Source organism: Pseudomonas sp. EggHat1 (assembly GCF_014892995.1).
Classification (GTDB): domain Bacteria; phylum Pseudomonadota; class Gammaproteobacteria; order Pseudomonadales; family Pseudomonadaceae; genus Aquipseudomonas; species Aquipseudomonas chaetocerotis.
The window spans coordinates 334,541-387,634 of sequence record NZ_JACKQK010000003.1 but is presented as its reverse complement, the minus strand read 5'-3'; the positions used below and the strand labels follow the sequence as shown (position 1 = coordinate 387,634).

Here is a 53,094-nt window from a genome sequence, read left to right as displayed (position 1 = left end):
TATACGAAACCCCAGATCGCCAAAGCGGTCTGGGGTTTCTTCTTTGTGCGCTGGAAAACAACGCTTCGCGTAGGGTGCGCTACGCGCACCGCTCAGGGTGCAGTCATCTCGGTGCGCGCGGCGCACCCTACGGGGCTGGCGGCGCTTTGGGGCGTCAATAAAAAGGCCACCTTGGAGGTGGCCTTTGGTGCTTCTGGGGAATGATCAATCGCCGCGATATTCGCAGCCGCTGGTGCAGGTTTCGTGGATGCGTACGCGCGACAGCTCTGGTAGCAGTGGTTTGACCTGTTGCCAGATCCACTTGGCCAGCACTTCGCTGGTTGGGTTTTCCAGGCCGGGAATGTCGTTCAGGTAGTTGTGGTCGAGCTGCTCGTAGATCGGTTTGAAGATCGCCTTGATCTCGGAGAAGTCACGAATCCAGCCGGTATAGGGATCGACTTCACCTTCGATATAGATGGCAACTCGAAAGGAGTGACCATGCAGGCGGCCGCATTTGTGGCCTTCCGGTACGTGGGGCAGGCGATGGGCCGCCTCGAAGATGAACTCTTTGAACAATTCCACTGAACAGCGCTCGCGTAAATGATTCCGCCTGATTGGCGTTGAGCGGCACAGTTTATCAGGTATGGCCCGATTGCCGCCTAATCACGTCCGCTCAAAAGGTTGACCAGATCAATCAGAGGAGTTGCAGACGTTCGGCCAGGCGGCCGCTTTCGACCAGTTCGAGAAATTCGTCGCCGAGCCGCGCGCTCTCGGCCATGGCCTGGCGCCAATAGCGTTCACGTCCTTCATCATTGCCCAGGTAGCGCTTGAAGTCGGTACGATCCGGCAGCTTGCCGTGTGGCAGGCGCGCCAGGTAGTCGCGTGATGGTGCCAGCAGTAGTACGTCCTGCAAGCGCGTGCGGTCGCCACGGCGCCAAGGCATGCTCTTGTCGAACCAGCCGGGTATCACACGATCGGTGAAGTGCGGATAGAGCACGATGTCTTCGCCGTTGTAGGGCAGGTCGAGGTGATAGTCGAGCAGGCCGCCATCGCGATAGGCACCCGGCTCCAGGCCGGGAATCTCACGAATCGCCTCCATCACCATGGGGATCGAGCCCGAAGCCAGCAGAGCGTGGCGCAGGTTTTCCGGGGTCAGCACATGGAAGTGCGAGCGGAAGTCGCTCAGCTGTGCCAGGGGCGGCACCTGTCGCGCATCATGCAGAATCACGCGGTCGAAATGGCGGCCAAGGCGCTGGCGGGCCAGGAAGTTGTTGCCGATCACCGATGACAGGCCGAGGCTGAGTTTGCCGCGATGATCGTGTTGCAGCAGGCCGTGACTCTTCACTACGACAATGTGCAGGCGATAGTGGGGATTGGCGATGATGGCAGCATCCTGATCCGCGAGCAGCTCGTTGAGCATCTGCCGGCAACTGCCCGACACCTCGGCCATGCTCACGCCCTTGGCGAAGCGTTGAGAGGTGTATAGCTCGCCGAGTCGTCGAATCCCGGCGGCGGGGTCTGGCAGGCAGGCGCTGGCGAAGCGCCAGGAGCCGATGGAAGCCCCGATCAGGGCGCGTTCGCGTGGCGCACGGGGCAGCCAGTCTCCAAACAGTGCGAGATCCAGCCCCTGAATGCCGATGCCTTTTGGTCCACCTGCCGCGCCAGGCAGGATGCCGACGTCCGCCGGGCTCAGGCCATTCTGGCGAATTCTCGCCAAGGCCCTGGGGCCGGCCTTGATCGTCAGGGCAGGGGATTTGATATGGATCGCGCTCATCGTGCCTCCTTTCGCAGCAGGCGATTATAGAGGGCTGAGTGCGCAGGCCAAGCCACTTCATGCGGTGAATGACGCGAGTGAATTCAGCTTGAATTAAGTGCCTGGGCCTAGAGTGGCAGTCACTGATTCACTGCTGGAGAAAGCCATGAAACGATTGATCAGCCTCGCAACACTTGCCACCCTCGTCAGCGCCGCTACCATTGCCCAGGCGCGCGATCTCGGCCCGGACGAGGCCCTGCGTCTGCGTGATGCCGGGACCATCAAATCCTTCGAACAGCTCAATGAGGCGGCGCTGGCCCAACACCCGGGTGCACGCATCGAAGAAACCGAGCTGGAAGACGAATACGGCCGCTATATCTATCAGATCGAGCTGCGCGATACCCAGGGCGTGCAGTGGGACCTGGAGCTGGATGCCAGCACCGGGGAAATGCTCAAGAATCACCAGGACGATTGATGAAGTTTCGACGTACCACCGCGCTATTGCTGGTTCTGGCATGCGGTTTTGCCAGCGTGCCAGGCGTTGCGCGCGATCTCGATCAGGATGAGGCGCTGCGCCTGCGGCGCGAAGGGGTCATCATGCCCTTCGAGCAACTGATGCAGCACATCGGCAATGCTTACCCCGGTTCCACGCTGCTTGAAGCGGAGCTGGAGGAAGAGGATGGCGTGCTGGTCTATGAAGTCGAGATTCTGACCACCTCGGGCGTGGTGCGCGAGCTCGAACTGGATGCCCGCAACGGCAATATTCTGAAGGATGAGGAAGACGACTGATGCGCCTGTTGCTGGTGGAAGACCATGTACCCCTGGCCGATGAACTGACCGCCAGCCTGACTCGCCAGGGCTATGCCGTGGACTGGCTGGCCGATGGTCGTGACGCGGCCTATCAGGGTGCCAGCGAGCCTTATGACCTGATCATTCTCGACCTCGGCCTGCCAGGCAAACCGGGGTTGGAGGTGCTGCAGGAGTGGCGTGCTGGCGGACTGGCCACGCCGGTGCTGGTGCTGACTGCGCGAGGTTCCTGGGCCGAGCGCATCGAAGGACTGAAGGCCGGCGCCGACGACTACCTGACCAAACCCTTCCACCCCGAGGAGTTGGCCCTGCGTATCCAGGCGCTGTTGCGCCGCGCCCATGGCCTGGCCAACCAGCCGCAACTGGAGGCCGCAGGCCTGCAACTGGACGAGAGCCGCCAGTGCGTGACGGCAGGCGGCGAAGCCATTGACCTGACTGCCGCCGAGTTTCGCTTGCTGCGTTACTTCATGCTGCATCCGGGGCAGATCCTGTCCAAGAGTCATCTCGCCGACCACCTCTATGACGGCGAGACCGAGCGCGACTCCAACGTCATCGAAGTGCACGTCAACCGCCTGCGCGGCAAGCTCGGGCGCAACGTGATCGAGACCCGCCGTGGGCAGGGTTACCGCTTTACCGGAGAGCAGGGTTGAGGTCCATTCAGCGTCGGCTCGGTATTGGCCTGGCCGCTACGCTGTTGCTGGTCGGACTGGTTCTGGCACAGGCCAGTCTCTGGGTCTTCGACCGTGGCCTGCGCGCTTATCTGGAAGAGGATTTGCGTGACGAAGCGCAAGGGCTGTTGGCCGCACTGGTGCGCGGGCCGGCTGGTTTGCAACTGGATGAGCGGCGTCTCGATCCCTCGTTCCAGCGGCAATTCTCGGGGCATTACTTTCGCATCGATTTTTCCGACCGCAGCTGGCGTTCGCGCTCGCTGTGGGATCGTGAGCTGCTCAAGCCCAATGGCATTGGCATGCAGGCCGAGCTGGGCGATGGCCCGCAAGGCCAGTTGCTGCTGATCTACCGCGCCGACTATCGCCGCTATGGGGAGAACCTGTCGATCAGCGTGGCACAGGATTATCAGCCGGTACTGCAGAGCTTTCGTCGTATGCAGTGGGTGGGATTGGGGCTGGGCGGCGCTGCGCTGCTGCTGATCCTGGTGGCCCAGCGTTACACCGTGCGCAGGGCCCTGCGCCCACTGGAACAGGTGCGTCAGCAGATCGTGCAGTTGCAGCAGGGGCGGCGTACGGAGCTGGATGCCGAGGTGCCCGAAGAGCTGGAGCCTCTGGTCGCGCAGGTCAATCATTTGTTGGCGCATACCGAGGACACCCTCAAACGCTCGCGCAATGCCCTGGGCAATCTTGGCCACGCGCTGAAAACGCCGCTGGCCGTGTTGATCAGCCTGGCCGGCCGCGAGGAGTTGGCCGCCCATCCGGCATTGCGCGCGACCATGCGCGAGCAGTTGGAACAGATCGGGCAGCGCCTGAGCCGCGAGCTGGGGCGTGCGCGCCTGGCTGGCGAGGTATTGCCGGGTGCACGCTTCGATTGCGCGCAGGAGCTGCCGGGGCTGTTCGCCACCTTGTCGATGATTCATGACCGCGGCCTGAGCCTGGATTGGCAGGCGCCGCCTGGCCTGGTTCTGCCGCGTGACCGTGAGGATCTGCTGGAGCTGCTCGGCAACCTGCTGGACAACGCCTGCAAATGGGCGCAGCAGCGCGTGCAACTGACGGTGGAGGAGAGCGCCGAGGGTTATCGCCTGTGTGTCGATGATGACGGCCCAGGCATCGATGCCGAACGCCGTGAGGCCGTGCTTGGGCGTGGTACCCGCCTGGACGAGCAGGTAGCAGGGCATGGCCTGGGCCTCGGCATCGTGCGCGATATCATCGAGGCCTGGCACGGCCGTATCGAACTGCAGGACAGTCCGTTGGGCGGGTTGCGAGTGGTGGTCAGTCTGCCACGGCGTTGAACCTCAGGCTCACGCCGGTCTGGTGGGTTACGCGGCGCGGTAAGTTTGTTGGCGCCTGCAAACGCTGCGTTCAGCGCCGCTAACCCACACTACGGGCCGTGCAAGGCTCTCTATTACATGCCGTTGGCGAAGGCCGGGTTATCGAAGTTGATGGCGGCGCGGACCGGCTGCAGGGCGTGGGCGTAACGCACCAGTACATCGAGCGCGTAATCGACGCGGGCGCGGAGTCGCTCATCGGCTTCGTCCACCGCCTGCGGACCGTTCAACACTTTCTCGACCTGACGCACGATCAGGTGCTCCGGCAGGTAGCACAGGCGGCAGTTCTTGTAGCTGGAGGCGCGCAGTTCGCTGATCGGGTAGGCGCCGCCAATACCGGAGGAAACGCCAACCAGCAGGCCCGGCTTGTGCGCCAGTTCGGCCTTGCTGGCGTAGATGAAGAAGTTCTTGATCGCCGGACAGGCCATGCCGTTCCACTCCGGCGCAATGATCACCACGGCATCGGCGGCCGCCAGTTGCTGCTGATACATGGACCAGGGGCCGGCGTCTTCAGCGGGCCACAGCGGCAGTGGCGCCAGGCCCAGATCGATGATGCTGCTGGTGTCCTGAGTGGTTTGACCCATCTCGATCAGGCGCTGACGCAGCACGCGAGCGACCTTTCCCGATTGGCTGTTGTTGCGGCTGGAGCCGGCGACCAAGGCGATATTGAGCATGCTGCTTCCCCGAAAAAAGAACGCAGGCTAGGCGATTGCCTGCCTGCGCTGCAAGGGAAGCGCCGCCAGATCGAGGATGATTTGGCGTCATGTCCACTGATGCGCCGCCAGTATTTTGGTGTGCGCGGCGCACCCTACGACGTTACACGCGGAATTGATCCATCAGGCTCTGCTGGTGATTGGCCAGGCGATTGAGGTTCTGGCTCACCTGCGCCGACTCGTCGGCCTGTGCGGTGATGGCCTCGGTGACGTCGCGGATCGAGGCGACATTGCGGTTGATCTCCTCGGCCACCGAACTCTGCTCCTCAGCGGCGCTGGCGATCTGCAGGTTCATGTCGGTAATGGTGCTGACCGCCTGGCTGATGCGCTGCAGCGCGGCCACGGCTTGCTGCACCTGCTCGACGCTGCCCTGAGCCTGGCGATGGCTGCTGTGCATGGTGCTGACCACCTCGCGCGTGCCGTTCTGCAGGCCTTCGATCACCTGGCGGATTTCCTCGACCGAATCCTGGGTGCGTTTGGCCAGGTTGCGTACTTCGTCGGCGACCACGGCAAAGCCACGACCGGCTTCGCCCGCACGCGCGGCCTCGATGGCGGCGTTGAGGGCGAGCAGGTTGGTCTGCTCGGCAATCGAGCGAATCACTTCCAGCACCGAGCCGATCTGCTCGCTGCTGCTGGCCAGGCCTTCGACTTCCTGCATGGCCACATTCATTTCATTGGCCAAAAGATCGATGGTGTTGGTAGTGCGGTCGATCACCTGCAGGCCTTCGCGACTGGCCTGGTCTGCATTGCGCGCGGCTTCTGCGGCCTGCGCGGCGTTGTGCGCGACATCCTGGGCGGTGGCGCTCATTTCCTGGAAGGCGGTCGCCACCTGGTCGACCTCTCGGTACTGCTGCTGCATGCCGGCGCTGGTCTGGCTGGCGATCGCTGCGGACTGATCAGCCGTGCTGCGGGCGTCGATCACGCTGTTTTTCACGTCGGCAATGATGGGCTGCAGCTTGTCGAGGAAACGGTTGAACCAGCCGGCGAGTTCGCCCAGCTCGTCCTGTCGGGCGTATTGCAGGCGGCGAGTCAGGTCGCCTTCGCCGCTGGCGATATCCTTGAGCATGGAGGCCACGCCGAGAATCGGCCGCGTTACGCCGCGTGCCGTCAGCCACATCAGCAACAGACCGGCGATCACCGCGACAAGCCCCATCAGCAGTGCGACCAGGCTGTCACGGGTGCGGGTGGCATCGAGCTGTGCGCCCAGTTCGATGGCGCGCTCGAGCAGCACTTGCTGAGGCACTTCGAGTAGCACCGACCAGGGTTTTGCCTCGGGAATCGGTTTGAACGGGCTGAGTTCACGGAGCATGTCAGCGTGCCGCAACTCGGCGTCGCTGCCTGACTGGATTAAGCTGCGCAGTTCGCTGGCGTTTTCGGGAAAGGCACGTTCGACCGGCTGGCTCAGCAGGCTGCCGTCGCGGCTGTGGCCTGCCAGCAAGGCGCCGGGGCTGAAGATGCTGATATGGCCCTGGCCGTCGTACAGCTCGCGATTGGCCTCCTGGCTGATCTGCTGCAGGCTGGCCAGGCTGATATCCACGCCCATGACGCCGATGATCTTGCCATCGAGTTCCAGCGGGAAGGCGATGCTGGTCATCAGCGTCTTCTGCCCGCCGACGTCGTCGTAATAAGGTTCCAGCACGCAGGCCTGGCGGGTATCGCGGGGGCAGGTATACCAGGCGTTGTAGGCGACGCCGTTGTCACCAGGCGTGGTGTCGCCCAGCAATTGCTCGGTCATGGCCTCGGCTTCCAGTTGACCGACTGTGGGTTGCGCCCAGTACAGCGCGAAGCGTCCTGCGTCATTGCTGCCCAGATCGGGCTGGTCGGCGAACAGTTCGTCCTTGCCATCCAGGGCGTTGGGTTCGAACACCAGGTACAGGCCGAGCAGGGCGGGGTTGGCTTCCAGGCTGCTGCGCACCTGGCGGGTCAGGTCCTCACGCAGGTCGAAGGCATCGAGAAAGCGCTTCTCTGCCTGCTCACGCAGGAACAGGATCTGCCGGGAAAATCCCTTGCCGTACTGGTAGGCATCCATGAAGTAGCGCTGGATACGGATCGCCTGTAATTCACTACGCGCCTTGAGGCGCAGTGTCGCACTCTCTTCCAGCATGGCGGAGCTGGCTTCGCGCACCAGGCTGGCGCTGCGGCTCGACTGGTACTGCGAGGCGCCCACCAGCAAGGTGACGATGGCGAGCAGGCACAGGCCGGCGAGCAGGGTGATCTTCCACTGGATCGAAAGACGGCTGAACAGCATGGTGCGTTCCTTTCTGCATGGGCTAACAGTGTTATCGGTGTGCGGCCCGCATTCTTGATCGATACGGTGTGCGGTCGGAATTATGCACGTTTCGGTTTAAATAATGAACGATCATGCGTTTTGACAGCGATGGCTCGCTTGCGGCAGAGTACGCGGCTTTTTGCGCCGTGAAGGTGGAGTGCTTTATGAACGCTGTAATCGCTGCGGTCGGCATCATGCTGGTCCTCAGTCTCTGTCGCGTACACGTGGTCGTGGCGCTGATCATTGGTGCGCTGGCCGGCGGGCTGTTGGGTGGGCTTGGCGTCGAGGGCACGCTGAAGGCGTTCAACCAGGGGCTCGGTGGCGGGGCGACGGTTGCCCTGTCTTACGCGCTGCTGGGCGCTTTCGCCGTGGCCATCGCCAAGTCGGGCCTGGCTCACGCCCTGGCGGACAGGGCTCTGGTGCTGGTCGGCAAGCAGCACGAAGGCGCAGGTGGTGCGCTGAAGTGGCTGCTGATCGCACTGCTGCTGGCTGTTGCAATCTCCTCGCAGAACCTGCTGCCGATCCATATCGCCTTCATCCCGTTGCTGGTACCGCCGCTGCTCTATGTATTGAGCAAGTTGCAACTGGACCGCCGCTTGATCGCCTGCGTGCTGACCTTCGGTCTGATCACGCCGTACATGTTCCTGCCGGTGGGTTTTGGCGGCATCTTCCTCAATGAGATCCTGCTGGCCAATGTCGCCAAGTCCGGTGTCGACGTCACCGGCATCAGCATCACCCAGGCCATGGCCATTCCGGCGCTGGGCATGCTCTTCGGTCTGCTCGTGGCAGTGCTGTTCAGCTATCGCGGCAAGCGCGTGTATGACCTGGAAAAGGTCGCGCAGGCCGAGCGTGTGGACGTGCAGTACAACCCGTTGAGCCTGCTGGTGGCAGGGCTGGCCATCGCCGCGGCGTTCGTCGTGCAGTTGTGGCTGGACTCGATGATCATTGGCGCGCTGGTCGGCTTCGTGATCTTCTCTGTGTCCGGCGTGGTGCGCTGGAAGGAGGCGGACGGCCTGTTTACCGAAGGCATGAAGATGATGGCCATGATCGGCTTCATCATGATCGCCGCTGCCGGTTTCGCCGAGGTGATGAAGACCACCGGTGAGGTCAAGACGCTGGTCGATAGCGCGGCAACCCTGATTGGCCACAACAAGGCCGTTGGCGCGCTGTTGATGCTGCTGGTCGGGCTGCTGGTGACCATGGGCATCGGCTCTTCCTTCTCGACCATTCCGATCATCGCGGCGATTTTCGTGCCGCTGGGCGTGCAACTGGGTTTCAGCCCGCTGGCCATCGTCTGCATCGTCGGCACTGCCGGTGCCTTGGGCGACGCCGGCTCACCCGCCTCGGACTCGACGCTCGGACCAACCTCGGGGTTGAACGCCGACGGTCAGCACAACCACATCTGGGACAGCGTCGTGCCCACCTTCCTGCACTACAACCTGCCGCTGCTGGCGTTCGGTTGGGCCGCCGCTATGCTGCTGTAAAGGCGTGAACAGACGCCGGATTAAGTTCTCGGCGCCTTGGGTCGCTTAATTCTTCCACGGGGCTGCCGATACATCGGTAGCCCCGTTTTTGGTTTCGCACACAAGGACAATAAGAATGCGCCTGACATTGAAAGCCAAGGTAATCCTGCTTGCGCTGGTTCCCGTCATCCTTTTCGCGCTGGTGCTCAGCGGTACGGCGGCGAGGGTGTTGCAGAATCTGGCTGCTGACGAAGTGGCCGAGACCCGCGAGCGTCTGCTGCAGGAGAAACGCAGCGAGCTCGAGCATTACATCCAGATCGCACTGGGCTCGGTGAAAGGCCTCTACGATGGTGCCGCCCAAGGCGACATGGCCAGTCGCGAACAGGCCATCGCCATCCTCTCGAAGATCAAGTACGGCGCCGACGGCTACTTCTTCGGCCACGACTCCAACGTGGTGCGCCTGTTCCGTGGCGACAGCCCGGTGGATGTCGGCAAGAGCCTGGCCGACCGGCGCGACCCGAATGGTGTGTACATCAATCGCGAGCTGGTCAACGTGGCGAAGAACAACAGCTACTTCGTCAATTATTCCTCGCCGCTGCCGGGCAACGAGACCGTGCAGGTGCCCAAGCTCGCCTACAGCTACTACCTGCCCAAGTGGGACATGGCCCTGGGCACCGCGCTCAACCTCGACGGTATCGAGGCGCAGATCGTCGAAGTACAGGCTGAGATCGACCGCCGCATCGGCACCATCATCACCAGCATCATGGTGGTGGCGGCTATCCTCCTGCTGGTGTTCGGCGTGATTGGGGTCTGGTTGGGCAACGCCTTCCTGCGCCCGCTGCAGCAGATCAAGGCCAACCTCGACGATATCGCCGCAGGCGAGGGTGATCTGACCCGCCGTCTGCCCGTTACCAGTCAGGACGAGTTGGGCCAGCTGGCAGGGTCCTTCAACCGTTTTGTCGAGAAGGTGCATGGCCTGGTGCGGCAGATCGTCGAAATGACCGGGCAGCTCACCGAGCTGGTGGGTCAGGTATCGGAACAGGCGCAGCGCTCCGAGCAGGCCATGGGGCAGCAGCGCCATGAAACCGATCAGGTGGCTACGGCGATCAATGAAATGTCCGCCGCCGCCCATGAAGTCGCCAAGAGCGCGCAGAACGCCGCCGAAGCCGCGCAGCAGACCGACCGCGAAGGGCAGGCCGCCAAAAGCGTGGTCGATGGCAGCATCCAGCGTATTCACTCGCTGGTCGAGGACATCCGCAGCAGCGGCGTATCGCTCGACAGCCTGCAGCAGGACGTACTGTCCATCGTCAGCGTGCTCGACGTGATCCGCTCCATCGCTGAGCAGACCAACCTGCTGGCGCTCAACGCCGCTATCGAAGCCGCCCGTGCCGGTGAGGCGGGGCGTGGTTTTGCCGTGGTTGCCGATGAAGTGCGTGCGCTGGCCAGTCGCACTCAGCAGAGCACCCAGGAAATCCAGGGCATGATCGATCGTCTGCAGCAGGGCACGCAGCAGTCAGTGACCTCGATGCGCCGCTCCAGTGATGCCGGTGAGCTGACCAGCGAGCAGGCCAACAAGGCCGGCGAATCGCTCGACGCCATTGCTCGGCTGATTGCCACCATCAACGCGATGAACGCGCAGATCGCCAGCGCCGCCGAGGAGCAGACCGCAGTGGCCGAGGAGATCAATCGCAGCGTGCATCAGATCGCCGTTGCCGTGGACAGCGTCGCCGACGAAACCGAGCGTGGCGCACAGACTGCTCGCAGCCTGGCTGGCCTTGGTGATCGCCTCGGGGCATTGGTGCGTCAGTTCCGCATCTGAGTCAGAGCGGGAAGCTCCAGCGACTGAATGCCTCGCTCAGCAACTCGATCCAGGCGCGGACAGCCGGCGACATACCGCGCCTGTGGCTGTAGGCCAACTGGACATAGCCCTCCGGCACCGTCCAGTGCGGCAGCAATGACACCAGGCGGCCGTCGGCCAATTCCTCGTGGCAGTAGGTGGTGGGCAGCAGCGTGATGCCCACCCCGGCCAGTGCCGCCGACTTGCGCATGGGAAAGTCGTCGATGGCCAGGCGCGCCTCCAGGGCGATCTCGCGAGCCTCCTGCGTCGTGTTGTGATGAAAGCGCAGATGAATGCGCCGGTCGGCTCCGATGGCGCCCAGCGCTGGCAACTGCTGCAGATCTTCAGGCTGCTCCAGGCGTAGCCCGGTTATCAGATCCGGGCGCGCCACCACCAGCGCGCGCGCGGGTAGCAGGCGACGAGTGATCAGGCCCGGTTCTTCGTCATCAGCGTTACGCACGCGCAGGGCGACGTCCACAGCCTCGTTGAGCAGATCGATGCGTCGGCTGGTCTGCACCACCTCCAACTGCACCCTGGGGTAGCGCGTCAGAAACTCATTGATCAGATCAGGCAGCAGGGCCACGCCCGGTGGGGTGGAGAAGCGCACCCGACCACGCGGCTCGCTGGTCAGGTTGGTCACGGTTTCCTCGGCCTGTTCGGCCTCCAGCAACATCGCCTGGCAATGGCGCAGGTAGCGTTCGCCGATATCGGTCAGCGCCAGCTTGCGTGTCGAGCGTTGCAGCAAACGCGCGCCCAGGCGCTGCTCCAGCTCGGCGATACGCCGCGACAGGCGCGACTTGGGAATGCCCAGTGCGCGCCCGGCAGCGGCGAAACCACCGGCTTCCACTACCTTGGCGAAGTAGAACAGATCATTGAGGTCATGCATGTCATCGTCCTATCAGTGGGACGAACTATCGCATTTTTGCCGTCTTATCGGCTATTGGTTCCATCGGTAGCCTCCCCGCAATTGCGTCACCACGTCGCATAGCACTCTGGAGAGCACCCATGAAACTACTGCACCTCGATTCCAGCATCCTCGGCGATGCTTCCGCTTCCCGTCAGCTCAGCCGCTCTGTGGTCGAGGCCTGGAGCGCTGTCACTGCAGATGCTCAGGTGACCTACCGCGACCTGGCCAGCGATGCGCTGAGCCACTTTTCCGCTGCCACCCTGGTAGCCGCCGGCACCCCGGCCGAGCTGCGTGACGCCGCGCAGAAGCACGAGGCCGAGTTGGCCGAACGCACCCTCGAAGAGTTTCTTGCTGCCGATGCCATCGTCATCGGTGCGCCGATGTACAACTTCGCCATTCCCAGCCAACTGAAGGCCTGGATCGACCGCATCGCTGTCGCCGGCAAGAGCTTCAAATACACCGAGAACGGCCCGGTAGGGCTGGCTGGCGGCAAGACCGTGGTGATCGCCTCCAGCGCCGGTGGCATTCATGCCGGCCAGCCGTCTGGCCAGGCGCATGAGGACTATCTGGTGCGCATGCTGAACTTCGTCGGCATCGACGATATCGAGATCGTTCGCGCCGAAGGCCTGGCCTACGGCGAAGAGCCGCGCGCCGAAGCCATGAAAGGTGCAGCGCAGCGTATCTCCGAGCTGTTCGCCACTGCCTGAGCAGAGCGCTGAAACAACAAAGCCCGCGAAAGCGGGCTTTGTTGTTTCTGTAGCGTGTGGTCAGACGATGATTCCCTGGCTGCGCAGGTAGTCGTCGTAGGTGCCGCTGAAGTCGGTCACGCCGTTGTCCGACAGTTCGATGATGCGTGTGGCCAGGGAGCCAACGAACTCGCGGTCATGGCTGACGAAGATCAGCGTGCCCGGGTAGTTCTCCAGCGCCAGGTTGAGCGCTTCGATCGATTCCATGTCCAGGTGGTTGGTCGGTTCGTCCATCACCAGCACGTTGGGCTTCTGCAGGATCAGCTTGCCGAACAGCATGCGGCCTTGCTCACCACCGGAGATGACCTTCACCGACTTGAGGATTTCGTCGTTGGAGAACAGCATGCGCCCGAGGGTGCCGCGGATCACCTGCTCACCGGTCGTCCACTGGCCCATCCAGTCGAACAGGGTCACGTCATCTTCGAAATCGTGGGCGTGATCCTGGGCGTAGTAGCCAACCTCGGCGCTCTCCGTCCATTTCACCGAACCGGCATCCGGGGTCATTTCGCCGACCAGGGTGCGCAGCAGGGTGGTCTTGCCGATACCGTTGGGGCCGATGATCGCCACGCGCTCGCCGGCTTCGACGGTGAAGCTGAAGTTCTTGAACAGCACCTTGTCGTCGAAGGCCTTGGATACCTTCTCGATGGTCACGGCCTGGCGGTGCAGTTTCTTGGTCTGCTCGAAGCGAATGAACGGGCTGACGCGGCTCGACGGCTTGACCTCGGCCAGCTGAATCTTGTCGATCTGCTTGGCGCGGCTGGTGGCCTGCTTGGCTTTCGAGGCGTTGGCCGAGAAACGGCTGACGAAGCTCTGCAGCTCGGAAATCTGCGCTTTCTTCTTGGCGTTGTCGGCCAGCAACTGCTCGCGCGACTGGGTCGCGGCAGTCATGTACTCGTCGTAGTTGCCCGGGAACAGGCGCAGCTCGCCGTAATCCAGGTCAGCCATGTGGGTGCAGACCGAGTTGAGGAAGTGACGGTCGTGGGAAATGATGATCATGGTGCTGTTGCGCGCCGTGAGGATCGTTTCCAGCCAGCGGATGGTGTTGATATCCAGGTGGTTGGTCGGCTCGTCGAGCAGCAGCACATCCGGGTCGGAGAACAGCGCCTGTGCCAGCAGCACGCGCAGCTTCCAGCCGGGGGCGACTTCGCTCATCGGGCCAAAATGCTGCTCGAGCGGAATGCCCAGGCCCAGCAGCAGCTCGCCCGCGCGCGATTCGGCGGTGTAGCCGTCCATCTCGGCGAACTCACCTTCGAGTTCGCCAACCTTCATGCCATCTTCTTCGCTCATTTCCGGCAGCGAGTAGATGCGGTCGCGCTCGGCCTTGACCTTCCACAGCTCCTCGTGGCCCATGATCACGGTGTCGATCACGTTGAATTCTTCGTAGGCGAACTGATCCTGGCGCAGCTTGCCCAGGCGCACGTTCGGCTCGAGCATCACCTGGCCGCCGGAAGGCTCGAGGTCGCCGCCAAGAATTTTCATGAAGGTCGACTTGCCGCAGCCGTTGGCGCCAATCAGGCCGTAGCGGTTGCCGTTGTTGAACTTGACGGAAACGTTCTCGAACAGCGGCTTGGCGCCGAACTGCATGGTGATGTTAGCGGTGGAAATCAAAGGACTTACCTATCAGTAACTTGAGGTGCGCTGTTTAAAGGGTGATACCGCTTTCGAGCCTTTCAGCCCGGCCCGAACCGAGGAAGACGAACCTGCGCATATGAGTGAACGCTACGCCCCTGCCGGCAGACGAGCCGATAGGCTGGTGAGGCATGGGGGGAGTGTCGGGCATCGTGGCGCCGGGGCCTGGTGCTGCTCAGGGCGACGTCGAAGCGCGCAATGGTATCACTTGGGGCCTGTAACTACAGCAATGGCGCTGCTGATCTGCTGCCTGACGGTGAGGGCTACGATGAGAGACTCGGTCTTGTATCGAGTGAGCGCCCTCAAAGCCGTATGAATCGACGTTCGGCCTCATCCCACTTGAACGACGCGCCGGCACAGTGTTGGCGTTTGTCGACATGCACGTGCAGGTGTTCGTCTTGCTGCTCGACACGGACGGTATTGATCCCGCGGTTGCAGATGTTCGGGAGGGAGAGGGCAAGGACCTGCACCCGTTTGCCGGTAGCCTTGTCCATCACCTCGATCGCACCAATCGCGTCGTAGGACAGCATCATCGGGATCTGGAAGTAGAAGCGCTCGCTGGACTCCGCCTGTAGCAGCGAATGGGTTTGCGTTCCTGAATGTTCATCACGCAGGAAATCCTCGAGAAACCCCTGTGGCTTGAGTGTCAGGGGCAGCGAACGGCCACTGCGGTAGTCGGTCCAGGTGCCGCTGATAAGGGGTGTATTCGGGTAAAAGTTGGTGGTGTTGAAGTGCAGCCGTGCAACTGGAAGCCCCTCGGGATCAAGCTCGTCCATGGCCTTTCGCATGGAGGTATTGAGAAATGTCGGCTTCAGCCTGATTGGCGTGCGGTAGCGGTCATATGAATAAATGCCGCGGGTCACGCCATTGGTGTGCTCGATCACCAGCGTCACCGGGCTTTTGCCGATGCTGCCCTGATAGATGGCATGCGAGGCCAGCGATTGGGTACTGGTCGCGGCGAGCACGATAGCGATCAATGCCGCAGGGAGTAGGGAGGATTGCATGGCGACGCTCCTTGTCGTTAGAAGTGTTCCTGGCTCGTACGCTCCAGCTCGAGCGTATCGGCTGCGGTGAAGCGGTAGTGCTGCCATTCGATGGTGCCTGCGCGGTAGTCGACGCCCTTGTCCGGGCGGAGGCTGATCACGCCATTGGGAGCAACTCTCAGCGGCCCTTGCGCGCCCAATGCCTCCAGCGCGGTATGACGTCGATAGCCTCCCTGATCGTGCCGATACAGGTAATAACGGAAATTGCCACTGACCAGTGCATTGTCGCTTTGGCGACGCAGCCGCGGGGTTACCCGGAAATCGATGATGCCGTCGCCGTCGAAATCGGCGAAGTGCAGCGTTTCGCTGCCGAAGAACACAAGATCAAGATCTTCCAGCACCTGTACCGGCGAGCCATCGCGCCGGGTGACGTCTATTCGGAAAACCTGCCCTCCATGTACGCCAGAGGCACGACGGGCGTGAACGCGGAACACGAAGTCGCCATCCGCGTATGGCTGCAGCAGGACGCCGTCGTATGACTCACGTACATCAGTGGGGAAGTAGCCAACCCTTTTCAGTTCGAGCGCCTGCACATGACGGCTCTGCAAATCGAGATGTTGGCCCTCGAGATTGCCCTGGGCGGTTTGCAAACCCGGCAGCAGCAGGGCGGCGCCCGGCATGCGTGGATTGGTCATGAGATTGATCAGCAGCTTGTCGCCTTCCTCGTGCGGTGTTTCCTCAAGCGTCAGATAACGGCCGGTGCCCTGGTCGAACAGGTGGCCCGAGATCGCGTCGCGCTGATGGTCGTGGATCAGCACCAACTCGACAGGCTCATTGCCGATGGTGCCTGCATAGACGCTCACGGGCTTGGCATGGGCAAGTGCCGAACCGCTCAGCACGCATGACAGCCAGACCAGCACTCGAACATGGCGGATCAGGATCATTGGGCGTTCTCCTGCTGCGGATACGGTTGCCACTGGCTGCGGTACCTGGGGTTCTGGTAGTGCTTCGGAAGTTCCACCCGTACGTTCGAGCGCAGGTGCCAGCTGGGCGTATCGGTCGCCACGACGCCGTCGCCTGAGGTTGGGTGAAACACGCACAGGCCACGCAAGGTGCTGTCGAACTGCAGTGGGTAGCTGTCGTCCTTGTCTAATGTGGACTCGATGGTCTGCACTCGGCCGCGTGCGAAACACTGATCATTGTGATCTCTCCAGAACGCCACGTGCCGATCCGGATCGTTGGGGTCGATGACCTCGGTTTCGGCAAGCCTGAACAGAACGCGCATGCTGTTGGCGCTGGCATCGGCACGGGCATCGCGCACCCAAAAAACCAGGGTTTGGGGATGATAGCCATCCAGGCGCGGTACCGGGAAACGCATGGTCTTGTTGTCCGGCACGCCATACACATGGAGTTGTCGCCATTGCGTGCCCATCAGGCCGGCAGCGCGATTCTTCCGGTAAAGAAGCTTTACCGGAGGAGAGCCAGGGGAGTGTTGCCCCAGTGACATCCCGGCAGGCAACTGCACCGTGATATCGCCGAAGCTCGGCATGCCGGTGAACGCCTGCCATTGCAGGGGGCGATACTGCTCGCCGTGAAATAATCTGAAGTCATCGTTGAACGCGGGGACGTTTTGCGGAAAGTGCAGGAAAGCCGCGCAGCCCTGCAGGGTGAGTAGCAGAGCGGCCATTGCCGGGATTGAAAACAACGCTGCTTGCTGCTGGCGCTTCCTTGCCACATCGACGCTCCCTGATTGATTGAACTGGCCTCGGGTCCCCCGAGCCGCGAGCAGGATAGCGAATGGCAGCGAATACTGCCTGACCGCGTTGGCTCGGCGTGAGCCGCGTCGCATTCGATGAGCCGCAGCGTTGGAAGCGCTCGAGCAGCGGGTGATTATCCGTCACCGATTGGTGATGAATGTCATGGGCTGGGTTCGGGTATTGAAAGGCACGGAGGCAACATGATCAGAATCTTCGAAGACGATGAGCCCGCCTGGAGAATACTCACCCATGTTCTGGAACATGGGGTCGCCGGTATCGCAGGCGGCAGGATGAGCACGCGCAACAAGTTGAACGAGGTGAGGGAGCAGGAGGGCTGCGTCTTCGGGGGGAAGCAAGGTGGGCAAGCTTCGCGTTGATGGCTCCCATGCTCCGGCGTGGGAGCAAGCCCGTGATGCTCTGCGTCACAGCACAGCGCGCAACTGCCCGTGGTGGACGCTGGAGCGTCGAGGGCTGCATTCCCACGCAGAGCGTGGGAACGATCATGAAAAGGCGGACTGAGTCGTTACAGTGTTGATGGCTCCCACGCTCCGGCGTGGGAGCAAGCCCGTGACGCTCTGCGTCACAGCACAGCGCGCAACTGTCCGTGGCGGACGCTGGAGCGTCGAGGGCTGCATTCCCACGCAGAGCGTGGGAACGATCATGAAGCGGCTGGCGCCTGTGCGAGCAACCGCAAGCTGTCGCACAGTGCCGCGCAACCTGGCTACAGCTTGAGCTCCGTACGCGTTGCCCCATGCTTGCCACCCAGCGGCGAGCACAAACGCTGGTGGATGCGGCTGAGAAAGCCCAGCTCGAAGGCATGGCGCTGCGCACCCGACGGGAACAGCTGGCGCTCCAGCAACAGGTTGGCCCAGAGCCAGCCGCTGTTGGCGTCGTCCAGCCAGGCCTGCGCGGTCTGCACGCCGTGGCCGAAGCTGGCCTGGCAATCTTCGCTCCAGCCGAAGTCCGCTGCTGGTTGCCCGTCATGGCCGGGCAGGTGGGTGAGGTGTCGTGGCAGCTCAGTCATGCTCGGCCCTCCCGGCTGCCTGGGCGATGGCCCGGCGGTAAAGCACGACCAACTCCCTCAGCAGTGCGCTGGCGGTATTCGCCAGCTCCGGCTCCGGCAGGCGCCGCAACAGCATGGCCAGCAAGGCCGCGCGATATTCGGCTTCGGCCTGCAAGGGGTATTCGTTCGCGACAGCGCTGTGCAACGGATTGCGTGGCGAAGGGAAGGGGATAACGACGGATTCAGACGTGGTCATGCGGCACCTCCACAACGGAAGTCGACACGGCAGCCAGCAGCCCAGGGCGGAGCCCTTGGGTAAAAGGGGGATAGTGCATTTTCCTTATGCTCCTTGGACAGATTAAGGAGCCGCTTCCCAGCCTTCTCACGAGCTATGGAGGCGGACCGTGCAAGGGTGAGAAACCGGCGTCCAAGGGAACCGGCCAGGCCGAGGCCTGCCTCACACGGCCCGCCATAGAAATGCGGTAACCGGGCACAAAAAAAGCGCCGGCTACACTGCTATGGCGCTTCCGCGCCTTGGACGAAATTCGGGTTCTCACACCCGGTCACGGGATTTACCGTGACAGGTCGGACTGTAGCGCGGGGGGCGGGGGGAGGGCAAGGGTAAGGGTTGCTATCGGCCAAAAGCGGGCATTGGGGAGACAAGAGATTACCGAAAGCTAATTGAGTCGTAGAACTGGTTTGCCCCGGAGACGTTGCACCCGGCATTCCAAACTCATTTATTATGCTTCGAGATGTAAATCTTAGGCTTGAGGTTGAAATTTTTAATCAGCTTCTGCCAAGACTCGATGGCTAACAGGAACTGAATAGAATTGATTTGCGTAATTCTTTGTATATCATCCTCAAACACAAACCAGAGTGCGGCGGTGGATAGCTCTTCTTCGAACTGAATGACTCTTCGCTTTATGAGCTCTACAGAGTCTTTAGATTGTTCAATATTGTATATTAGCTGATGGTTGGCTTCCGAGATTTTGACTGAGATTATCTCTCCATCCTTGAATAGATCTGCAATCTCAATCTTGTATTTTTTCTTCCCTTGCTCCAAGGACTGAATTTGTGTCAACTGTCTATCCAAGAGAGTAAACCCACTCTCAGTGCATTGTCTCTTATTGAAATATGACTCTCGGTAGGTTAAGTTGTCTTCAGCATGCTCGCCGGCTTCTATCATGCGCTCTTTGTCAGCCTTCCACTGCTGATAGTCTGCCTCATTCAGCGCATCTCTTAACTCAGTGTCGATGCCGTTAAGCGAGCGTTTCAGGTAATCCATAAAGGTTTGGTTGAACTTATACCATTCGCCGCCTTTCAAAAAATACTGGTAGCCACCGTGGTCAATAGCTAGATCTAAGAGCTCTTTCAAATCTTTGGTGAAGGCACCTTGGTCATCATTTCTGAACTGGATACGAACTTCGTTGATGTCGGTAATGTCTTGGTGGTCGCTGAGGAAATCGCTGATATTAGTGACTTCGAGTGTGTTGCCGATGTCTTTACGATAGGAGCCAGTTTGGCCAGGCTTTTTGCAAGATAGACGGTAGTCGTAGTCATGGAAGCTAAAGCAGATGGCTACGCCATGAACATAAAACTCTTCAATTTGTACGTTGCCTTGCATGTCTTTGATGGAGGCAAGAAGCAGTCTATCGAGCTCATCCACCAACTCGACCGCTATGGGTTCAAGCTTGGGTAGGTGAATTATCTCCTGCTCCGTAATACTGGCTTCGATTTGGTCAAAGATGATGGCTAAATCGATGGGGCTTCTATCCATATCCATTTGGATGGAGTCAGCAAATATTATATTTCGGTCACCCCAAACTTCCTTATTGGAAGCCTTCAACTTCAGGTGGTCTACAGACTCGCCAGGTTCGTAGCTACCGAGCTGAAAGCGCTGGTAAGACGATACGTCCTGTCTTTTGGTTTCGGCGAAATACCGGCTTTTCTTCAGAAGGATAGTGTTTTCATCGGCCATACGCACGGCCAGCTGAATGCCGAAATCAGAGTGGGTAAATTTGGAAAGATAAAAGTGGGATTTACCCAGGCTGACTGCGTATATTTCTTCTGGTTTTTCGCTGTTGCGGCAGAGCAATATCCCGAAATGAAAAATGTTTCTGGGCTCGTTTACGCCATCATTGAAAAACTCTCTATAGACTTGCCACCACCAAATCTCATTCCCTCTTATATTCTCGGAGTAATAGAAAGTCATTGAGTATTTGTTGGGTTGCAGTGTTTTTTGCTCCGTCAAACCTACAGTGCCTAGTTTGGCTAGGAGCTGATCCAGCTTGTCGTGCTTAACTTTATAGATATTGTATGTATTGTGCATTGCAATTCCCTTTGGTGCCCATCGGCTGCTGGAAAAATCAAAATTTCATATACCTAGCTACAGGTAATCAGACGATGCTGGCGAGAGCAGCTGTAGTTTTAGGTGCCGTCAATCGTAAGCATAGAAGAGAATTCTAGGTGATCTACCAGCAGCTTGCCTGAGGCGTTCTGCGTGGACGGAGAGCCGACGTCCACTTTTGGACGGCAGCAACCCGTTGTGACCGGCAGCAGCTGGGCCATCACAGACTGTCGCGACAGGGAAAGCCGGACGCTCGATCTATGGAAGCCTCCAGCCAGAAGCGGATTATCCTATTCCTAGAGTCGTATTCCCTGCCGTGGTAGTAGCTATCGCCAAGTGCTTTCGCGGAAGAGCCATAACCTACCAAATGACCTCCGCCACGTGTTTGCCTGCTACTCATCGGCTGGTGCTAAGCTCTTAGTGCTGTGTGTGCAGCCAGATCGCAGCTGTAACGGAGGGGCGGAATGGAAACTAATACTAACTTAGGGGGGTGGCTATGGTTTTGACCGATGCGTCTCTAGAATTTGCTCGAAATCATATAACAGCTTTTTATGATACTGACTTTTACCCAAAGCCTTTTGAGTTTCATGCGTTGTGGAACTCTTGGGCCGAGGTTAAAAGCTATCTTCTCGCCGCACCATTAGCTGGAGCGCACACTAGCAATCCGAGAGTTCTTCCCTGGGCTAAGGCTCGCGGAGGATACCGAATTGTTCATCAGCTTGAACCATTAGACTCAATAATATATACCGCTCTGATTTATTTGGTGGCCGAAGAAATCGAAGCGTCGCGGATGCTGCCATCTATTGCATGCTCGTACCGAATTGAAGTTGACGAAAATAGTTATTTCTCGAGAGGATCTGGGTTCCCAGCATACAGAGAGAGCTGCGAGAGGCTAGGTGGAGTTTATGAATATGTACTTTCTACAGATATTAGTGATTTCTATAATCAAATATATCTCCATCGAGTAGGAAACGTAATCGACTCGGTCGGAGCACCCGCTGGCGCAGGCAGGGAGATTGAGAGCTTCTTATCTCGATTGAATAACAAAGCATCTCAAGGCATACCGGTAGGGCCTGCGGCTTCAATAATTTTGGCGGAAGCTATTCTGCTTGATGTTGACCAATTCATATCAAATCATCACGTAGAGCATGTTCGCTATGTAGACGACATTCGTATATTTTCGGATTCGGAAGAGCAGCTTTCAGATATTCTTGAAGATCTTGTGGTTTATCTCCACGACCAACACAGGCTTGGCCTAGTTTCGGAGAAAACCTCCATTAGATCGTCCGCTCAGTTTCTTCAAGAAGAGCTTCAAAACCAGTATCAAATGGATAAGCTTGATATTCTGAATGAAATTGAGGCTGGAAACCAATATGGCACATACGAATCGGAACAGGAAAGTGAGTACGAAGACTTCCAGGAATATGATGAGTATGGGCGGTATTGCGAGGGAAGCGACGACGAAGATGATGATGGCGAAGATCTAGGAGCATCATTGTTAGATGCCCTTTTTAGGGTTCGTAACTTTGGCTATGTAGATCTCGCTGTTTTGAGAGCCATCATTAGAAGGGCTAAGCATGGACAAGTAGCTGAGATAGCGAAATCCATACTAGAGGATATAGAGTTTTACAAGCCCGTAATCAATGATGTTTGTCTTTACTTGGCTTCCTTACCAGCAGCAGGAATTAAAGAGATTTTGCCGCTACTATCGAATCTATGCCAAGCCAACAGAATCAGCAACCGAAGCATGAGGGTTTGGATGGAGTGGCTTTTTACCCGTGAAGCACAGTTTCTAACCGATCAAAACATTCGACGTTATGTTTATCAAGGTACACCTGCCAGCGCGGCCGCAGCTGCATTACTGGAAGGAAATATCGCATGGGCAAAAGAGGCGAAACAGAAAGTTTTGACGTCGGCATCGTGGGACAGGAGAGCCTACATTCATGCGCTCAATATATTGTCAAAGGATGAAGCCGAGAAATATCTAAAATTTATTAAGCAGAATCCATCCTTAACTCATACGGATAAATGGGTGTGTGCTTGGGTGCTGGCCGGATGCCCAACGTAGTTGGTTTGTTGGATATTAGAGGCGTTGCTCATCCATGATCCTGGCCGCTCCGAAAGGCAGCTCCTGGCCGATTGCTGCCCCTCGGAGTAGCGTGCGAGAGGCTATGATGGGCGTTTCGGAAGCTTATTATGACGAACAGCAAAAAGGCGCAACACTGCACGATCTGCGCATGCCTACTCGATAATCCGGAAGATCCGCTATCGGGTAATACCGGCGGGGATTGCTGGAGATGCATAGGTGCTATCGAGGCGGAAATGGGATGCGCAGAGTCACTCGAATATGTACGCCAAGAATACGAGGCGGGACTTCGGCCTGGCTGGATCGATCCGTTCAAGCCATGATTCGAAAGCTGAGCAGATAAGGGGACGAGCAGATAAGGTGACAGATTTATTTACTGGTCCGCTGTCCGCTTCCGGCCGATTCTGTTGAAAAAGTCGGCCTCTGAAAGAGCCGCTTCTTGGCAGCTCAAAAATCGCTCAACTCTGGCGTTGCCACGTAAACACCAAGACAGCTCCGTCTTTTGAGTGACTCAGGTTTCAACGTCGCTAACGCTATTTTCATTGGCAAAAATCGCGACAGGACTTATTCAATAGAATCGGCTAATACCGGATAGTGGCCTAAGCTGGCAAGGTAAAGGGGAATGGACACATGACGCCGTGGTAGTTAGAACGTTACCCGCCCTGACACACCCGGTTGAACTTCACCTCCGACCCAGATATCACTTCCGAGCTTCTCAATTTTTATCCGGCCTCGACGACCCAATACAGTGCCTTGGCTCGCCGTGTAGTGGTCAGGCATGACCCCAGTAGAACTTAGCCATTGCGCCAGGCTCGCATTGAGACTTCCGGTAACAGGGTCTTCATTCCACTCTTCACCCATAAAGGCGCGCACCTCGACATCTGCGTCCGCATGAGGACCTTGCCAAGGCGCGACCACGCCTACATTGAGTCCATTTAGTGTCGTGTAGTCCGGACGAATCGCCAAAACCTCATCACGCGAAGCCAACAGTACGGCAACCCAGCCAGGCCCGTTATCGACCCACTGACTGGCAAGGATGCGATCAGAGGTCAGCCCCAACCCACTTTCTATCTGCCGCAGCGTAGCGTCTTCTACCACTCCGCTCCGTACCAAGGGGGGCGCTGCAAACGCCAGACAAGCCCCATCTCGCCGAATACGGATCAGGCCTGCCGAGCACTCCTGGACAATCTCTTCATCGACATTGCCGATACTTTGATTTAGCCATACATGACAGCTTCCCAGTGTTGGATGCCCGGCAAAGGGCAGCTCTCGTAGCGGGGTGAAAATTCGTACGCGGTAATGTGCATCGGGAGAGCTTGGCTTGAGCAGAAAGGTTGTCTCGCTAAGCTGTGTCCAGGCAGCAAAGTCACGCATTTGTTGGCTGGTCAGATCGTCGGCACCAATGACGACAGCAACGGCGTTACCTTTGAAGGGTTGTTCGGAGAAAACATCAACTTGCTCGAATGGTAACGAAACCGACATGCAGCCTCCTCTGTCGTGGCTACGGGGGGATGAGTGAGGATATGCCAGACGACACACTTCCGAAATCAAGTTTCACAGACTTTTGAACGCCTGCTTCTTGGTGCAAGCAGCCCAAAAATCTCGCTTGCTCCTGCTTTCGCCTCAGCCTTTGCCCCAGCAATTGCTCAATGCATTGCCCGTCGCGGCGGGCGGCGCAGTGCCCACCATTGAATCGCAAGCACAGCAGTGAAGGCGCATGCCTGCGACTGACTAAAGCGAGCGGTCGAGCAGAAACTTGCTGAGAAACTGCCGCGTGCGTTCGTGCTGGGGCGCGGTGAACAGGGTCTTGGCCGGGCCCTGTTCGACGATGTGCCCCTGGTCGATGAAGATCGCCCGGTCTGCCACGTCGCGGGCGAAGGCCATTTCGTGGGTGACGATGACCATGGTGCGTTTTTCTTCGGCCAGATCACGGATGGTGGTCAGCACTTCGCCCACCAACTCGGGGTCCAGGGCCGAGGTGGGTTCGTCGAAGAGGATCACCTGCGGGCGCATGGCCAGGGCACGGGCGATGGCCACGCGCTGTTGCTGGCCGCCGGAGAGGCGTTTGGGGTAGGCGTCTTCCTTGCCACTCAGGCCCACCTTGGCGAGCAGGGCGCGGGCATGGGCCAGCGCTTGCTCGCGCGGCTCCTTCTTCACCTGCACCGGGCCTTCGATGACGTTTTCCAGCGCCGTGCGGTGGGGGAACAGGTTGAAGTTCTGGAACACGAAGCCGGCCTGCTGGCGCAACTGGCGGATGAGCTTCTGCTGGCCCTTGAGCGGCTTATCCGCATCGATATGGATGTCGCCCACGGTGATCTGCCCGGCGCTGGGTTGCTCCAGCAGGTTGAGGCAGCGCAGCAGGGTGGTCTTGCCCGAGCCGCTGGGGCCGATGATGGCGACCACTTCGCCGGCGGCCACGTCCAGGTCGATGCCCTTGAGTACTTCGTTGCTGCCGAAGGCTTTTCGCAGATTGCGCACGGAAATCATCAGTTGTCCTGCTCGTGCCGGTTGACCCTGGCCTCAAGGCGCGCCTGGAAGTGCGCGAGGATGCTGGCCAGCGCCCAGTAGATCAGCGCGGCCGCCAGGTACATGGTGAAAATCTCGAAGGTGCGCGCGGTGATCAACTGCGCCTGACGGAACAGTTCCGGCACCTGGATGGTGGCGGCCAGGGCGGTGTCCTTGACCAGGGAAATGAAGCTGTTGCCCAGCGGCGGCAGGGCGGTGCGCGCGGCCTGCGGCAGGATCGCCCGATACAGCGTCTGCGTCTTGCTCATGCCGATGCTGGCGGCCGCTTCCCATTGGCCACGGTCGATGGAGGCGATGGCAGCGCGGAGAATCTCCGAGGTGTAGGCGGCCATGTTCAGCGAGAAGCCGATCAGCGCTGCGGGCAACGGATCGAGCTGAATGCCCAGTTGCGGCAGGCCGTAGTAGATCAGGAACAGCTGCACCAGCAGCGGCGTGCCACGAAAGAAGGAGACGTAGAGGCGGGTGAGCCAGCGCAGTGGGGCTGGCCCGTACAGGCGTCCGACGGCGAGGGCGAAGCCCAGCAGCAGGCCGAAGAACATGCCGCCCAGGCTGAGTACGACCGTGTAGTAGGCGCCCTTGAGCAGAAAGGGCGCGGACTCCAGAGCCAGCTGCAGGGCGGACTCGATCATCGGGTGACGTCAGCCTTGAACCATTTCTCGGAGAGTTGCTTGAGGGTGCCGTCGGCACTCAGCTTGGCCAGCGCCTGGTCGATGGCGGCGAGCAGGGCAGGGTTGCCCTTGCGCATGGCGATGCCAGCCTCCTGGCGGGAGAAGGCGTCACCGGCCACGGCCAGGCGGCCACCGGTTTTCTCGACCATTTCGAAGGCGGCCAGGCGATCCACCAGGATCACGTCGATGCGGCCGACGTTGAGGTCCTGGAACTTGGTCGGGTCGTCATCGTAGGTGCGGATGTCGGCTTGCGGCACGTTGTCTTTCAGCCACTGTTCGTAGTTGGTGCCAAGGCCTACGCCGACCTTCTTGCCGGCCAGGTCCTGGGCGCTCTTGATGCTGTCGCCATCGGCCTTGCGGGTCAGCGCCTGGATGCCGGAGACGGTGTAGGGGGTGGAGAAGTCGTACTTCTTCTTGCGCTCGTCGGAGATGGTCACCTGGTTGATCACCACATCCAGGCGCTTGGACTCCAGCGCGGCGAGGATGCCGTCCCACTTGGTTGGCTGGAACTCGGCCTTGACGCCCAGTTCCCTGGCCAGCGCTTCGGCCAGCTCCACTTCGAAGCCGGTCAGCTTGCCGTTGGCATCCTGGTAGTTGAAGGGCGGGTAGGTGCCCTCCAGGCCGACCTTGATGGCGCCGCGGGCCTTGATGTCATCGAGCAGCTCGGCGGCGAAGCTCGGTGCGCTGAGGCTGGCGCCCAGCATGAGGGCCAGGCTGGCGAAGAGGAAACGGCGACGCAGGGTTGAGAATGTCATGGTGACCTCATGCAAGTGGGAAGGTGGCGCCACTCTAGGTGGAAATTCTTATGCTTCTAAATAATTAAAAATTATTCATATATTCATTTTTGTTTGTAGGCGAAGAGGGCCGGCGAGCCGCCCGTGTGCAGGAACAGCAGCGGTCCATTGCCAGGGAAGGCGCCACGCTTGAGGCCATCGAGCAGTCCGGCGAAGGCTTTGCCAGTGTAGACCGGGTCGAGCAGGATCGCTTCCAGGCGCGCCAGCAGGCTGATGGCCTCCAGGCAGGCGGCGTTGGCTTCGCCGTAACGCGGGGCGAAATAGGCGTCCCATAGCTCCAGGTTCAGTCCGTGCGGCACTTCAACCTCCAGCAGTTCAGCGGTGCGCTGGAGTAGACCTTCGACCTTGGGCTTTTGTGCCGCCTCACTGCGCGAAACGGTGACGCCGATCACGCGTGTGCCGGGGCGCGCGCTTTCCAGCGCCAGGGCCAGCCCGGCATGCGTGCCGGCGCTGCCGGAGGCCAGCACCACGGCGGCGAAGTCCTGGCCGCTGGCGGCGATCTGCTCGGCCAGCTCCAGGCCGCCACGCACGTAGCCGAGTGCGCCCAGGGCATTGGAGCCACCGATGGGCACCAGGTATGGCCGGCGACCGGCTGCACCGAGGCGTTGGCAGGCGGCCTCCAGCAACTGATCGGCGTTGTCCAGGCTGGCGACGTTTTCCACCTCGGCGCCGAACAGGTCCAGCAGCAGGCGATTGCCGTTGCCCAGGTAGTCGTCGCTCTGGCTGTCGATGGGGTTTTCCAGCAGGGCCAGGCAGCTCAGGCCGAGCTGGGCGGCGACCGCTGCGGTCTGCCGCACGTGGTTGGACTGGATGGCGCCGGCCGTGACCAGCACATCGGCCCCCTTGGCCTGTGCATCGGCAGCGAGGTATTCGAGCTTGCGTGCCTTGTTGCCACCGAGCGCCAATGGGGTGAGGTCGTCGCGTTTGATCCAGATATCGCGGCCCAGGTGCTGGGACAGGCGTGGCAGGTGCTGCAGGGCGGTGGCCTGAGGGATCAGTTGCAGGCGGGGGAAGCGGGCGAGGGCGGCGGTGAGCATGGGAGCCTCCAGGGAGCGAAGGCTTTTCACTCTAGGCGGGAGCAGGCTGGGCTCACAAGCAGAAGAGGAAGATTATTTTTGGCATAAGAAAATAATTAATAGTTATTTTATGGCATAAACCTTTCTCCGTACTGTTGCGCCCAGCCCGGCCTATCCGCCGGGTGCCTGCCAAACGTGCCGGGCTGTCGATCCAGCCGGTGCCATAGACCGAGAACAAGGACATCATGAACAAGACCCTGCTGCTGACTGCCCTGGCCGCTGCCCTGACTGCCTCCCTGGCCCAGGCGGGCGAAAAGCTGAGCGTGGCCGCCACGCCGGTGCCGCACGCCGAAATCCTCGAACTGATCAAGCCCGAGCTGGCCAAGCAAGGCGTGGATCTGGATATCAAGGTCTTCACCGACTACGTGCAACCCAACCTGCAGGTCAGCCAGAAGAATCTGGATGCCAACTACTTCCAGACCAAGCCGTACCTGGACACCTTCAATGCCCAGCGCGGTACCGAACTGGTGATCGTGCAGGGCGTGCACGTCGAGCCCTTCGGCGCCTATTCGGCCAAGTACAAATCCCTCGATGAATTGCCGAACGGCGCTGTCATCGCCATTCCCAACGAAGTCAGCACCACCGGCCGTGCGCTGCTGCTGTTGCAGAAGGCTGGCCTGCTGACCCTCAAGGACCCCAACAGCGCCCAGGCGCTGCCGCGTGACATCGTCGATAACCCGCGCAACTTCAAGTTCCGCGAGCTGGAGGCGGCCACCGTGCCGCGCGTGCTGAATCAGGTCGACCTGGCGCTGATCAACACCAACTATGCGCTGGAGGCCAAGCTCAATCCCAAGCGCGATGCATTGGCGATCGAAGGCAGCGACTCGCCTTACGTCAACTACCTGGTGGCGCGCCCGGACAACCAGGACAGCGAGGCGATCAAGAAGCTCTCCGCCGCGCTGACCAGCCCGCAGGTGAAGGCCTTCATCGAGAAACGCTATGACGGCGCGGTGCTGCCGGCTTTCTGAGCCGGCCCCTCTGCTGAGCGCTGTCACCGGGTAGGGTGCGCCGCGCGCACCGAGAGGCCACGATTACGGGTGCATAGCGCCCAAATGCCCACCGTCGATCAGGCTAATGAGCCTGTGCCAACGGGTTACACGTACGCCGAGCCGGCTGAGCCGACTCGGCGTTGTTTTTGCCGGAGGCTTTTTGTTGCCCGGGTTCAAAGACGGCCAGCGCCCTACAGACGCGGCCGCAGTTTGAGTTCGGGCGTGGGTTTGGGAGCGCCCTTGGCGGGGTGGCTGTCCGGGTGCTGTTCGATCATCTGGGCGATCTCCCGCAGCTTGCCAAGCATGGCCTGGGCCAGGCCGGCCTGGGTGCGGTACAGACCGGTATCCGGGTCCTGCTCCAGGTCGCTGAGACCTTTGAAGGGATAGCTGTAGCGCTTGGCATCGGTGCTGAAGAAGCGCTGGTAGTCCTGCTCTGTGCCGTGCAGTTCGCGGCAGGCTCTTTCCAGGCTCTGCAGTTGTTCGGCGACGCTGGCCAGTTGCAGGCGCAGACGAATGATCTGGTGATTTTCCCAGTTCATCGGCGAGGCCTGGGCGCCTGGCTGCCAGTGCTGTGGGTCGCCGAAACGCAGGACGAACTGCTGGCCGGCTTCGCGTCCGTAGCGGGTCAGTCGCTCGATGCGCTCGGTGGGCATGGTCAGGTTGAGGCCGCCTTCTTCGCGGGTCAGCTGGATCAGGCCGATACGGTCGCGAAAGCCGGGCATCAGCGAGAGGGTTTCGTGGTTCCAGTCCTTGGCGACGTTGCTGAGCTGGGCAAGGAAACCGCGCAGGGCTGGCAGACCCGTCTGGGGGAAGCGGCGCCAGTAGGCAAGCCGCGCATCGCCGTTGTTACGCGGGAAGCGCACGCGTTGTTCGTCGGCGCCGTCGGTCGGCCCCAGGTCGAGGCCGAAGGTGGGGCGCCTGGGCAGCGCGGCATCGAAGAAGTGGATGGGAAAGTTGGAACTGATGCCGCCATCGGTGAACCAGCAGCGCTCCAGCTTCTTCCCGCTCGTGCGGTAGTCCACGGCGTACAGTGGGACGGCGCTGAGCAGCAGGGGAAAGCTCAGGCTCATGCGCACGGCGACGATCACCGGCAGGTCATCGGGCAGTGGCAGGCGCAGATACCCGTCGCCGCGATCATCGCCAGGGCGCTGGTGAGCGCCCATCCAGGCCATCACGCGGTGGGGGAATAGCCGCGCGAACTCCTCCTGGCGGAAGTGGAACTGGTTGTTCTCGCGCACCTGCTCGTCGTCACGAAAGGGCAGGCGGAAAGGCCGCGCCATGCTCAGGCAGGTGGTCATCACCTGCAGATCGATGCCATGGCGACGCAGGTCGCCGAAGGTCAATGGCCGCTCGCACTCGATGGCATCGGCCTGAGCGGCGCAGTAGTCGCGCTGGCCGCTGAGCTGATCGAAGTACTGGGTCAGCCAGGTGGTCAGGGCTTCATCCGGGGCGTCGTCATCGGCCTCTGGCATGCCGCTGCACAGGCCGAAACCGCTGGCTGGCAGTTCACGCAATGCCACCAGGGCCAGGCGCAGGACCACCGCGAGCACGCCACCCAGCGTGGCGAACAGCAAGACCCAGAGCCAAACCAGCACGCTGGCGCTGCTGGCCGCGCTCCACCACAGCGGCCCGCCTGCCAGCAGGGCGCCGACCAGGGCGCTGAGCTTGTGGCGCATGAGCATGACCTTCAGTGGCGCGAACAACCGCGTCCAGGGGCCTTTGCCCTTGACCTCGAGGAGGGCGATGAAGGTATCGAACAGGGCGCGCACTGCCGGGGCAGGCTTGAACAACGCCAGCAGTTTGGTGCCATGGCCATTCGCGGCGGGCATGCAGAGGTGCTGGGGCAGTCGTTCGATGGTCGCGAAGCCGGCCGGGTCGCTGCTCAACTCACCTTGCTGATAGCGCTGGCGGCCAAGTTCGGCAGCGGCAGCTGCTGCTGCAGCGATGGCGCCTGCACTGGTGCCGCCGATGCTGCGCAGGCGAAACGCCTTGGCGATCTCGGTGATGGCCAGCGGGTAGACGATGCCGCTGGTGATGCCACCTTTCATGATCAGGTCGCATTCCCGGGCAAAAGCCGCCTGGCGCGAATCGCTCATCTACTGCTCCTTGTCGTCATGCCGAACGCTGGCGCGGGCATGATAACGCGGCTTTTACGGCTATATGCCAGTATTGCGAGCGATTGCCAATAATGAGTGGGGCATGGTCGCACGGGCGTTGTTCGACACGCTGTACGCAGATCCGCGTTCTTATCGCCCATTGCCATCCCTGGCGTCACTGCGTTATGTCAGTGCCCTTTGCTGCATGCATCAGAGAGGGCCTTGAACTTCAGAGTCTGGATCTTTCCAGCCGAGTCCATGTATTTCATCAGGTGATCGACAGGCTTGCAGGTATGGGTTTTCGGCTTTGATATGGATAGCACCTTGGCTACATCAAGTTTCAATCCATACTTGTAAGTGGTAACCGGGCTTTCAGCGAGTGCGTTACCGGATAGAAGTAAGACAGAGCTGGTAATGAAAATATTTGCCAGGTTTTTTGCATTTTTGCTGATCATTGTTGAACTCCGAAGACGCTAAATGGAGGCCGAGTGCCTCCGGGAAAGTTGAGCGGGATTGCCCGCTCACTCTCGGAGAAAACTACGGAATGGTGTTCAGGTAAGTTGATCTGACAGCCTTGTATTTCAGCGCTGTGAGATCAACGAGTGACTACTGAATAGTGGTGGCAACAGAGCGGCAGGCTTAAGGATGTTCTGAAAAAGCCAGTTATCGTCACTCCCGCGAATGCGGGAGCCCAGGAAATCCGTAGGTTCTGGATTCCCGCCTACGCGGGAATGACGGCTTTTTCAGGGTTTCCTTATACGGTTGGCAGCGCAATATCGCTGGCGATGGCCTGAATGTGGTAGACCGTCGGCTCTTCCGAAAAATATTCCTCCAGGCCCAGCATGAACGTCTGATGGTCGTCACTCGCTTCGAAACCCGGCGCGTGGTCCTCAAGTGAAGCCCAGCGCACGATCAGGTTGAACGTCTCGGGACTTTCGATTCCCTGCGCGAACATATGGCCGTGGTAGCCTTTGGCGCGCTGGAGCAAGTGAACCACGTCGGCAAATGCCTGTTTGAACTGTTCGGTCTGTGCACTGTGAACAGGCAGCACTGCGATTTCATAAATCATTGCGGTATTCCTCTGAAGTCAGTTTGGTCGTTGAACCTGTGTACTTATGGGGCGAGCGAGGGCTCGACGGCAATCGCGACTTTCCCGCGAAGACCGTTGTTGGGCGTCTCCAGCAGCGCGTGCGCGCTTGAAATGTCAGCGAGCGAATAGACCGCGCCAATATGGGGGCGCAGTTGGCCGCGCTCGACCAATGCCTTCAGTTCATCGAGCTTGCCGCGGTTCTGGCGGGTGAAGACGAAGTGGTAGCTGGCGTTCTTGCCCCAGGCCTGAATGAGGTTCTGCGGCTTGGCGATATCCACGATCGAAACCACACGGCCGAGCTGGGCGAGCGCGTCGGGGCTGCGGGTCAGGGTGTCGCCGCCGATGGTGTCGAAGATCACATCCACGCCTTGGCCATCGGTTTCCCGCAGGATGGCGTCAACGTAATCCTCTTGTTCGTAGTCGATGACCACGTCGGCACCCAGCCCCCGGGCGAACTCGAAGTTCGCTTCACGCACGGTGGTGAATACCCGGGCGCCAATGGCTTTTGCCACCTGGATCGCCACGTGGCCGACGCCACCGGCGCCGCCGTGGATCAGAATGCTTTCCCCGACACGCAGCGATACACGCCCGACCAGTGCTTCCCAGACTGTCCCGCCCACCAGCGTCAAGCTTGCCGCCTCGAGGTGGCTCAGCGATGCCGGCTTCTTGCCGATGATGCTTTCGGATGCAACGTGGTACTCGGCATAACTGCCGTCACCTTCGAAAATCTGCGTGGTGTACCAGACTTCGTCGCCTGGCACGAAGCTCGTCACGCCCGCGCCGACGGCTTCGACGACACCGGATACGTCATGTCCGGTAATGGCGGGAAGGGGCACGTAGTCGACGTAGTCACCCCGACGCACCTGGTAATCCAGCGGGTTGATGGAGGTTGCGTGAACCCGCACCAACACTTGGCCTGCCTGCGGTACGGGTTTGGCCACTTCGCTCAGTTCGAACGCGTTCGGGCCGCCAAAGGATTTGAGAATTTGCGCTTTCATTGTGGTTTCTCGTTTCTGGAAAAAGGGATATAGGGAATTTTCGATGTAATGGTGCAAAAAAATTACGCGACTGTGCCTAGGGGGGCTCTCTATTGTCAGGCCTTGTTTCGGTTAAAAGGGATATCGAGAAATATCGATGTTAAGGGTCAAAAAATTACAGCTCCTTGCCTATGAGCTCGGCCAGAGCACGGATATTGGATTCATTGCGCTTGTAGTAGGTCCACTGTCCGATCCGACGGACTTCGACCAGGCCTACACGTTGCAGCGTCGCGAGGTAGTCGGACACCGTCGACTGCGACAGACCGACACCTTCCTGAATACTACTGACGCACACGCCCACGGTATGAACGTCCCCTTCATCTTGCGGAGGAAAGTTCTTAACCGGATCCTTCAACCCCTTGAGGATTCCAAGGCGGGTGGGATTCGAGAGGGCTTTGAATACATTGATCAGTTCCATGGGGGGCCATAGTATCGAGATTTACCGATATGTCAATGCGGTAATTGCCCATTCGTCGGGCGCCTGGCTCGAGAGGCGTTGTCCGGGGTGTCGGCAAGTCTTTGTAGTACACCTCAAGTCTCTGGCTTGCCAAGGCGTTCAAGCTGTCGAGACATGACTCAGGCTGGTATGCCCAGGCCGCTTGGCGAATAATCTGTGCCCCGTCGTACCCAGCCAGCAGAGATCGTCATGAGCGCCACGCTACCGCCCCTCGTTCTGTCCATTCAGTCGCATGTCGCCTGGGGCCATGTCGGCAATGCTGCTGCGGTGTTTCCGTTGCAGCGGTTGGGCTTCGAGGTGCTGCCGATTCACACCGTGCAGTTCTCCAACCACACCGGTTACGGCCAGTTTCGCGGGCAGGTGTTCGGTGCCGAGCATGTACGCGAGGTGCTGTTGGGGCTGCGTGAGCGTGGGGTGCTGCCGCGGCTGGCGGCGGTGCTGTCCGGTTATCTGGGGGATGCCGATACGGGCCGTGTGATCCTTGAAGCGGTGGGCGAGATTCGCCAGCACAACCCGACGCTGCGTTACCTGTGCGATCCGGTGATGGGCGACGTCGGGCGCGGCGTGTTCGTCAACCCGGCGATTCCCGATTTTTTGCGCGATCAGGCGATTCCTTTCGCCAATATCATCACGCCCAACCAGTTCGAATTCGAACTGCTCACCGGCTCTAAACCGGCCTGTCTGCAGGAGGCTGTGAAGATCGCCCGGCAGTTGTGCGGTCGTGGCCCGGACGTGGTGATCGTCACCAGCCTGGCGACGCCGGATATCCCCGACAATGAGCTGGGCACGTTGGCAGTCAACGGCGAGGGCGCCTGGTTGGTGACTACCCCACGCCTGGCGCTGCATCCTTTGCCCAATGGCATGGGCGATGTGTTCTCGGCCACGCTGCTGGGTCGCCTGTTGGCCGGCCAGGCGCTGCCGCAAGCGCTGGAGCTGGCTACTGCAACGCTCTACGCGCTGGTCGAGCAGACCGCAGACGGCGCGCGCGATCTGCCGTTGATCGCCGCGCAGGAGCAGATCGTGGTGCCGGGCAAGCGCTTCGTCGCGCAACCCTTGGCCTGAACCACGTTCGTCGGAATGACGGTGATTTCAATGTGATATCACCGTATTCTCCTGCCTGCGGTCCACATCCTGATGTCGTGACCGTTTCTACGGATGGATTTTGACCTTCACCGCAGCAGGCCATCCTTACCGTAGACCGTCATCATGCCGTTTCACCGATTTCTTGCCTTGTTCGTGGCCACATCGCTGTGCGCCACTGCCAACCTTTCTCTTGCTGAGCAGATCAGCGGGCAGCTACAGATCAGCCTGACCATTCTCAAGCGTTGCGAGGTTGCTGTTCGTGGCGATGTTGCTGCCGTGCACTTGTCCGCGCGTGATTGTGAGCATGCCGTCTATCAGGTGCAGGACGCTCACGGGCGAGCCTTACCGTCGAGCCTGAATGCAGAGGCGACCTCGGTGGTGCTGCCTGCCGGCGGTGATGCCGGCTCGACGCTGGTGATCTACTGGTARTGCTTCAGTAGTTGATGATCAGCAACACGTTGTCGGTATAGACGCCCACCGGCGCGTTGGCTTGCCCGGGGTCCAGAATCGCCTGGTAGTTGAAGCTCTGCGAGTTGCCCGTGCCGCTGGCCGTCAGCGGTGAGGCGGCGTTCCAGATCAGGCTGCTGCCGCTGTAGTAGAGGTTGTAGCGAATGAACTGGCTACCATTGGTCAGGCGTCGCCAGGGCGCCTGGTAGTTCTGCCCGTTGTCGAAACTCAGCGTGTAGCCCTCGGTGTTGGTGCAGGTCACGGCGAAGGTGCGCTGCTGCGCGCTGAACTGGCTGATCAGGGCGTTGGCGCCAAAATCCACGTTGGGCAAGGTATCGACGCGGCAGGCCTTGCTGACCACCAGGGTGACGGTCAGTGTGGCGAGTGACCCTGTACCCCAGTTGGTGGGGGCACCGCAGATCACGACACAGCTTTGCGTCAATCCGGGGCTGCGGTTCCAGGCGCAGATATTGAGCGCGCCGACGGTGCAGATCGCCCAGTCCCAGCGCAGGGTGATGGTGGCGGTGTAGGTGCCGGCTGGCACGTTGGGGCCCGGGTTGGTGCGGAAATACAGGCCGATGGCGCTGGAGCTGCCACCGAGCGCCAGCAGGTTGATTGCACCGAGCTGTTGCGGTTGACCGGCTACCAGCGCCTGGTTGTAGCCGGCGTCCTGAAACACCTGAAAAGGGATCTGATTGCCCTGGCCGTCCTGCAGAGCCAGAGTGCCGGGGTTCTGCAACGTGACCCGGACGTAAGCACCCGCCAGTACCTGTAGCAATCCCGGACAGGCCAGGCCCGCGCCGGCTGCTGCTTGTTGCTGTGTGGTGCGCAAACTCAGAGAGTTGGTGTTGCCCAGATTGACCGAGCCCCCGGCATAAGTGCTACAGGCATGGGCCGGCACACTTACCAGTGTGCCGCACAGCAGGAGTGCGTAAATCAGCCAGCGAATCATGGCTGACCGTCCTGCTGCAGGCAGGCGAGGGGGCCGACCACGGCCATTTCCACGGCGCTGTCGTCCAGCGAGAAGCGGCTGCTGCAGCTGCTGCCATCGGCCAGGAGTACCTCCAGTTGGTTGTCCTTCGCCAGCCCTTCGAAATACAACTGGCCGTCCCAGCCGATGTAGGTGCGCTGACCGCTGGGGCGATGCAGCACTTGGCTGCCGCGTGGCAGTGGTTGTCCCAGGCCGTCGACCAACTGGATGCTGGCTGACAGGCTCATCACCATGGGGAAGGCGAGCAATGCGCCGCTGCCCTGGTGCACGGCGATGCGCTTCTGGGTTTCCGATAGTTGCAGGTTGCTCGGCAGATTCAGCAGGTCGACTTCGTACTGGCCGGGGTAGTAAGACGGCACCCAGGGCACCAGCAGGTAACCTGCCGAGTCGGTACGCCCCAGCAGTTGATGTTCGTAGCGCACGGGCACATCTGAATAACCCTCGGTGCTGACCAGCACGAAGGCATCATCGATCCGGTTGCTGGCGAATACCTGGCCCTGCATGGCCACCAGCGAGCCGCTGACGCCGCCCCACCGGGTAGTGATGCCGTCGTTCTGGTAGGCGCCTGCCTGCACCTGTGCATGCTGGGTGCGCCACGTCAGGTCAGCCTGGCGGTATTCATTGTCGCCGCCGGCATAGCCAAGGTTCCAGCCCAGACCGCCGTCGCTGGGTGGGTTGCGGCTGTAATTGGCGCGCGCGCGCTGGTTACCGTTGCTGTCTCGCTCCACGCCTGTGGTCAGGGTGGAGTACAGGTCGAACGGGATTACCAGCTGTGCCTGGATGGCGTGCGAGGCGTCGTCCAGTTGGCGGTTGAGGGAGAGAAAGAAGCTGGCGCTGCCCCACAGGCTGCGTGACCAGGACAGGTTGAGCAGACGCGTGCGCCGTCCGCTGTGTTCCTCACTGGCGAAGTAGCCGATGCCGAATGAGCCGAGCCCTTCCGGGCTGAAACTGAAGGTCAGTTGATCGAGGATCTTGCTCAGCGGGCCGCCGGCCAGGTCGTTATCCAGGGCGTTCGCGACGCTCAGGTCGGCATAGCCCGAGCTGCGCTGGATGCGCTGCGCGGTGATGCCGAAGCGACGCGCGTAGTAGCTGTAGCCGAGGCTGTACTGCTGGCCGTTGCCGATACCGCTGCTCTGGCTCACGGAACTGGTCAGGGTGCCCAGCAGGCCGAGTCCGACCGTAGCGCCGATACCAGCCTGGCGCAGGCCTGCGCCGGCTTCGGCATGGCTTTCCAGGGTGAGGCTGTCGGTCAGGCCATAGCGCAGGCTGCCGCTGCTCACCAGGCTGCCGTAGGAAAAATCGTCCACGCCATAGTTGCGGCGCAGTTTGCCCAGCGACAGGGAGAAGTCCGAAAGCCCCTGGCGCAGCAGGGTGTCGGTCACATAAAAGGGTACGGTGGTGGATACCTGGCGCCCCAGCACATCCGTGGTCACCAGCGTCGCGGTGCCGGCGCCGCTGATGTAAGGCACGGTGTTGAGGGTAAAGGGGCCGGGGCGCAGCTCCTGTTGACCGAGGCGGGCGTCGTCGATGAACAGATCAACGGTGCTGGGCACCGCAGCATCGCCATCGAACCGCGGTAATGGGTAAGTGACCAGATCCGGACGCAACGAGAAGTTGCGTGAAATCTGCAGCCCGCCAAGGCGGACCGCGCTGTTCCAGGTCAGCGCGCCGGTGATCAGGTCGCCAGCGCTGAGGCTGAGCATGCGTTGTTGATCGTTGAAGCGCCAGGTGCTGTCGTAGCGGGTATAGCCATCGCGATAGCTAGGCCCGGAGAAACTGTGGCGATAGACGCCCGTGTTGGAAATCATGCCGAAGCCGTCGAACACCCGCTGTTCCAGCCAGGTGTTGGCGTAGTGGCCGGCATTCTCGGTGTGGTTGTAGTAGAGGTCATAGTTGAACAGCACACCGAACGCGCTCTGTGCCTGCATCGGCTCGCTCAGGCTGCTGGGGCCGAAACGCTGGTGCGGTAGCCATTCGCTGGGCAGGGTGAGTAGCAGTCGCTGGCTGTCCTGCTGATACTCGCTGCGCAGGGTGTCGATCCGGTCCAAAGCGACCCAGGGCGTCGTCTCCGAGGGCAGGCGCACGCCTGCGGCGAGCAGATCGTCGCGTTGGGCGAATAAACGGCCCTGATGTTCTCTCACTTCCACCACCTTGCCGCTGGACAGCTCATTGACGATCAACTCCAGGTAGAGCAACTGCGCCTCGGCGAACTGCTGTGCGTCATCGCCATGGGCTGACGGGACTGACAGCAAGGTGGCCAGTAGCAGCAGTACCAGCGATCTAATCAGCGGCCAGCGGCTGCTTCTGTCGACTTTCGTTGATGCGTGCCTGCACCTGGCCGCTGCGCACGCCTGTCGGCAGAGGCCAGCGCATCTGCGCACCAGGTAGCACATAACCGAGAAGCCCTTCGGCCAGTGGCTGTTTGCCGCTGTCTCGCGATAGATCGACCTGGGATAGCCGGGCCGGGGCGGGGCCGAGGTTGCGCAGGTAAAGGAAGGCGCCGTTGCTACCGTCAACGACGCGGTAGCGCAGATCGGGAGCCAGTGGCTGGCCCTGGCCTGGCGTTTCCCGCGCACCGTCATCCAGATAGGCCCCAGGCCCGACCACGAACAAGGGCACCGAGTAGCGCATCTGGAATTGCACGCCCAATTGGGACGGCCGCGGTTGTGGCGGCAGAACCTCGTCGACCAGCACACGGTAGGTGCGCAGCGTGCCGGCGCTCGGCGGCTCCAGGTTGACCAGCCTGACCAGCTGCCGCTTGCCCGGTTGCAGCGTTGCCATTGGCGGGCTGCCCACGACCTGCTTCTGCGACGTCAGGCGATCTTCGAATTCCTCCTGCTCCCAGGCCAGTACGCGCACCTGCACATCCACTGGTTCCTGCCCGCGATTTTCCAGCCACAGCGCGGCTGATTTCTGTCGATCGGCTTCGATCAGCGGATTGATCGGCCAGATCAGGATGGAGCTGGCAGCTTGTATGGCCAGACTCGCCAGCGCTGTGGTCAGCGCCAGGCAGCAGGCGAAGAGGGGGCGTGTGCTCATGGTTCAATAACTCACGGTCACGGTGACGGTGTCGGTATAGATGCCGGCCGAAGGCAACGGGCTGACACTGAACAGGCGGGCATAGACCGTGTAGGTCTGGGTGGCGCCGCCAACAGGGAAATTGATGCTCATGCGCGTGCCTCCGTTGCTGCCGTCGCCCCAGATGATGCTGCGTGCGGCGTCCTGGTAAAGCTGGTAGCGCAGGCGCTCCGCGCCACGCGCCAGGTAGCGTCCGCCGGCCACGCTGCCGGTATTGAGCCCGGCATTGAGCGACAGCGTGACGGCAGTGCCGGGAGAGCACTGCAGTACGATGGACCCGTTGTCTGGTGTGCTGGCCGCATCCAGGTTGCTGGGCAGGGTGCTGACCTGGCCGAATGAAATGTTGCCGAACGAGGTGGCGTCGCTGCCCCCGGCACCGAGCAGGCAACCCGGTACGATTTCCGCGCGCAACTGGAAGCTCTGGCTGACGATCTGATCGTTGATGCCCGTGTCGCCACGAGCCGGCAAGGCGTGCATGACCAGTACGGTCAGGCAGAGAAGGTGAGTGACCACGAGTGAATGGGCCCGGCACGGCATCACCAACTCACCGTGACGGTCAGGGTATCGCTGTAGCTTCCGGGAGGCGGGGCATTCTGTGCCGGCACGCGGGCGTAGATTGCCAGCCACTGATCCTGGCCATTGCCGGTGGCGCTGACTCCCGTGCTGTTGTCCCAGACGATGGCGTAGTCCGCGCCAGTGTAAAGGTTGTAGCTGATTACGGCGGAGTCGGGACCGACCATCTGCCGATTGCTGGTGGTGCCGCTGTAGCCGGCATTGATCAGTACGCGATAGGGGATGTTCTGCTGGCAATTGACGCGCAGGGCACCTGCGTCTGGTTGACCAACCAGGGTAAGCAGGTTGTCGAGTCTGAGGTGGGTGCCGAAATCCAGGGTCCCGAAGCTGACGCCCGAACCGCTGCTGCTGCCCGCCTGACAGGCCGGTAATACCTCGACATTCAGGCCGATGGTGGCGGTCTTGTCGACTGCCGGCAGGACTGCTGGGGCCATCAAAAGCAGGGAGGCGATCAGGCAGCGCATGGCTATTCTTCCCGGAAAAGTTCGAGATCCTCTTGCTTTGGGTGTGTGGTACCTACCAGGCGATGGTGACTTGTACGGTGTCCGTGTAGGTACCTGGGCTTGGGGTGGTCTGTGAGGGCACGCGGCCGTAGACGATCATTTCTTCGTTGGCACCGGTGCCAGTGCCGGAAAGCACTGTGCCTGTGGCGCCACCGTCTCCCCAGGGTTCGGTGCGGCTGCTGTCCTGATAGAGGTTGTAGGCGACGTACTCACCGGCATTGATCATGCGCCTTTGGCTGCCGGAAGCGTTCTGCCCGGCGCTCAGTGCAACGCTGTAGTCGGTTCCCAAGCTGCATTGCAAGCCAAACGAGCTGCCCCCGGCGCTGCCGAAGGAGCGGCCATCGATCAGGTTGGCGAGGTCGTTGTAGTCACCGAAGGACAGTGAACCGAAGGTGTTGCTGGAGCCGCCGGCCGTGCCGTTGGTTACCGTGCAGCCGGTGCCGATGGTGATCTGAACGTTGAGTTGACCTTGCAGCTCGCCGGCAGAGAAAGCCGGTGCAGCGAAGAGCGAAAGTGCCAGGGCGGCGGTTCTCGTGACGGGCTTCATCGGTCGAGTCCCTTCGAAATGGAGTTGTTTGGACCATAGTCCAGACCTCCCCCGTGCTCAAAGAATGCGCATTCTCGGCTTGAGCGGCCGTAACTCAGTTTGGATATATAACTAATTGATTGGTCGGCAAAACTCTGCCCGTGTAAGAGATGGCGACATATTTCATGAGGTGATCTCCTACATGTTTTTAAGATGATGATGGCAAGATGATTCCCTGCTGTTCAAAGCCTGCTGACCCCCGCAATCACTGGCGTGCCGCTCAGCGGATCGCGCAGCAGCGTGCAACGTACGCCGTAAAGACGCTCGACCAGATCCGACGTGACGATCTCATCCGGGCGGCCGCTGGCGACGATCCGGCCCTGGTGCATGGCGATCAGGTGATCGGCATAGCGGCAGGCGCTGGAGAGGTCGTGTACCACCATGACGATGGTCTTGCCGGCTGCAGCGAGTTGGCGGATCAGTTCGAACACTTCGATCTGATGGCCCAGGTCCAGTGCCGAGGTGGGTTCGTCGAGCAGTAGCAGAGGCGTGGCCTGGGCGATGGCCATGGCGATCCAGGCGCGCTGGCGCTGACCACCGGACATCGACTCCAGCGGCCGGTCGGCCAGTTCCAGCAGATCGGCGGCGACCAGTGCCGCATCGACGATGGCCTGATCTTCCTCGCTCCACTGGCGCAGCAGGCTCTGGTGCGGCTGGCGGCCGAAGCGGATCAGTTCGCTGACCGTCAGGCCGTCTGGGGCGCTGGCATCTTGCGGCAGCAGTGCAAGCCTACGCGCCACTTCACGTGACGGCAGGCTGCCGATGGCCTTGCCGTCGAGCAGGACGCTGCCTGATAAGGGTTTGTGCAAACGAGCCAGGCCGGCAAGCAGGGTGGATTTGCCGCAGCCGTTGGGGCCGACGATGGCGCTTACCTGGCCGCTGGGAATCATCAGGTCGAGGTTTTCGATGATGCGGGTCTGGGCATAGCCCATGCTCAGGTCGCGGGCTTCGAGGCGCACGTCGGACTGGCGGGCGTCGCCGAGCAGTGAGGAAAGCAGGGTCATGTCGAGCTCCTTGGGGCCTGGCGCAGCAGAATCCAAAGCAGGTAGGGGCCGCCCACCACAGCAGCGATGATGCCGACCGGAATTTCGACGGGCGCCAGCAGTGTACGACCGAGCCAGTCTGCGAGGATCATCATCAGTGCGCCGGACAGCGCCGCGTTGAGCACCGGCACGCCGTGGCGGTTGCACAGGTGGCGGGCCATTTCCGGCGCAGCCAGGGCGATCAGGCCGACCGGGCCGACCACCGCAACGGCCAGCGCCGTGAGCCAGACGCACAGCGCCAGGGTGAGCAGGCGCATGCGTTGCAGACGCACACCGAGGCCGATGGCGACGTTGTCGGAAAAGCGCATCAGGCTCAGGGCGTTGACCAGCAGCTTGGCCAGCGGTAGGCCCAAGGCCAGGCCGATACCGAGCAGCAGAACCGAGTCGGCCGGGCGTGCATTGAGGCTGCCGACCGTCCAGGGGTAGGCGGCGTTGGCGGCGTCCATGTCGCTGCGTGCCAGCATCAGGTTGGTCAGCGCGCCGAACAATGCGCCGATGGCGATGCCAACGACGATGAAGCGATAGCCGCGTGCGCCACCGCCGGCAGCCAGGGCGAAGGTCAGCACCGCCGCCGTGGCGGCACCGCTCAGCGCCAGGGCCGATGGCGCCAGGCTGGTGGGTACGGCGACGATGGAGGCGACAGCGAAGGCCGTGGCGCCGTTGTCGATGCCGATTACTCCTGGCGTGGCCAGACGGTTGCGCGCGAGGGTCTGCAGCAGGCATCCGGCAGCCCCGAGAGCGGCGCCGCTGAGCAGGCCGGCGATCAGCCGGGGCATGCGCAGCTCCTGAATCAGGAACACCTGCAGCGCCTCGCCCTGGCCGAAGGCGGCCAGCAGGGCTTTGCTGGGCGTGAGGGCGTCGTCGCCTGCCGCCAGTATCCAGGTGGCGACAGCGACCAGCAGCAGGCTGAGGAGCAATGCGACGAGCAGGCTGCGGCGGTGCAGCAGTAGGCTGTAACCACCCAGGCGCAGCAGATGATGGCCGGCCGGGGCGAGCAGGGGGCGTGAAGAGGAAATATTCATGTCACAGGGTCGGCAGGCGGTGGTTGCGCACCACGGCAATCAGGATCGGCGCGCCGACGAAGGCGGCCACCACGCCCACCGGTAGTTCGTAGGGGCGCACCAGCAGGCGCGAGATGACGTCAGCCAGCAGCAGGACGCAGGGGCCGAGCAGCATGCTCAAGCCCAGGGTGCGGCGGATGTCCGAGCCGACCAGGCGACGTGCGATGTAGGGCACGATCAGACCGATAAAGGCGATGGGGCCGGCTGCAGCGGTGGCGGTGCCGACCAGGATTGCGACCGCAAGCAAGGTGCCCAGGCGCGTCAGTTGCGGATGGTGACCAAGGCCGCTGGCGACGCGCTCGCCCAGCGCCAGGGCAGCCAGCGGATGCACCACCAATAGCGCCACCAACAGTCCGCCGATCAGTCCGGGCAGGCTCCAGTCGAGCGTGTCCAGCGGGCGACCCGCCAAGGCGCCGATGACCCAGAAGCGCATTTCGTCGGCGGTGCGCTGATCCCATAACAGCAGCAGGCTACTGAGCGCGCCGAGCATGCCGGAGAAAGCGGCGCCGGCCAGCACCATGCGTACGGGGTCGTCACCGACGCCGCGCATGCGCGTGACCAGCAGCACCAGCACGCAGCCCACCAGCGCACCCAGCATGGCGACGCCCAGATGCAGGCTGGCAGCCGAGGCGCCCAGGTTGATCGCCAGGACAACGGCGAACGAGGCACCGGCGCTGACTCCAAGCAATCCAGGTTCGGCCAGCGGGTTGCGCGTCACCGCTTGCAGCAGCACACCGGCCGCGCCCAGGGCGAGGCCGACCAACAGGGCCAGTTCGGTACGCACCCAGCGCAGTTCGAAGACGATGAAGCGAGCATCCTCATCGCTGCCGCCGAGCAGGGCTTGCAGGCTGGGCAGGATGCCGATGTCACCCGCGCCCAACAGCAGGCTGGCGACGCACAAAAGCAACAGGCACACAGCCGCGTAGCTCAGCGCCTGAGGGACGGAAAGGCGTGCAGCGAGCATCAGTCGAGCAGAGCCTTCTCCACGTCATCGAGTACCTGTTGAGCCGCCAGGTAACCGGAGCTGCTGCTCCAGATCTGGCCGTCGACGGTCACCACATGACCGTCGGCGACGGCTGACAAGCGAGTGAAGGCAGGCTGCTTACGCGCGTCTTCCAGGGCCTTGCGACCATCCGGATTGAGCGTGGCGAGGAATATCCAGTCGGCATTGATGCGTGACAGGTTTTCCAGACTCAGCACGTCGCTGTGCGGCTTCTGCGCTTGGGCTGCGGCCAGCTCGTTGGCGCGCAGGCCGAGGTCGTTCAGCAACTGGCCAACGAACAGGTGGCTGGACATGATCACCGGCCCTTGCGGGTTCCAGCGCACCACGCTGACTGCCTGGCCCTGCGGCAGACGCTGGCGCAGTTCGGCGCTGCGTTTGTCGATTTCGGCGAGGCGTTGTTGGCCTTCTTCCTGTTTGCCGAGGGCCTGGGCGTAGGTCAGGTAGGTCTTGCGCCAGTCCTGGAAGGAATTGCCGGTGGGCACCACGGTGGGCGCCATCAGGCTCAGTTTGGCGTACAGATCGCGTGACAGGTCGCTAGAGGCCAGTACCAGGTCCGGCTGCAGGCGCAGGATGGCCTCCAGGTTGGGTTCGCGCACGCTGCCCACCAGGGTGATTTTGCCTGTCGTGGTCTTGAGATAGTCCGGCACGTCGTCGCCGCCGCGACTGGCCAGAGTGCCGACCGGCTGTATGCCGAGTGACAGCGCCGCATCCAGGGCGCTGTCGCCCAGTGCAACCACGCGCTGCGCAGTGCCGCTGATTTTCACTGGACCGTAGGCACCGTCCAGCATGCGTTCGCTCGCGTGCAGGGGCAGGGCGAGCAGCAGCGACGTGGTAATCGCCGCCGCAGTGCGTTGCAGGTGAGAGCGGATAGACATGCTGGACTCCGGGTCGAGACGAGCAGCGGCAAGCGCTGCTCCGGGAGGATCGAAAGCAAGCTATCTTTTACTAGGTGAGTTAATGAAAATCCATCGCATTTACGAAGTGTTTACAGGATACAGGCGCTGAATGAGCCGGCGATGCCCGGGCCTTGTCATGAGGCTCGGACCTGCTGCTGCTCAGTGCTTCAGCTTGGCCAGCCAAGCGCCGAGCATGATGGCGCCCGCTTGCTCAAGGGCGCTGGCATGACGCTTGGCGTCGTGACGCAGGGTGACGGGATCGATGCCCGAGCTGGCCAGTTCGCTGGCATGGCCCAGCAGCCAATGCTCGAAACGGTCGCCGCGCACTTCCGGGTGAAATTGCAGGCCCAGCACGTTTTGCCCGCGAGCGAAGGCCTGCTGGCGGCACAGCGGGGTCGAGGCGAGCAGGGTGCAGCCTTGCGGCAGGTCGAAGGTGTCGCCATGCCAATGCAGCACGGCGATATCGCGCAGGGCGGCAAGTGGCTGATAGCCGGAGGCTGCCAGCTCCAGCGTCGACCAGCCGATTTCCTTGGCTGGCCCTGGGTAGACGGTGGAGCCCAATGCCGCAGCCATCAGCTGCGCACCGAGGCAGATGCCCAGCGTCGGCTTATCGGCTGCCAGGCGTGCGCGCAGTATTTCCAGTTCAGCGGAGACGAGCGGGTAGCGGTCGTGGTCATAGACGCCGATAGGGCCGCCAAGCACCACCAGCAGGTCTGCTGCGAGCGGGTCGAGTTGACTGAGGTCACGTTCCGCGGCGTCGATGTACTCGATCTGATAACCGGCAGCGCGCAGCGGCGCCTCGAAGCTGCCGAGATCCTCGAAACCGACGTGGCGGATGGCTTGCAGGGTGCGTTCGGTCATTTGCAATGTCCGTCAGTAAAGGAGGGGGGCATGCCCCCTGGCCTGGATAATATGTTCGAAGTCCTTCAGGGCGGCGGCGGCTGTGGCGAGGGGTTCAGCGCCGCCGCCGATGGCGATCGTCTCGCCCATGGCGTCGCTGTTGATGCGGATCGCCTTGTTCTTCCCGTTCACCTGGGCGAAGGGGTCGGACAGCGGATAGGTCTTGATCCCGACGCTGGCGCGGATCGCACCGTCCACGGAGCTGAGGCTGCCGACCAGACGGGGAACCAGGCCCTGTGCTTGCCAGGCTTCGATACGCTGCGCGGTGACCGAATGGATGCCATCGACCTCGACGTCAGCCATTGTCAGCTGGGCGCCAAGGCCAAAGTTGGCCAGCAGCAGGAGTTTGCAGGCAGTGTCCCAACCTTCGGTGTCGTTGCGCGTATCCGCTTCGGCGAAACCGCCGGCTTGTGCCTCGCGCAGTGCTGCATCGAAACCAAGCCCCTGGGTGCGCATGGCGTCGAGCAGGTAGTTGGTGGTGGCGTTGAGAATGCCCTCGACGCTGAGCACCTTGCAGCCGGCCAGGCTGTGTTCGAGCAGGTCGAGTGTGGGCAGGGCGGCGGCGGCCGCACCGCTGAGTTTCAGCTGCGCCCCGGAGGCGCGCGCCAGATCGCGCAGGCGCGGCCCGCTATGCACCAGCGCGCCCTTGGAGATGACGATGCAGTCCCGCCCGGCAGACAGCGCCGCACAGAGGTAGTCCAGGCCCGGCCCGCCGCTGCGAAAATCGCTGGGGCCGGCCTCGATCAACACCTCAGCACCACTCGCTGCGACGAAATCCGGCCCCGACAGCCCAGGCTGCAGGTCGTCCAGTTGGTGGGCCTGCAGGCCATTGGCATCTGCCAGGCCGGCGCGTGAGCCACATACGGCAACCAGTCGCACATCCACGCCATAGATCTGGCGATAGTGGTCGCGACGTTGCAACAGCAGGTTGGCCGTGGCGCGGCCGACACCGCCGAAACCGGCGATTGCAACCTTGAGCGTTTGCATGGGGCGTTCCTTTCGCTGTCAGCGGGCGAATAGGTTGTTGATGTCGGCGAAAGCCTTCATTTCGACGGCGTTGCCGCTTGGGTCCTTGAAAAACATCGTCGCCTGTTCGCCCGGCTCGCCCTTGAAGCGGATATAGGGCTTGATGATGAACTCGACACCGGCGGCGGTGAGTTTATCGGCAGCGATCTGCCAGTCGTGCATCGGCAGAACGACGCCGAAGTGGCGCACCGGCACGCCGTGGCCGTCGACTGCGTTGGCCGGTACCGAGCCTGCTTCGTCAGGCGCCAGGTGGGCGACGATCTGATGGCCATAGAAATTGAAGTCGATCCACTCTGACGAGCTGCGACCTTCGCTGCAACCGAGCAGGTTGCCGTAGAAGTCGCGGGCGGCGGCCAGGTCGTCAACCGGAAAGGCCAGGTGGAACGGGCATAGTGCGGTCATCGGGGTTCCCTCGTTGGTGAGTGGAATCATCCTATTCGGCGACAAGCCTCTTAAAAAACTATATGTTCTGATCATGAGCAAAACAAAATCTTATCAATCGACATGATCATCGAACTGCGCACGCTGATAGCGGTGGCTCGCTATGGCACCTTCAGCGCCGCTGGTGAGCGCATCGGCCTGACCCAGGCAGCCGTCAGCGGTCATATGCGCCGCCTGGAAGAAAGTCTGGGGTTCGCTCTGTTCGATCGCACCGGTCGTTCGGCCATATTGAATGCTGCAGGGCTGCGTACGTTGGCGCGTGCCGAGGCGCTGGTTGCCGGTTTCGATGTCCTGGGCGAGCCGACTCAGGACGAGGAATGGGCCAAACCGCTGGAGATCGGTGCGATCGCCTCGGTGCACGCGACCATCCTCACGCGCGCGCTGGTGCCGTTCCGTGAGCGCTTTGCCAACTGTCGGGTGAATCTGTCGCCTGGCGTTTCCCTGCAGTTGATGGATCGAGTCGAAGCGGGAGAGCTCGACCTGGCGATACTCATTCGTCCGGCGTTCGAGCCGCCGCGGGAGCTGGAGTGGGCGCCGCTGGCATGCGAGAACTACGTGCTGCTTGCGGCCAGCAACGTGGAGGGCGATGACTGGCTCTCGGTGATTCGCGAGCAGCCCTTTATCCGCTATAGCCGCTCGTCCTTCGGTGGTCGCCAGGTGGAGCGTTTTCTGCGTGATCACGCGCTAACGTTGCAGGAGTGGATCGAGGTCGACGATATCCAGGCGATGCTGTCGATGGTCGAGAGCGGACTTGGCGTGGCCGTGGTGCCATTGACGGAAACCATCCTGCCGCTGCCGGCCAGCGTTCGCGCCATCGCGCTCGGCCCGACGCCCATTCATCGCGAGATCGGCGCGCTGTATCCCAAGGTCAGTCGCTCGGCGGCCGTGGCGGGTTTTATCGAATGCTTGCAGAGTGCCGGTGTGGCTCGCTAGAGGGCTGATGCCTGCCCGCATTTTCATCTTTGCTTTGAAACTCCTAGCGGCTTTGCCTGCTTTTTTTCATGCGCAGGCATACTGCAGACTGACGCCCATTTCGCATCATCCATCGATCAGGAGAGTGTTCATGAGCCCCGTTTCCTTCGCACGTCAGCGTTACACCACCAAGGCTTACGATGCCAGTCGCCAGGTGGATCAGGCGATCATCGACGAGCTGCTGGAGTTGCTGCGCCTGTCGCCGTCTTCGGTCAATTCGCAGCCCTGGCACTTCGTCGTGGCGAGCACTGCCGAAGGCAAGGCGCGCCTGGCCAAGGGCGCTCAGGGCGGCTTTGCCTACAACCAGTCGAAGATCCTCAACGCCTCGCACGTGATCCTGATCTGCGCCCGCCGTGACCTCGATGATGCTTATCTGGCCGATGTGCTGCAGCAGGAGGCCGATGATGGCCGCTTCCGCGACGATGCGGCGCGTACGACTCAACACAACACCCGCAGCAGTTACGTCGAACTGCACCGTGGCCTTGGCGACATCCCGCACTGGGCAGAAAAGCAGGCTTATCTGGCGCTGGGCACCTTGCTCCTGGGTGCTGCTGCCAAAGGCGTCGACGCCACGCCGATGGAGGGCATCGACCGCGAGGCGCTGGATGAGGAACTGGGGCTGGCCGCCCAGGGGTTGAGCAGCATGGTCGCGGTGGCGCTGGGGTATCACAGCGACAGCGATTTCAATGCGGAGCTGCCGAAGTCGCGTCTGCCGGCCGAGCGCGTCTTCACTCACCTCTGAGCTTTTCGGCTGCGCCCCTCGTCACGGGGGCGCATCGCTGTTCACTCTGGCAGCTTGGCGATCACCTTGATCTCGAAATCGAAGCCGGCCAGCCAGGTCACGCCGACCGCAGTCACGTTCGAGTAGGGCGCCTCGCCCCAATAGTCGGCTACCACCTCCCAGATGGTTTCGAACTGCGCATGCGGGTCGAGCATGAATACGGTGGTGTCGACCACGTCATCGAAGCTGCAACCTGCTGCAGCGAGGATCGCATTGAGGTTGGCGAAGGCAAGGCGCACCTGCTCTTTCAGGTCGGGTTCGGGCGAGCCGTCCTTGCGACTGCCGACCTGACCGGATACGAACAGAAAACCGTTGGAACGAATCGCCGGCGAATAGCGATGAAGTTCATACAGGTCATGGCGGTCGGCCGGGAAAACCACATCACGTTTGCTGGTCATTGTTGCCTCCATCTGGGCCGCTACGGCCCGCTGTTAACGATGGAGTCACTTTAAAAACACGGCCGGGCTGGATAAACGAGCAACTCTGGTCATGACTGTTTGTAGAATCCAAACAATCATGAGCTTAAGAGAGATGCATGATGGATCGTTTCGACGCGATGCAGGCCTTCGTCCGCGTGGTGGAAACCGGCAGTTTCACCAAGGCGGCAGCCACCCTGCACATGAGCAAGACCAGCGTGACCCAGCTCGTTCAGCAACTGGAAGCACGGCTGCGGGTGCGCCTGCTCAACCGCACCACGCGCAAGGTCAACGTCACCGCTGACGGCGCCGCCTACTACGAACGTGTGGTGCGTCTGCTGGCCGATATCGACGATGCCGAGACCAGCCTGTCCAGTGCATTGATGGCGCCGCGCGGCCGCCTGCGCGTGGACGTACCCAGTCCCTTCGCGCGCATGCTGCTGATCCCGGCCTTGCCGGCATTTTATGCGCGTTATCCGGAAATCCAGCTGACCATGGGCGTTAGTGATCGGCTCATCGACATCATCGGTGAGAACGTCGACTGCGTGGTGCGCGGCGGTGAGATCACCGATCAATCGCTGATCGCGCGCCATGTCGGTGATCTCCAGCTCGGTATCTATGCCACGCCGGGCTATCTGCAGCGCGCTGGCACGCCGATGCATCCGCGCGAGCTGGAGGCGGCCGTTCATCATACGGTGGGTTTTCTCTGGTCGCGCACCGGCAAGGCCTTGCCCTATGCGATGCAGCGGGGTGAAGAACGCATCGAGGCCCATGGCCGCCCGCTGCTGACGGTCGACGATGGCAACGCCTATCTGGCTGCGGGGCTGGCGGGCCTGGGCATGCTCTGGCTACCGCATTACATGGCCAGGCCACACCTGGCCAGTGGTGAACTGGTGCGTCTGTTCGACGACTGGCAGATGAAACCAATGCCGATGTACCTGGCTTTCCCGCCGAACCGCCATGTCAGCGCCAAGCTGCGGGTATTCATCGATTGGGTGGTGGCGCTGATGGCCGAGCATGCGCCGGTGTTGGGAAGGCAGTGAGTCATCGTCCGGCGGCAGGACCTGCATCCGGCGCCGGCGCGGCTGGCACCGGAGTGGGCGTCGCGGATCTCGGCAGAAACCTGGTCGGTATACCGTTGATCCTGGGTTTCGATAATTGAGTTGACTAAAGAGAATGATCGTTCTACCTTGCTGAGAACGATCATTCTCTATGGCCCTGACTCATGCTCGAAGACGCCTCGATCCAGCAGCGCTTGCTGCAAGCCACCGAACACCTGGTCTATGCCGGCGGTATCAATGCCACTGGTATGGACGCCATCGTCAAGGCCTCGGGTGTGGCGCGCAAAAGCATCTATCGCCTCTATCCGACCAAGGAAGCATTGGTTGCCGCCGCGCTGCGCGAGCGTGATGAACGCTGGATGCAATGGTTCGTTGCCGGCACCTCTGCGGGGTCGCCAAGTGAGCGGCTACTGGCAGTGTTCCCGCTGCTGCGCAGCTGGTTCTCGGCGCCTGACTTCCATGGCTGCGCCTTCATCAATGCTGCCGGGGAGATCGGTGATCCCGACAGCGAGATCCGCGCCGTCGCGTTGCTGCACAAGCAGCGCTTGCTGGCCTATCTGAGCGAACTGACCACGGCCTGCGGCTTTGCCGAGGCCGAGGAAATGGCCAGGCAGTTTCTCCTGCTGATCGATGGTGCTACCGCCGTCGCCATGGTCAGCGGCCAGGCGGATGCCGCCGACAGTGCCGGCCGTACTGCGCAATTGCTTCTGCAATCCCTATCGCCCAGTGATGGGCTCAACCCCCCGCAAACCTGAGGTGCCGTCATGTCGTCAAATACTGAAGTTCGTCCTCCGTTGCCGCCGTTCACTCGCGAGAGCGCCATCGAGAAGGTCCGCCTGGCCGAGGATGGTTGGAACAGCCGTGATGCGGCCAAGGTCGCACTGGCCTACAGCCTCGATACGCGCTGGCGCAACCGCGCCGAGTTTGCCAATGGTCGTGATCAGGCGCGTGCGTTCCTTGAGCGCAAGTGGGCCAAGGAGCTGGAGTACCGTCTGATCAAGGAACTCTGGGTGTTCACCGACAACCGCATTGCCGTGCGCTATGCCTACGAATGGCGCGACGACTCGGGCAACTGGTTTCGCTCCTACGGCAACGAGGACTGGGAGTTCGGCGCCGACGGCCTGATGATCAATCGTTATGCCTGCATCAACGATCTGCCGATTCAGGAGTCCGAGCGCAAGTTCCGCTGGCCCCAGGGGCGTCGTCCTGACGATCATCCGGGGCTGTCCGAACTGGGCCTCTGATCCGGGCTATGTGGGCACGGGAGTTGCTGCTTTAATGCGCCCACCAATCCGTGTTCCGAGGCTCCTGGATGAATCGCAACGACCTGCGCCGCGTCGACCTGAATCTGCTGGTGATCTTCGAAACCCTGATGTTCGAGAAGAACCTGACCCGCGCCGCCGAGAAGCTGTTTCTCGGTCAGCCGGCGGTCAGTGCGGCGCTGGCCCGTTTGCGCGACCTGTTCGACGATCCGCTGCTGGTGCGTAACGGCCGTGGTTTCGAGCCTACGGCGCGAGCGCTGGCGATTCTCAGGGAGCTGCAGCCGGCCATGGACACCATCTCGGGCGCGGTCAGCCGTGCCCGCGAGTTCAACCCGGCGACCAACCGCGACACCTTCCGCATCGGTCTGTCCGATGATGCCGAGTTCGGCCTGTTCCCGGCCTTGCTCAAGCAGATTCGCGAAGAGGCGCCGGAGGTGGTGATCGTGGTGCGGCGGGTCAACTTCCTGTTGATGTCAGCGATGTTGGCCTCGGGGGAAATTTCCGTAGGCGTCAGCTACACCGCCGAGCTGCCGGCCAACGCCAAGCGGCGCAAGCTGCGCGAGATGAAGGTCAAGGTGTTGCGTGGCGATGACCGCCCCGGCGCACTGACGCTGGACGAGTACTGTTCGCGGCCGCATGCGCTGGTGTCGTTCTCGGGGGATCTGTGCGGCAACATCGACAACGACCTGGCGCGCCTGGATCGCTCGCGTCGCGTGGTGCTGGCGGTGCCACAGTTCAGTGGCTTGCGGTCGATCATCGCGGGTACGGAAATGCTCGCCACAGTCCCGGATTTCGCCGCCGCGGCGCTGATCGAAGGGAGCCGTCTGCGCGCGGATGACCCGCCATTCGAGCTGGTCAATTCGGATCTGTCGATGGTCTGGAGCGGAGTGACCGATAACGATCCCGCCGAGCGCTGGCTCAGAAGCAAGATCGTCGAGTTCATGGGCGAGCCAGGCGCCTGAGCGGGGCTCAATCGCGATAGAACACCTGGATCAGGTGATAGCCGAACTGGGTCTTCACCGGGCCGTGCACTTCGCGCAGCGCCTTCTTGAAGATCACCTGATCCACTGCACGCACCATCTGCCCGGGCCGCACTTCACCGAGGTCGCCACCTTTCTTGCCGGAGGGGCAGGTGGAGTGCTTGCGTGCCAGCACATCGAAGGCTTCGCCAGCGGCAATGCGCTTCTTCAGCGCGGCGGCTTCCGCTTCGGTCTTGACCAGGATGTGGCGGGCCATTGCCTTAGCCATTGATGGGCTCCTCAATTCTGTCAGGGCGCTATTGTGCCAGTATTCATTGCGCCAGCAGAATGGCGTCAATTTTGTGGGTTGTGCGTTGTCCGCGGTGCGGACGAATCATGGCCTATGGTATTTCAATCGCGCTCACGGAAACGCCGCCATGGATCTCCAAGCAATGCTGAAAATCCTGTCCACCCAGGATGGCTCCGATCTCTATCTGTCTACCGGCGCGCCGCCCTGCGCGAAGTTCAATGGCGTGCTCAAGGCGCTGAGCCAGGAGCCGATGAAGGCGGGCGATGTGGCAGCGATTGCCGAGTCGATCATGGACAGTGCCCAGCGTGAGGAATTCGAGCGCGAACTGGAGATGAACCTGGCGATATCGCTGGCCGGCGTGGGGCGTTTTCGCATCAACATCTTCAAGCAGCGCAACGAGGTGTCCATCGTCGCGCGCAACATCAAGCTGGATATTCCGCGCTTCGAAGACCTCAAGCTACCCGAAGTGCTGCTCGGCACGGTGATGGAAAAGCGCGGCCTGGTGTTGTTCGTGGGCGGCACCGGCTCAGGCAAGTCGACCTCCCTGGCGGCGTTGATCGACTATCGCAACCGCAACAGCGGCGGCCATATCATCACCATCGAAGACCCGGTGGAATACGTGCACCGGCACAAGAAGTCGATCATCAACCAGCGCGAGGTGGGCGTGGACACCCGCAGCTTCCACGCCGCGCTG

General features: G+C 61.4%; 53 protein-coding genes and 4 pseudogenes (1 of these 57 running past the window's edge). 19 read left to right on the top strand and 38 right to left on the bottom strand.

The window, feature by feature from the left end; all coding sequences use genetic code 11:
- Positions 1-204, top strand: a 204-nt coding sequence (locus INS93_RS24675) for a hypothetical protein (protein WP_226945378.1), incomplete at its 5' end; no start/stop codon positions are given.
- Here the strand turns inward: INS93_RS24675 and queD are convergent.
- Both queD and INS93_RS08265 read right to left on the bottom strand, forming a co-directional pair.
- Positions 205-561 carry a 6-carboxytetrahydropterin synthase QueD gene (queD, locus tag INS93_RS08270; RefSeq protein ID WP_003461315.1) on the bottom strand — a complete coding sequence of 119 codons (357 nt, stop codon included), beginning with the start codon at positions 559-561 and terminating at the stop codon, positions 205-207. It lies immediately after the preceding gene.
- Positions 562-673: 112 nt separating this feature from the next.
- Positions 674-1,753, bottom strand: a complete 1,080-nt coding sequence (locus INS93_RS08265; protein WP_192980990.1) for a patatin-like phospholipase family protein — start codon at positions 1,751-1,753, stop codon at positions 674-676.
- A gap of 145 nt (positions 1,754-1,898) precedes the next feature.
- On the opposite strand from INS93_RS08265, the gene INS93_RS08260 reads away from it, so the two are divergent.
- The 4 genes from INS93_RS08260 to INS93_RS08245 are packed head-to-tail and all read left to right on the top strand — an operon-like array spanning position 1,899 to position 4,499.
- A complete protein-coding gene (locus tag INS93_RS08260; RefSeq protein WP_192980989.1) occupies positions 1,899-2,207 on the top strand; it encodes a PepSY domain-containing protein in 309 nt (102 codons plus the stop codon).
- Positions 2,207-2,521: a PepSY domain-containing protein gene (locus INS93_RS08255; protein ID WP_160017811.1), complete on the top strand. Its 315-nt coding sequence runs from the start codon at positions 2,207-2,209 to the stop codon at positions 2,519-2,521. The genes INS93_RS08260 and INS93_RS08255 overlap by 1 nt, the downstream gene beginning before the upstream one ends.
- Positions 2,521-3,189 carry a response regulator transcription factor gene (locus INS93_RS08250; RefSeq protein ID WP_003461322.1) on the top strand — a complete coding sequence of 223 codons (669 nt, stop codon included), beginning with the start codon at positions 2,521-2,523 and terminating at the stop codon, positions 3,187-3,189. The genes INS93_RS08255 and INS93_RS08250 overlap by 1 nt, the downstream gene beginning before the upstream one ends.
- Positions 3,186-4,499 (top strand): ATP-binding protein, encoded by a 1,314-nt coding sequence (locus tag INS93_RS08245; protein WP_192980988.1) that lies wholly within the window; start codon positions 3,186-3,188, stop codon positions 4,497-4,499. Before INS93_RS08250 ends, INS93_RS08245 begins: the two co-directional genes overlap by 4 nt.
- A 113-nt stretch (positions 4,500-4,612) precedes the next feature.
- On the opposite strand, the gene INS93_RS08240 is transcribed toward INS93_RS08245, so the two are convergent.
- The 3 genes and pseudogenes from INS93_RS08240 to INS93_RS25055 form a co-directional block, all read right to left on the bottom strand.
- The gene (locus tag INS93_RS08240) at positions 4,613-5,209 is read right to left on the bottom strand and encodes an NADPH-dependent FMN reductase (protein ID WP_160017813.1); all 597 of its coding nucleotides are present in this window, start codon (positions 5,207-5,209) and stop codon (positions 4,613-4,615) included.
- A gap of 142 nt (positions 5,210-5,351) precedes the next feature.
- Positions 5,352-5,900, bottom strand: a pseudogene (locus INS93_RS25060) (methyl-accepting chemotaxis protein); the annotation flags it as partial.
- Between the two features lie 357 nt (positions 5,901-6,257).
- Positions 6,258-7,277, bottom strand: a pseudogene (locus INS93_RS25055) (chemotaxis protein); the annotation flags it as partial.
- Positions 7,278-7,681: 404 nt separating this feature from the next.
- Between INS93_RS25055 and INS93_RS08230 the strand changes: the two are divergent.
- The 3 genes and pseudogenes from INS93_RS08230 to INS93_RS25045 form a co-directional block, all read left to right on the top strand.
- The gene (locus INS93_RS08230; protein WP_192980987.1) at positions 7,682-9,001 is read left to right on the top strand and encodes a Na+/H+ antiporter family protein; all 1,320 of its coding nucleotides are present in this window, start codon (positions 7,682-7,684) and stop codon (positions 8,999-9,001) included.
- 115 nt (positions 9,002-9,116) lie between these two features.
- Positions 9,117-9,641: pseudogene (locus tag INS93_RS25050) on the top strand (cache domain-containing protein); the annotation flags it as partial.
- Positions 9,642-9,800: 159 nt separating this feature from the next.
- A pseudogene (locus tag INS93_RS25045) lies at positions 9,801-10,799 on the top strand (methyl-accepting chemotaxis protein); the annotation flags it as partial.
- 1 nt (position 10,800) lies between these two features.
- Here the strand turns inward: INS93_RS25045 and INS93_RS08220 are convergent.
- The gene (locus INS93_RS08220) at positions 10,801-11,703 is read right to left on the bottom strand and encodes a LysR substrate-binding domain-containing protein (protein ID WP_192980985.1); all 903 of its coding nucleotides are present in this window, start codon (positions 11,701-11,703) and stop codon (positions 10,801-10,803) included.
- A 119-nt stretch (positions 11,704-11,822) separates the two neighbouring features.
- On the opposite strand from INS93_RS08220, the gene INS93_RS08215 reads away from it, so the two are divergent.
- Positions 11,823-12,431, top strand: a complete 609-nt coding sequence (locus tag INS93_RS08215; RefSeq protein ID WP_112211121.1) for an FMN-dependent NADH-azoreductase — start codon at positions 11,823-11,825, stop codon at positions 12,429-12,431.
- 60 nt (positions 12,432-12,491) lie between these two features.
- On the opposite strand, the gene INS93_RS08210 is transcribed toward INS93_RS08215, so the two are convergent.
- The 7 genes from INS93_RS08210 to INS93_RS08180 all read right to left on the bottom strand — a co-directional run bounded on the left by INS93_RS08210 (position 12,492) and on the right by INS93_RS08180 (position 20,171).
- Positions 12,492-14,078, bottom strand: coding sequence for an ABC-F family ATPase (locus tag INS93_RS08210; RefSeq protein ID WP_074677976.1), 1,587 nt, complete (start codon positions 14,076-14,078; stop codon positions 12,492-12,494).
- A 323-nt stretch (positions 14,079-14,401) separates the two neighbouring features.
- Positions 14,402-15,103 carry a hypothetical protein gene (locus INS93_RS08205; protein WP_192980984.1) on the bottom strand — a complete coding sequence of 234 codons (702 nt, stop codon included), beginning with the start codon at positions 15,101-15,103 and terminating at the stop codon, positions 14,402-14,404.
- Between the two features lie 17 nt (positions 15,104-15,120).
- Entirely contained in the window at positions 15,121-16,026 is a 906-nt protein-coding gene (locus tag INS93_RS08200; RefSeq protein ID WP_192980983.1) for a hypothetical protein, read from the bottom strand.
- Positions 16,023-16,817: a hypothetical protein gene (locus tag INS93_RS08195; RefSeq protein ID WP_192980982.1), complete on the bottom strand. Its 795-nt coding sequence runs from the start codon at positions 16,815-16,817 to the stop codon at positions 16,023-16,025. The genes INS93_RS08200 and INS93_RS08195 overlap by 4 nt, the downstream gene beginning before the upstream one ends.
- Before the next feature lie 743 nt (positions 16,818-17,560).
- On the bottom strand, positions 17,561-17,863 hold the full coding sequence (locus tag INS93_RS08190) for a LasR-specific antiactivator QslA (protein ID WP_192980981.1): 303 nt from the start codon (positions 17,861-17,863) through the stop codon (positions 17,561-17,563).
- The gene (locus tag INS93_RS08185) at positions 17,856-18,098 is read right to left on the bottom strand and encodes a hypothetical protein (protein ID WP_192980980.1); all 243 of its coding nucleotides are present in this window, start codon (positions 18,096-18,098) and stop codon (positions 17,856-17,858) included. The genes INS93_RS08190 and INS93_RS08185 overlap by 8 nt, the downstream gene beginning before the upstream one ends.
- Before the next feature lie 477 nt (positions 18,099-18,575).
- Complete coding sequence (locus tag INS93_RS08180) at positions 18,576-20,171, bottom strand: DUF6119 family protein (protein WP_192980979.1); 1,596 nt, start codon at positions 20,169-20,171, stop codon at positions 18,576-18,578.
- A 514-nt stretch (positions 20,172-20,685) separates the two neighbouring features.
- Here INS93_RS08180 and INS93_RS08175 point away from each other — a divergent pair.
- A complete protein-coding gene (locus tag INS93_RS08175) occupies positions 20,686-22,257 on the top strand; it encodes an RNA-directed DNA polymerase (RefSeq protein WP_192980978.1) in 1,572 nt (523 codons plus the stop codon).
- 663 nt (positions 22,258-22,920) lie between these two features.
- On the opposite strand, the gene INS93_RS08170 is transcribed toward INS93_RS08175, so the two are convergent.
- The 5 genes from INS93_RS08170 to INS93_RS08150 all read right to left on the bottom strand — a co-directional run bounded on the left by INS93_RS08170 (position 22,921) and on the right by INS93_RS08150 (position 27,300).
- Positions 22,921-23,757 carry a PhzF family phenazine biosynthesis protein gene (locus INS93_RS08170; protein ID WP_192980977.1) on the bottom strand — a complete coding sequence of 279 codons (837 nt, stop codon included), beginning with the start codon at positions 23,755-23,757 and terminating at the stop codon, positions 22,921-22,923.
- 249 nt (positions 23,758-24,006) lie between these two features.
- On the bottom strand, positions 24,007-24,762 hold the full coding sequence (gene tcyN, locus INS93_RS08165) for an L-cystine ABC transporter ATP-binding protein TcyN (protein ID WP_192980976.1): 756 nt from the start codon (positions 24,760-24,762) through the stop codon (positions 24,007-24,009).
- Positions 24,762-25,430, bottom strand: coding sequence for a cystine ABC transporter permease (gene tcyL, locus INS93_RS08160; protein ID WP_045735909.1), 669 nt, complete (start codon positions 25,428-25,430; stop codon positions 24,762-24,764). The genes tcyN and tcyL overlap by 1 nt, the downstream gene beginning before the upstream one ends.
- Positions 25,427-26,224, bottom strand: coding sequence for a cystine ABC transporter substrate-binding protein (gene tcyJ, locus INS93_RS08155; RefSeq protein WP_192980975.1), 798 nt, complete (start codon positions 26,222-26,224; stop codon positions 25,427-25,429). Before tcyJ ends, tcyL begins: the two co-directional genes overlap by 4 nt.
- An 83-nt stretch (positions 26,225-26,307) precedes the next feature.
- On the bottom strand, positions 26,308-27,300 hold the full coding sequence (locus tag INS93_RS08150; protein ID WP_192980974.1) for a D-cysteine desulfhydrase: 993 nt from the start codon (positions 27,298-27,300) through the stop codon (positions 26,308-26,310).
- 224 nt (positions 27,301-27,524) lie between these two features.
- On the opposite strand from INS93_RS08150, the gene INS93_RS08145 reads away from it, so the two are divergent.
- Positions 27,525-28,307: a MetQ/NlpA family ABC transporter substrate-binding protein gene (locus INS93_RS08145; protein ID WP_192980973.1), complete on the top strand. Its 783-nt coding sequence runs from the start codon at positions 27,525-27,527 to the stop codon at positions 28,305-28,307.
- 212 nt (positions 28,308-28,519) lie between these two features.
- Here INS93_RS08145 and INS93_RS08140 read toward each other — a convergent pair whose 3' ends face one another.
- From INS93_RS08140 to INS93_RS08120, 5 genes are all read right to left on the bottom strand, one after another.
- Positions 28,520-30,424 (bottom strand): patatin-like phospholipase family protein, encoded by a 1,905-nt coding sequence (locus tag INS93_RS08140; RefSeq protein WP_192980972.1) that lies wholly within the window; start codon positions 30,422-30,424, stop codon positions 28,520-28,522.
- Positions 30,425-30,612: 188 nt separating this feature from the next.
- A complete protein-coding gene (locus tag INS93_RS08135; RefSeq protein WP_192980971.1) occupies positions 30,613-30,879 on the bottom strand; it encodes a DUF2790 domain-containing protein in 267 nt (88 codons plus the stop codon).
- A 299-nt stretch (positions 30,880-31,178) separates the two neighbouring features.
- Complete coding sequence (locus INS93_RS08130; RefSeq protein ID WP_192980970.1) at positions 31,179-31,493, bottom strand: antibiotic biosynthesis monooxygenase family protein; 315 nt, start codon at positions 31,491-31,493, stop codon at positions 31,179-31,181.
- 44 nt (positions 31,494-31,537) lie between these two features.
- Positions 31,538-32,512 carry a zinc-dependent alcohol dehydrogenase family protein gene (locus INS93_RS08125; protein ID WP_192980969.1) on the bottom strand — a complete coding sequence of 325 codons (975 nt, stop codon included), beginning with the start codon at positions 32,510-32,512 and terminating at the stop codon, positions 31,538-31,540.
- A 154-nt stretch (positions 32,513-32,666) separates the two neighbouring features.
- Positions 32,667-32,969 carry an ArsR/SmtB family transcription factor gene (locus INS93_RS08120; protein WP_192980968.1) on the bottom strand — a complete coding sequence of 101 codons (303 nt, stop codon included), beginning with the start codon at positions 32,967-32,969 and terminating at the stop codon, positions 32,667-32,669.
- A gap of 228 nt (positions 32,970-33,197) precedes the next feature.
- Here INS93_RS08120 and pdxY point away from each other — a divergent pair, with 228 nt between their 5' ends.
- Positions 33,198-34,070 (top strand): pyridoxal kinase PdxY, encoded by an 873-nt coding sequence (pdxY, locus tag INS93_RS08115; RefSeq protein WP_192981004.1) that lies wholly within the window; start codon positions 33,198-33,200, stop codon positions 34,068-34,070.
- Between the two features lie 454 nt (positions 34,071-34,524).
- Here pdxY and INS93_RS08110 read toward each other — a convergent pair whose 3' ends face one another.
- The 13 genes from INS93_RS08110 to INS93_RS08050 all read right to left on the bottom strand — a co-directional run bounded on the left by INS93_RS08110 (position 34,525) and on the right by INS93_RS08050 (position 46,600).
- Entirely contained in the window at positions 34,525-35,490 is a 966-nt protein-coding gene (locus tag INS93_RS08110; RefSeq protein WP_192980967.1) for a spore coat protein U domain-containing protein, read from the bottom strand.
- On the bottom strand, positions 35,487-37,781 hold the full coding sequence (locus INS93_RS08105) for a fimbria/pilus outer membrane usher protein (RefSeq protein ID WP_192980966.1): 2,295 nt from the start codon (positions 37,779-37,781) through the stop codon (positions 35,487-35,489). Before INS93_RS08105 ends, INS93_RS08110 begins: the two co-directional genes overlap by 4 nt.
- A gap of 28 nt (positions 37,782-37,809) precedes the next feature.
- Positions 37,810-38,568, bottom strand: a complete 759-nt coding sequence (locus INS93_RS08100; RefSeq protein ID WP_192980965.1) for a molecular chaperone — start codon at positions 38,566-38,568, stop codon at positions 37,810-37,812.
- A gap of 3 nt (positions 38,569-38,571) precedes the next feature.
- A complete protein-coding gene (locus INS93_RS08095; protein WP_160017859.1) occupies positions 38,572-39,144 on the bottom strand; it encodes a spore coat U domain-containing protein in 573 nt (190 codons plus the stop codon).
- Positions 39,144-39,644 (bottom strand): spore coat U domain-containing protein, encoded by a 501-nt coding sequence (locus tag INS93_RS08090; protein ID WP_192980964.1) that lies wholly within the window; start codon positions 39,642-39,644, stop codon positions 39,144-39,146. The genes INS93_RS08095 and INS93_RS08090 overlap by 1 nt, the downstream gene beginning before the upstream one ends.
- Before the next feature lie 52 nt (positions 39,645-39,696).
- The gene (locus INS93_RS08085) at positions 39,697-40,230 is read right to left on the bottom strand and encodes a spore coat U domain-containing protein (RefSeq protein WP_160017861.1); all 534 of its coding nucleotides are present in this window, start codon (positions 40,228-40,230) and stop codon (positions 39,697-39,699) included.
- Positions 40,231-40,451: 221 nt separating this feature from the next.
- Complete coding sequence (locus INS93_RS08080) at positions 40,452-41,273, bottom strand: ABC transporter ATP-binding protein (protein ID WP_192980963.1); 822 nt, start codon at positions 41,271-41,273, stop codon at positions 40,452-40,454.
- A complete protein-coding gene (locus tag INS93_RS08075; RefSeq protein ID WP_192980962.1) occupies positions 41,270-42,334 on the bottom strand; it encodes a FecCD family ABC transporter permease in 1,065 nt (354 codons plus the stop codon). The genes INS93_RS08080 and INS93_RS08075 overlap by 4 nt, the downstream gene beginning before the upstream one ends.
- Before the next feature lies 1 nt (position 42,335).
- A complete protein-coding gene (locus INS93_RS08070; protein WP_192980961.1) occupies positions 42,336-43,337 on the bottom strand; it encodes a FecCD family ABC transporter permease in 1,002 nt (333 codons plus the stop codon).
- Positions 43,337-44,251: an ABC transporter substrate-binding protein gene (locus tag INS93_RS08065; RefSeq protein WP_192980960.1), complete on the bottom strand. Its 915-nt coding sequence runs from the start codon at positions 44,249-44,251 to the stop codon at positions 43,337-43,339. The genes INS93_RS08070 and INS93_RS08065 overlap by 1 nt, the downstream gene beginning before the upstream one ends.
- A gap of 180 nt (positions 44,252-44,431) precedes the next feature.
- Positions 44,432-45,133, bottom strand: coding sequence for a glutamine amidotransferase (locus tag INS93_RS08060; RefSeq protein WP_192980959.1), 702 nt, complete (start codon positions 45,131-45,133; stop codon positions 44,432-44,434).
- A 12-nt stretch (positions 45,134-45,145) separates the two neighbouring features.
- The gene (locus INS93_RS08055; protein ID WP_192980958.1) at positions 45,146-46,159 is read right to left on the bottom strand and encodes a homoserine dehydrogenase; all 1,014 of its coding nucleotides are present in this window, start codon (positions 46,157-46,159) and stop codon (positions 45,146-45,148) included.
- Positions 46,160-46,177: 18 nt separating this feature from the next.
- Positions 46,178-46,600, bottom strand: a complete 423-nt coding sequence (locus tag INS93_RS08050) for a VOC family protein (protein ID WP_075748048.1) — start codon at positions 46,598-46,600, stop codon at positions 46,178-46,180.
- Positions 46,601-46,702: 102 nt separating this feature from the next.
- Between INS93_RS08050 and INS93_RS08045 the strand changes: the two genes are divergently transcribed.
- Both INS93_RS08045 and nfsB read left to right on the top strand, forming a co-directional pair.
- Positions 46,703-47,572, top strand: a complete 870-nt coding sequence (locus INS93_RS08045; protein ID WP_192980957.1) for a LysR family transcriptional regulator — start codon at positions 46,703-46,705, stop codon at positions 47,570-47,572.
- 130 nt (positions 47,573-47,702) lie between these two features.
- The gene (nfsB, locus tag INS93_RS08040; protein WP_075748044.1) at positions 47,703-48,353 is read left to right on the top strand and encodes an oxygen-insensitive NAD(P)H nitroreductase; all 651 of its coding nucleotides are present in this window, start codon (positions 47,703-47,705) and stop codon (positions 48,351-48,353) included.
- 41 nt (positions 48,354-48,394) lie between these two features.
- On the opposite strand, the gene INS93_RS08035 is transcribed toward nfsB, so the two are convergent.
- A complete protein-coding gene (locus INS93_RS08035; RefSeq protein WP_075748042.1) occupies positions 48,395-48,790 on the bottom strand; it encodes a RidA family protein in 396 nt (131 codons plus the stop codon).
- A gap of 140 nt (positions 48,791-48,930) precedes the next feature.
- Here INS93_RS08035 and INS93_RS08030 point away from each other — a divergent pair, with 140 nt between their 5' ends.
- The 4 genes from INS93_RS08030 to INS93_RS08015 all read left to right on the top strand — a co-directional run bounded on the left by INS93_RS08030 (position 48,931) and on the right by INS93_RS08015 (position 52,093).
- The gene (locus INS93_RS08030) at positions 48,931-49,851 is read left to right on the top strand and encodes a LysR family transcriptional regulator (RefSeq protein WP_192981003.1); all 921 of its coding nucleotides are present in this window, start codon (positions 48,931-48,933) and stop codon (positions 49,849-49,851) included.
- A 182-nt stretch (positions 49,852-50,033) separates the two neighbouring features.
- Positions 50,034-50,624 carry a TetR/AcrR family transcriptional regulator gene (locus INS93_RS08025; RefSeq protein WP_192980956.1) on the top strand — a complete coding sequence of 197 codons (591 nt, stop codon included), beginning with the start codon at positions 50,034-50,036 and terminating at the stop codon, positions 50,622-50,624.
- A 9-nt stretch (positions 50,625-50,633) separates the two neighbouring features.
- Positions 50,634-51,113, top strand: a complete 480-nt coding sequence (locus tag INS93_RS08020; RefSeq protein WP_192980955.1) for a nuclear transport factor 2 family protein — start codon at positions 50,634-50,636, stop codon at positions 51,111-51,113.
- A gap of 68 nt (positions 51,114-51,181) precedes the next feature.
- Positions 51,182-52,093 (top strand): LysR family transcriptional regulator, encoded by a 912-nt coding sequence (locus tag INS93_RS08015; protein WP_192980954.1) that lies wholly within the window; start codon positions 51,182-51,184, stop codon positions 52,091-52,093.
- Between the two features lie 7 nt (positions 52,094-52,100).
- On the opposite strand, the gene INS93_RS08010 is transcribed toward INS93_RS08015, so the two are convergent.
- Positions 52,101-52,379 carry a peptidylprolyl isomerase gene (locus INS93_RS08010; RefSeq protein ID WP_017362973.1) on the bottom strand — a complete coding sequence of 93 codons (279 nt, stop codon included), beginning with the start codon at positions 52,377-52,379 and terminating at the stop codon, positions 52,101-52,103.
- A gap of 148 nt (positions 52,380-52,527) precedes the next feature.
- Here INS93_RS08010 and INS93_RS08005 point away from each other — a divergent pair, with 148 nt between their 5' ends.
- Positions 52,528-53,094, top strand: partial view of a PilT/PilU family type 4a pilus ATPase gene (locus INS93_RS08005; protein WP_192980953.1) — the start only. The gene runs 654 nt beyond the window's last position; the window shows 567 of its 1,221 coding nt (coding positions 1-567); the start codon lies at positions 52,528-52,530; its stop codon lies off the right edge, out of view.

Excerpts from the sequence above, each read along its gene's own strand:
- INS93_RS08265 (WP_192980990.1), bottom strand. The coding sequence starts at position 1,753 with ATGAGCGCGATCCATATCAAATCCCCTGCCCTGACGATCAAGGCCGGC.
- INS93_RS08260 (WP_192980989.1), top strand. The coding sequence starts at position 1,899 with ATGAAACGATTGATCAGCCTCGCAACACTTGCCACCCTCGTCAGCGCC.
- INS93_RS08255 (WP_160017811.1), top strand. The coding sequence starts at position 2,207 with ATGAAGTTTCGACGTACCACCGCGCTATTGCTGGTTCTGGCATGCGGT.
- INS93_RS08250 (WP_003461322.1), top strand. The coding sequence starts at position 2,521 with ATGCGCCTGTTGCTGGTGGAAGACCATGTACCCCTGGCCGATGAACTG.
- INS93_RS08240 (WP_160017813.1), bottom strand. The coding sequence starts at position 5,209 with ATGCTCAATATCGCCTTGGTCGCCGGCTCCAGCCGCAACAACAGCCAA.
- INS93_RS08230 (WP_192980987.1), top strand. The coding sequence starts at position 7,682 with ATGAACGCTGTAATCGCTGCGGTCGGCATCATGCTGGTCCTCAGTCTC.
- INS93_RS08220 (WP_192980985.1), bottom strand. The coding sequence starts at position 11,703 with ATGCATGACCTCAATGATCTGTTCTACTTCGCCAAGGTAGTGGAAGCC.
- INS93_RS08215 (WP_112211121.1), top strand. The coding sequence starts at position 11,823 with ATGAAACTACTGCACCTCGATTCCAGCATCCTCGGCGATGCTTCCGCT.
- INS93_RS08205 (WP_192980984.1), bottom strand. The coding sequence starts at position 15,103 with ATGCAATCCTCCCTACTCCCTGCGGCATTGATCGCTATCGTGCTCGCC.
- INS93_RS08200 (WP_192980983.1), bottom strand. The coding sequence starts at position 16,026 with ATGATCCTGATCCGCCATGTTCGAGTGCTGGTCTGGCTGTCATGCGTG.
- INS93_RS08190 (WP_192980981.1), bottom strand. The coding sequence starts at position 17,863 with ATGACTGAGCTGCCACGACACCTCACCCACCTGCCCGGCCATGACGGG.
- INS93_RS08185 (WP_192980980.1), bottom strand. The coding sequence starts at position 18,098 with ATGACCACGTCTGAATCCGTCGTTATCCCCTTCCCTTCGCCACGCAAT.
- INS93_RS08180 (WP_192980979.1), bottom strand. The coding sequence starts at position 20,171 with ATGCACAATACATACAATATCTATAAAGTTAAGCACGACAAGCTGGAT.
- INS93_RS08175 (WP_192980978.1), top strand. The coding sequence starts at position 20,686 with ATGGTTTTGACCGATGCGTCTCTAGAATTTGCTCGAAATCATATAACA.
- INS93_RS08170 (WP_192980977.1), bottom strand. The coding sequence starts at position 23,757 with ATGTCGGTTTCGTTACCATTCGAGCAAGTTGATGTTTTCTCCGAACAA.
- tcyN (WP_192980976.1), bottom strand. The coding sequence starts at position 24,762 with ATGATTTCCGTGCGCAATCTGCGAAAAGCCTTCGGCAGCAACGAAGTA.
- tcyL (WP_045735909.1), bottom strand. The coding sequence starts at position 25,430 with ATGATCGAGTCCGCCCTGCAGCTGGCTCTGGAGTCCGCGCCCTTTCTG.
- tcyJ (WP_192980975.1), bottom strand. The coding sequence starts at position 26,224 with ATGACATTCTCAACCCTGCGTCGCCGTTTCCTCTTCGCCAGCCTGGCC.
- INS93_RS08150 (WP_192980974.1), bottom strand. The coding sequence starts at position 27,300 with ATGCTCACCGCCGCCCTCGCCCGCTTCCCCCGCCTGCAACTGATCCCT.
- INS93_RS08145 (WP_192980973.1), top strand. The coding sequence starts at position 27,525 with ATGAACAAGACCCTGCTGCTGACTGCCCTGGCCGCTGCCCTGACTGCC.
- INS93_RS08140 (WP_192980972.1), bottom strand. The coding sequence starts at position 30,424 with ATGAGCGATTCGCGCCAGGCGGCTTTTGCCCGGGAATGCGACCTGATC.
- INS93_RS08135 (WP_192980971.1), bottom strand. The coding sequence starts at position 30,879 with ATGATCAGCAAAAATGCAAAAAACCTGGCAAATATTTTCATTACCAGC.
- INS93_RS08130 (WP_192980970.1), bottom strand. The coding sequence starts at position 31,493 with ATGATTTATGAAATCGCAGTGCTGCCTGTTCACAGTGCACAGACCGAA.
- INS93_RS08125 (WP_192980969.1), bottom strand. The coding sequence starts at position 32,512 with ATGAAAGCGCAAATTCTCAAATCCTTTGGCGGCCCGAACGCGTTCGAA.
- INS93_RS08120 (WP_192980968.1), bottom strand. The coding sequence starts at position 32,969 with ATGGAACTGATCAATGTATTCAAAGCCCTCTCGAATCCCACCCGCCTT.
- pdxY (WP_192981004.1), top strand. The coding sequence starts at position 33,198 with ATGAGCGCCACGCTACCGCCCCTCGTTCTGTCCATTCAGTCGCATGTC.
- INS93_RS08110 (WP_192980967.1), bottom strand. The coding sequence starts at position 35,490 with ATGATTCGCTGGCTGATTTACGCACTCCTGCTGTGCGGCACACTGGTA.
- INS93_RS08100 (WP_192980965.1), bottom strand. The coding sequence starts at position 38,568 with ATGAGCACACGCCCCCTCTTCGCCTGCTGCCTGGCGCTGACCACAGCG.
- INS93_RS08095 (WP_160017859.1), bottom strand. The coding sequence starts at position 39,144 with ATGCCGTGCCGGGCCCATTCACTCGTGGTCACTCACCTTCTCTGCCTG.
- INS93_RS08090 (WP_192980964.1), bottom strand. The coding sequence starts at position 39,644 with ATGCGCTGCCTGATCGCCTCCCTGCTTTTGATGGCCCCAGCAGTCCTG.
- INS93_RS08085 (WP_160017861.1), bottom strand. The coding sequence starts at position 40,230 with ATGAAGCCCGTCACGAGAACCGCCGCCCTGGCACTTTCGCTCTTCGCT.
- INS93_RS08080 (WP_192980963.1), bottom strand. The coding sequence starts at position 41,273 with ATGACCCTGCTTTCCTCACTGCTCGGCGACGCCCGCCAGTCCGACGTG.
- INS93_RS08075 (WP_192980962.1), bottom strand. The coding sequence starts at position 42,334 with ATGAATATTTCCTCTTCACGCCCCCTGCTCGCCCCGGCCGGCCATCAT.
- INS93_RS08070 (WP_192980961.1), bottom strand. The coding sequence starts at position 43,337 with ATGCTCGCTGCACGCCTTTCCGTCCCTCAGGCGCTGAGCTACGCGGCT.
- INS93_RS08065 (WP_192980960.1), bottom strand. The coding sequence starts at position 44,251 with ATGTCTATCCGCTCTCACCTGCAACGCACTGCGGCGGCGATTACCACG.
- INS93_RS08060 (WP_192980959.1), bottom strand. The coding sequence starts at position 45,133 with ATGACCGAACGCACCCTGCAAGCCATCCGCCACGTCGGTTTCGAGGAT.
- INS93_RS08055 (WP_192980958.1), bottom strand. The coding sequence starts at position 46,159 with ATGCAAACGCTCAAGGTTGCAATCGCCGGTTTCGGCGGTGTCGGCCGC.
- INS93_RS08050 (WP_075748048.1), bottom strand. The coding sequence starts at position 46,600 with ATGACCGCACTATGCCCGTTCCACCTGGCCTTTCCGGTTGACGACCTG.
- INS93_RS08045 (WP_192980957.1), top strand. The coding sequence starts at position 46,703 with ATGATCATCGAACTGCGCACGCTGATAGCGGTGGCTCGCTATGGCACC.
- nfsB (WP_075748044.1), top strand. The coding sequence starts at position 47,703 with ATGAGCCCCGTTTCCTTCGCACGTCAGCGTTACACCACCAAGGCTTAC.
- INS93_RS08035 (WP_075748042.1), bottom strand. The coding sequence starts at position 48,790 with ATGACCAGCAAACGTGATGTGGTTTTCCCGGCCGACCGCCATGACCTG.
- INS93_RS08030 (WP_192981003.1), top strand. The coding sequence starts at position 48,931 with ATGGATCGTTTCGACGCGATGCAGGCCTTCGTCCGCGTGGTGGAAACC.
- INS93_RS08025 (WP_192980956.1), top strand. The coding sequence starts at position 50,034 with ATGCTCGAAGACGCCTCGATCCAGCAGCGCTTGCTGCAAGCCACCGAA.
- INS93_RS08020 (WP_192980955.1), top strand. The coding sequence starts at position 50,634 with ATGTCGTCAAATACTGAAGTTCGTCCTCCGTTGCCGCCGTTCACTCGC.
- INS93_RS08015 (WP_192980954.1), top strand. The coding sequence starts at position 51,182 with ATGAATCGCAACGACCTGCGCCGCGTCGACCTGAATCTGCTGGTGATC.
- INS93_RS08010 (WP_017362973.1), bottom strand. The coding sequence starts at position 52,379 with ATGGCTAAGGCAATGGCCCGCCACATCCTGGTCAAGACCGAAGCGGAA.